At 58.3% G+C, this 57,671-nt stretch carries 50 protein-coding genes and 1 pseudogene; 22 read left to right on the top strand and 29 right to left on the bottom strand.

Annotated elements, in window-relative coordinates; genetic code table 11:
- Positions 1 to 503: 503 nt before the first annotated feature.
- Together Q674_RS29905 and rlmE are read right to left on the bottom strand one after the other, a co-directional pair.
- Positions 504 to 2,057, bottom strand: a complete 1,554-nt coding sequence (locus Q674_RS29905) for a methyl-accepting chemotaxis protein (RefSeq protein WP_023008774.1) — start codon at positions 2,055 to 2,057, stop codon at positions 504 to 506.
- Positions 2,058 to 2,389: 332 nt separating this feature from the next.
- A complete protein-coding gene (gene rlmE / locus Q674_RS29900; RefSeq protein WP_023008773.1) occupies positions 2,390 to 3,013 on the bottom strand; it encodes a 23S rRNA (uridine(2552)-2'-O)-methyltransferase RlmE in 624 nt (207 codons plus the stop codon).
- A gap of 180 nt (positions 3,014 to 3,193) precedes the next feature.
- Between rlmE and Q674_RS29895 the strand changes: the two genes are divergently transcribed.
- Positions 3,194 to 3,922: a TrmH family RNA methyltransferase gene (locus tag Q674_RS29895; protein ID WP_023008772.1), complete on the top strand. Its 729-nt coding sequence runs from the start codon at positions 3,194 to 3,196 to the stop codon at positions 3,920 to 3,922.
- 105 nt (positions 3,923 to 4,027) lie between these two features.
- Complete coding sequence (gene ovoA / locus Q674_RS29890; protein ID WP_023008771.1) at positions 4,028 to 6,178, top strand: 5-histidylcysteine sulfoxide synthase; 2,151 nt, start codon at positions 4,028 to 4,030, stop codon at positions 6,176 to 6,178.
- Between the two features lie 28 nt (positions 6,179 to 6,206).
- Here ovoA and Q674_RS29885 read toward each other — a convergent pair whose 3' ends face one another.
- Positions 6,207 to 6,965, bottom strand: coding sequence for a fructosamine kinase family protein (locus tag Q674_RS29885; protein WP_023008770.1), 759 nt, complete (start codon positions 6,963 to 6,965; stop codon positions 6,207 to 6,209).
- A 103-nt stretch (positions 6,966 to 7,068) separates the two neighbouring features.
- Here Q674_RS29885 and Q674_RS29880 point away from each other — a divergent pair, with 103 nt between their 5' ends.
- Complete coding sequence (locus Q674_RS29880; protein ID WP_023008769.1) at positions 7,069 to 8,064, top strand: lipid A deacylase LpxR family protein; 996 nt, start codon at positions 7,069 to 7,071, stop codon at positions 8,062 to 8,064.
- 40 nt (positions 8,065 to 8,104) lie between these two features.
- Here Q674_RS29880 and Q674_RS29875 read toward each other — a convergent pair whose 3' ends face one another.
- From Q674_RS29875 to Q674_RS41440, 7 genes are all read right to left on the bottom strand, one after another.
- Complete coding sequence (locus Q674_RS29875) at positions 8,105 to 8,731, bottom strand: peroxiredoxin (protein ID WP_011783934.1); 627 nt, start codon at positions 8,729 to 8,731, stop codon at positions 8,105 to 8,107.
- Complete coding sequence (locus Q674_RS29870; RefSeq protein WP_023008768.1) at positions 8,728 to 9,180, bottom strand: TIGR01244 family sulfur transferase; 453 nt, start codon at positions 9,178 to 9,180, stop codon at positions 8,728 to 8,730. Before Q674_RS29870 ends, Q674_RS29875 begins: the two co-directional genes overlap by 4 nt.
- A gap of 14 nt (positions 9,181 to 9,194) precedes the next feature.
- On the bottom strand, positions 9,195 to 10,061 hold the full coding sequence (locus Q674_RS29865) for an MBL fold metallo-hydrolase (protein WP_023008767.1): 867 nt from the start codon (positions 10,059 to 10,061) through the stop codon (positions 9,195 to 9,197).
- A gap of 222 nt (positions 10,062 to 10,283) precedes the next feature.
- The gene (locus Q674_RS29860) at positions 10,284 to 11,549 is read right to left on the bottom strand and encodes an FAD/NAD(P)-binding oxidoreductase (protein ID WP_023008766.1); all 1,266 of its coding nucleotides are present in this window, start codon (positions 11,547 to 11,549) and stop codon (positions 10,284 to 10,286) included.
- Positions 11,550 to 11,784: 235 nt separating this feature from the next.
- Positions 11,785 to 12,384, bottom strand: coding sequence for a cytochrome b/b6 domain-containing protein (locus Q674_RS29855; protein ID WP_023008765.1), 600 nt, complete (start codon positions 12,382 to 12,384; stop codon positions 11,785 to 11,787).
- The gene (locus tag Q674_RS29850) at positions 12,381 to 13,442 is read right to left on the bottom strand and encodes a tetrathionate reductase family octaheme c-type cytochrome (protein ID WP_264650073.1); all 1,062 of its coding nucleotides are present in this window, start codon (positions 13,440 to 13,442) and stop codon (positions 12,381 to 12,383) included. Before Q674_RS29850 ends, Q674_RS29855 begins: the two co-directional genes overlap by 4 nt.
- Positions 13,376 to 13,999 carry a multiheme c-type cytochrome gene (locus tag Q674_RS41440; protein ID WP_227501209.1) on the bottom strand — a complete coding sequence of 208 codons (624 nt, stop codon included), beginning with the start codon at positions 13,997 to 13,999 and terminating at the stop codon, positions 13,376 to 13,378. Before Q674_RS41440 ends, Q674_RS29850 begins: the two co-directional genes overlap by 67 nt.
- A 197-nt stretch (positions 14,000 to 14,196) precedes the next feature.
- On the opposite strand from Q674_RS41440, the gene Q674_RS29845 reads away from it, so the two are divergent.
- Entirely contained in the window at positions 14,197 to 14,658 is a 462-nt protein-coding gene (locus Q674_RS29845) for a DsrE family protein (protein ID WP_011783928.1), read from the top strand.
- Positions 14,659 to 14,742: 84 nt separating this feature from the next.
- Entirely contained in the window at positions 14,743 to 15,708 is a 966-nt protein-coding gene (locus Q674_RS29840) for an SLAC1 anion channel family protein (protein ID WP_011783927.1), read from the top strand.
- A 45-nt stretch (positions 15,709 to 15,753) separates the two neighbouring features.
- On the opposite strand, the gene Q674_RS29835 is transcribed toward Q674_RS29840, so the two are convergent.
- On the bottom strand, positions 15,754 to 16,299 hold the full coding sequence (locus Q674_RS29835) for a rhodanese-like domain-containing protein (protein WP_023008761.1): 546 nt from the start codon (positions 16,297 to 16,299) through the stop codon (positions 15,754 to 15,756).
- 246 nt (positions 16,300 to 16,545) lie between these two features.
- Here Q674_RS29835 and Q674_RS29830 point away from each other — a divergent pair, with 246 nt between their 5' ends.
- The 6 genes from Q674_RS29830 to Q674_RS29805 all read left to right on the top strand — a co-directional run bounded on the left by Q674_RS29830 (position 16,546) and on the right by Q674_RS29805 (position 22,961).
- A complete protein-coding gene (locus Q674_RS29830) occupies positions 16,546 to 17,595 on the top strand; it encodes a cytochrome-c peroxidase (RefSeq protein ID WP_011783925.1) in 1,050 nt (349 codons plus the stop codon).
- 163 nt (positions 17,596 to 17,758) lie between these two features.
- Positions 17,759 to 18,496 (top strand): oxygen-insensitive NADPH nitroreductase, encoded by a 738-nt coding sequence (gene nfsA / locus Q674_RS29825; RefSeq protein WP_023008760.1) that lies wholly within the window; start codon positions 17,759 to 17,761, stop codon positions 18,494 to 18,496.
- Between the two features lie 106 nt (positions 18,497 to 18,602).
- Positions 18,603 to 20,120 (top strand): malate dehydrogenase (quinone), encoded by a 1,518-nt coding sequence (gene mqo, locus Q674_RS29820; protein WP_023008759.1) that lies wholly within the window; start codon positions 18,603 to 18,605, stop codon positions 20,118 to 20,120.
- On the top strand, positions 20,117 to 21,274 hold the full coding sequence (locus Q674_RS29815) for a Re/Si-specific NAD(P)(+) transhydrogenase subunit alpha (protein ID WP_023008758.1): 1,158 nt from the start codon (positions 20,117 to 20,119) through the stop codon (positions 21,272 to 21,274). Before mqo ends, Q674_RS29815 begins: the two co-directional genes overlap by 4 nt.
- Positions 21,274 to 21,561: an NAD(P) transhydrogenase subunit alpha gene (locus Q674_RS29810; protein ID WP_011783921.1), complete on the top strand. Its 288-nt coding sequence runs from the start codon at positions 21,274 to 21,276 to the stop codon at positions 21,559 to 21,561. The genes Q674_RS29815 and Q674_RS29810 overlap by 1 nt, the downstream gene beginning before the upstream one ends.
- Positions 21,562 to 21,563: 2 nt before the next feature.
- Positions 21,564 to 22,961, top strand: coding sequence for an NAD(P)(+) transhydrogenase (Re/Si-specific) subunit beta (locus tag Q674_RS29805; RefSeq protein WP_011783920.1), 1,398 nt, complete (start codon positions 21,564 to 21,566; stop codon positions 22,959 to 22,961).
- On the opposite strand, the gene Q674_RS29800 is transcribed toward Q674_RS29805, so the two are convergent.
- From Q674_RS29800 to Q674_RS29785, 4 genes are all read right to left on the bottom strand, one after another.
- Entirely contained in the window at positions 22,962 to 23,633 is a 672-nt protein-coding gene (locus tag Q674_RS29800) for a LutC/YkgG family protein (protein ID WP_022993338.1), read from the bottom strand. It abuts the gene before it with no gap.
- The gene (locus Q674_RS29795; RefSeq protein ID WP_022993339.1) at positions 23,633 to 25,075 is read right to left on the bottom strand and encodes a LutB/LldF family L-lactate oxidation iron-sulfur protein; all 1,443 of its coding nucleotides are present in this window, start codon (positions 25,073 to 25,075) and stop codon (positions 23,633 to 23,635) included. The genes Q674_RS29800 and Q674_RS29795 overlap by 1 nt, the downstream gene beginning before the upstream one ends.
- Positions 25,072 to 25,899: a (Fe-S)-binding protein gene (locus tag Q674_RS29790; protein WP_022993340.1), complete on the bottom strand. Its 828-nt coding sequence runs from the start codon at positions 25,897 to 25,899 to the stop codon at positions 25,072 to 25,074. The genes Q674_RS29795 and Q674_RS29790 overlap by 4 nt, the downstream gene beginning before the upstream one ends.
- Before the next feature lie 63 nt (positions 25,900 to 25,962).
- On the bottom strand, positions 25,963 to 27,654 hold the full coding sequence (locus Q674_RS29785) for an L-lactate permease (protein WP_022993341.1): 1,692 nt from the start codon (positions 27,652 to 27,654) through the stop codon (positions 25,963 to 25,965).
- A 220-nt stretch (positions 27,655 to 27,874) separates the two neighbouring features.
- On the opposite strand from Q674_RS29785, the gene Q674_RS29780 reads away from it, so the two are divergent.
- Positions 27,875 to 28,660 carry an FCD domain-containing protein gene (locus Q674_RS29780; RefSeq protein WP_022993342.1) on the top strand — a complete coding sequence of 262 codons (786 nt, stop codon included), beginning with the start codon at positions 27,875 to 27,877 and terminating at the stop codon, positions 28,658 to 28,660.
- Positions 28,661 to 28,775: 115 nt separating this feature from the next.
- On the opposite strand, the gene Q674_RS29775 is transcribed toward Q674_RS29780, so the two are convergent.
- From Q674_RS29775 to Q674_RS29765, 3 genes and pseudogenes are all read right to left on the bottom strand, one after another.
- Positions 28,776 to 29,534, bottom strand: a complete 759-nt coding sequence (locus tag Q674_RS29775; RefSeq protein WP_022993343.1) for a putative 4-mercaptohistidine N1-methyltransferase — start codon at positions 29,532 to 29,534, stop codon at positions 28,776 to 28,778.
- The gene (locus Q674_RS29770; protein WP_022993344.1) at positions 29,527 to 30,708 is read right to left on the bottom strand and encodes a mechanosensitive ion channel family protein; all 1,182 of its coding nucleotides are present in this window, start codon (positions 30,706 to 30,708) and stop codon (positions 29,527 to 29,529) included. The genes Q674_RS29775 and Q674_RS29770 overlap by 8 nt, the downstream gene beginning before the upstream one ends.
- A gap of 93 nt (positions 30,709 to 30,801) precedes the next feature.
- Positions 30,802 to 31,360 (bottom strand): annotated as a pseudogene (locus tag Q674_RS29765) (glutathione peroxidase).
- 185 nt (positions 31,361 to 31,545) lie between these two features.
- Here Q674_RS29765 and Q674_RS29760 point away from each other — a divergent pair.
- From Q674_RS29760 to Q674_RS29720, 9 genes are all read left to right on the top strand, one after another.
- Positions 31,546 to 34,020, top strand: a complete 2,475-nt coding sequence (locus tag Q674_RS29760) for an ExeM/NucH family extracellular endonuclease (protein WP_264650075.1) — start codon at positions 31,546 to 31,548, stop codon at positions 34,018 to 34,020.
- 22 nt (positions 34,021 to 34,042) lie between these two features.
- Positions 34,043 to 35,866, top strand: a complete 1,824-nt coding sequence (gene nadN / locus Q674_RS29755; protein ID WP_022993347.1) for an NAD nucleotidase — start codon at positions 34,043 to 34,045, stop codon at positions 35,864 to 35,866.
- A gap of 131 nt (positions 35,867 to 35,997) precedes the next feature.
- Positions 35,998 to 37,017 carry an LLM class flavin-dependent oxidoreductase gene (locus tag Q674_RS29750; RefSeq protein ID WP_022993348.1) on the top strand — a complete coding sequence of 340 codons (1,020 nt, stop codon included), beginning with the start codon at positions 35,998 to 36,000 and terminating at the stop codon, positions 37,015 to 37,017.
- Positions 37,018 to 37,030: 13 nt separating this feature from the next.
- Positions 37,031 to 37,570, top strand: a complete 540-nt coding sequence (locus tag Q674_RS29745) for a YqiA/YcfP family alpha/beta fold hydrolase (RefSeq protein WP_011783908.1) — start codon at positions 37,031 to 37,033, stop codon at positions 37,568 to 37,570.
- A gap of 141 nt (positions 37,571 to 37,711) precedes the next feature.
- Positions 37,712 to 38,740 carry a TRAP transporter substrate-binding protein DctP gene (gene dctP / locus Q674_RS29740; protein WP_011783907.1) on the top strand — a complete coding sequence of 343 codons (1,029 nt, stop codon included), beginning with the start codon at positions 37,712 to 37,714 and terminating at the stop codon, positions 38,738 to 38,740.
- A gap of 106 nt (positions 38,741 to 38,846) precedes the next feature.
- A complete protein-coding gene (locus Q674_RS29735; protein WP_011783906.1) occupies positions 38,847 to 39,440 on the top strand; it encodes a TRAP transporter small permease in 594 nt (197 codons plus the stop codon).
- 36 nt (positions 39,441 to 39,476) lie between these two features.
- On the top strand, positions 39,477 to 40,763 hold the full coding sequence (locus Q674_RS29730) for a TRAP transporter large permease (protein ID WP_011783905.1): 1,287 nt from the start codon (positions 39,477 to 39,479) through the stop codon (positions 40,761 to 40,763).
- 30 nt (positions 40,764 to 40,793) lie between these two features.
- Positions 40,794 to 41,237, top strand: coding sequence for a universal stress protein (locus Q674_RS29725; RefSeq protein WP_011783904.1), 444 nt, complete (start codon positions 40,794 to 40,796; stop codon positions 41,235 to 41,237).
- A gap of 149 nt (positions 41,238 to 41,386) precedes the next feature.
- Positions 41,387 to 42,799: an alanine/glycine:cation symporter family protein gene (locus Q674_RS29720; protein WP_011783903.1), complete on the top strand. Its 1,413-nt coding sequence runs from the start codon at positions 41,387 to 41,389 to the stop codon at positions 42,797 to 42,799.
- Positions 42,800 to 42,801: 2 nt separating this feature from the next.
- Here Q674_RS29720 and Q674_RS0120720 read toward each other — a convergent pair whose 3' ends face one another.
- From Q674_RS0120720 to Q674_RS29670, 11 genes are all read right to left on the bottom strand, one after another.
- Positions 42,802 to 45,039, bottom strand: a complete 2,238-nt coding sequence (locus Q674_RS0120720; RefSeq protein WP_031210088.1) for a sensor domain-containing diguanylate cyclase — start codon at positions 45,037 to 45,039, stop codon at positions 42,802 to 42,804.
- Between the two features lie 65 nt (positions 45,040 to 45,104).
- Positions 45,105 to 45,953, bottom strand: coding sequence for an ABC transporter permease (locus Q674_RS29715; RefSeq protein WP_011783901.1), 849 nt, complete (start codon positions 45,951 to 45,953; stop codon positions 45,105 to 45,107).
- A gap of 4 nt (positions 45,954 to 45,957) precedes the next feature.
- Positions 45,958 to 46,818: an ABC transporter permease gene (locus tag Q674_RS29710; RefSeq protein WP_031210086.1), complete on the bottom strand. Its 861-nt coding sequence runs from the start codon at positions 46,816 to 46,818 to the stop codon at positions 45,958 to 45,960.
- Positions 46,815 to 47,909, bottom strand: a complete 1,095-nt coding sequence (locus tag Q674_RS29705; protein ID WP_023008754.1) for an ABC transporter ATP-binding protein — start codon at positions 47,907 to 47,909, stop codon at positions 46,815 to 46,817. Before Q674_RS29705 ends, Q674_RS29710 begins: the two co-directional genes overlap by 4 nt.
- A gap of 5 nt (positions 47,910 to 47,914) precedes the next feature.
- The gene (locus Q674_RS29700) at positions 47,915 to 48,988 is read right to left on the bottom strand and encodes an extracellular solute-binding protein (protein ID WP_023008753.1); all 1,074 of its coding nucleotides are present in this window, start codon (positions 48,986 to 48,988) and stop codon (positions 47,915 to 47,917) included.
- Between the two features lie 151 nt (positions 48,989 to 49,139).
- On the bottom strand, positions 49,140 to 50,180 hold the full coding sequence (locus Q674_RS29695) for an extracellular solute-binding protein (protein WP_011783897.1): 1,041 nt from the start codon (positions 50,178 to 50,180) through the stop codon (positions 49,140 to 49,142).
- Positions 50,177 to 50,947 (bottom strand): spermidine/putrescine ABC transporter permease PotC, encoded by a 771-nt coding sequence (potC, locus tag Q674_RS29690; RefSeq protein ID WP_011783896.1) that lies wholly within the window; start codon positions 50,945 to 50,947, stop codon positions 50,177 to 50,179. Before potC ends, Q674_RS29695 begins: the two co-directional genes overlap by 4 nt.
- Entirely contained in the window at positions 50,944 to 51,801 is an 858-nt protein-coding gene (gene potB / locus Q674_RS29685) for a spermidine/putrescine ABC transporter permease PotB (protein WP_023008752.1), read from the bottom strand. The genes potC and potB overlap by 4 nt, the downstream gene beginning before the upstream one ends.
- Positions 51,794 to 52,915 carry a spermidine/putrescine ABC transporter ATP-binding protein PotA gene (potA, locus tag Q674_RS29680; protein WP_011783894.1) on the bottom strand — a complete coding sequence of 374 codons (1,122 nt, stop codon included), beginning with the start codon at positions 52,913 to 52,915 and terminating at the stop codon, positions 51,794 to 51,796. The genes potB and potA overlap by 8 nt, the downstream gene beginning before the upstream one ends.
- Positions 52,916 to 53,046: 131 nt before the next feature.
- Positions 53,047 to 54,117, bottom strand: a complete 1,071-nt coding sequence (locus Q674_RS29675) for a TRAP transporter substrate-binding protein (RefSeq protein WP_189383320.1) — start codon at positions 54,115 to 54,117, stop codon at positions 53,047 to 53,049.
- 112 nt (positions 54,118 to 54,229) lie between these two features.
- Entirely contained in the window at positions 54,230 to 55,906 is a 1,677-nt protein-coding gene (locus tag Q674_RS29670) for a methyl-accepting chemotaxis protein (protein ID WP_023008751.1), read from the bottom strand.
- A gap of 232 nt (positions 55,907 to 56,138) precedes the next feature.
- Here Q674_RS29670 and Q674_RS29665 point away from each other — a divergent pair, with 232 nt between their 5' ends.
- Positions 56,139 to 57,476 (top strand): CHAD domain-containing protein, encoded by a 1,338-nt coding sequence (locus Q674_RS29665; protein ID WP_023008750.1) that lies wholly within the window; start codon positions 56,139 to 56,141, stop codon positions 57,474 to 57,476.
- Positions 57,477 to 57,671: the final 195 nt, after the last annotated feature.

Raw genomic sequence — 57,671 nt, 5'->3', positions numbered from 1 at the left:
CCTGCTGATATCTGTAGCTCATGGCCGACAGATAAGTCTGCCGTGAGCCATCGACGCAGATATGAAGTCAGCTCGTTGATAGGTGAGTAATAATGTCCTCAATGGGACAACTCAAACCCGACAATTTGAAGTCGCTCAAAAGCGTGCGACAATGGCGTTTCATCGAAATACTGATGCGCGGAACAAAGGTCGAAGTGTCCGAATTTGGTCAATCCATTCCAGACACATCTGTGCCCAAAAATGGCGTTAATCGGTGAAAACCGCTCAGGATAAGGGCTTCATGCAATCAGGTCTTCTTACTGTATCTGCTTGAACAGTCTCGAATCAGCCCCTATTATGCCGTTCAGCCCCGACCAGAATCTGTGCACTCCGGAGGCAAAGGTCATAGGTTCGAATCCTATCGGGCGCGCCATTATTTTCGAAGGCTTGCGTGAGAACGCAGGCCTTTTTTGTTTGTCTTTGCCCAAAGTGTTTCGAGCGTTTTCAAAAGCGGCGAGTCTGGCTTATTTGAACCGCACCACCAGCTCATGCAACTCAGCCGCAATTTTCTCCATCTTCTCGACACTGGCGGCCGACTGCGCCCCTTTCTCAAAATTCACCGACGCGAGCGAGGAAATGCTCTCGACCTGCTCGTTAATCTGGTCGGAGACCTGCGCCTGTTCCTCCACAGCGGTGGCCATCTGAATCGCCATTTCTGCAATGGTATTCACTGAGTCTGCAATCTGGTTCAGGGTCTTTTCCGCATCCAGCATACGGTCCAGCCCACTGTCTGAAGCCAGATTACCCTGTTCGGCGACCCTCACCGATTCGGACGACCTTGAGAGCAGCTTGTCGATGATCCCGTGAATCTCCCGGGTGGAATTCTGGGTCCGTTGGGCCAAGTTCCGGACCTCATCAGCCACCACCGCGAAGCCACGCCCGTGTTCCCCGGCTCTGGCAGCTTCAATCGCCGCGTTCAGAGCCAGCAGATTGGTCTGCTCGGCGATGTCTTCAATGATCTTCGCCACGTCTGCAATCTTTTCACTCTCCGTCGCCAACTCACCGACGGAGCGACTGATGCCATGAACGGTGGTTTTCAGTTCTTCAATAGACTGCCTGGTCGAGGCGATAACCTGGCTGCCCTGTTCCGCCAATACCCTGGCCCCATCGGCTTTGTCGGCGGTTCGCTGCACGTTTTCGGAGACTTCGCCGATGGTCTGCGACATTTCATGAACTGCCGCAGCCACCTGCTCGGTCTCGGCCTGCTGTTTCCGCATGGTGTCCTGGGCCTGAGAGGAGTATTCCAGACCTCTGACTGCGGCAGTCTTTACACCGGCGGCAGAATCTTCAATCCGGGTCAATACGGCGTCAAGGTGGGCTTGTTGCGCTCTGACCGCCACCTTGATGCGCCCTAACTGCAGGTCATCATCGGTGTAGCTTCGCGCTGCCAGGTTGTCTGTAAAGGTATTACCCATCATATCGGTAACCGACTGAATCAACCGGTGCCTCGCTATATTCATCCAGATCGCATAGACGAGCACACCCACCGACAGCAAAAGCTCTGACAACACTTGTTGGCCCGAGAGGAATAATCCCCCGGCTGCCATCAACAATCCCAAAAGGCACCAGGTGCTTGGCGCCACCCGATGCCAGAACGGGATCCCGGTTTTCCCTTCCCGAATCGACTTGTAGAGCCTCTCAGCCCTGGCCACATCCTCCCGGCCCGGACAAGAGCGAACGGATTCATAACCGACAACCTCGCCATTTGCGGTCACCGGTGTGACGTAAGCGCTGACCCAATAGAAGTCGCCGTTCTTGCAGCGGTTTTTCACCAGGCCCATCCACGGTCGGCCGGCCTTAAGGTGAGACCACATGTTCTCATAGGCTTTCGGAGGCATATCCGGATGACGAACGATATTGTGCGGTTGCCCGATCAACTCATCCCGGGAAAAACCGCTGACCGCCACGAAAGCGTCGTTACAGTGCAAGATCTTTCCCCGCAGATCCGTTGAGGAAATCAGTTTTTGCGATTCCGGAAACGTTCTTTCGTTCCCGGTTATGGGTAGATTCTGTCGCACGAGGTTCGTCCTTTTCAGCCTGGCCGGTTGTTGTCGGTGGGGCGGCGATTATCGCTGTCCCGTTGCCCAGTTCCAGTTTGTTTTGTAACGAACAGCCACAAGTCCCATAGGCCTCTCTCAGGCGCTCCATACCTTTTTAATCGGGGTGTGGTTTCAATGAAAAGGTTATTCAGGGAGGTGGCAATATCAGGCAGCCTGCGAGAACAATCCCTTTCCTCACAGGTTAAAGAATAGACGATTTCGGAATTTCTGCGCGACAGCAGCAAAAAATATGTAGCCACTCGCACCAAAAAAGCAGTTTGGCCGCAGAGCGTCGCAGTTCGACCTTAAAATCAGGCTACGCGGAAACCCTTGGCCACCAGATACACCTCCCGGGATCTGGCCCGGGACGAATCCGGCTTGCGAATCACCACCTTATCGAAGGACTCGCGCACGGTTTTCACATACTCATCATAGCCTTCACCATGGAACACCTTGGCAACAAAACTGCCTTTGGGTTTGAGCACCTGGCAGGCCATATCCAGGGCCAGTTCCACCAGATACATGGAGGCTGCCTGGTCTGCGGCGTTTACGCCACTGATGTTGGGGGCCATATCCGAGATCACGACGTCAGCACGGGCCCCGCCCAGTATCGCCATGATCTGGTCGAAGACCTCCTGTTCGGTGAAGTCGCCCTGGATGAATTCAACGCCGGCAATCGGATCCATCGGCAAAATGTCAGACGCCACCACACGGCCCTTGTGGCCCACCAGTTTCGCCGCCACCTGGGACCAGCCGCCCGGGGCCGAACCCAGATCGACGACCAGGTCCGTGGGTTTAATCAGCCGATCCTTGTTGTTGATTTCCAGCAGTTTGTAACTGGCACGGGAACGATAGCCATCCTGTTGCGCCTGTTTTACAAAGGGGTCGTTTACGTGCTCTTCGAGCCACCGGTTACTGCTTTTCGAGCGTGCCATCGCCTGCCTTCTGTTCACTGCGGGAAAACCGGCATTGTACGCCGGCGTCAGTGACGCCGCAAAAACCAGCCACTTCCTGACAAGCCAGCCAAGCCCCCGTACAATAGCGCCTGATCACATGCCTCATTAAAACCATCATCGCCCGGCCCCGGCCGTGCCAGGCACCATGGAAAGCAGACCGTGAAACTGGACGACATCAAAAAGCTGCATCAAAAGAAATACCGCCAGTCGTTCGGACAGTTTCTGGTGGAAGGCGAGCATCTGGTACTGGAGCTGGAAAAAGCGGCGAAGCAGGTGCCCCACTGGCGCAACGCCCAACTGTATGTGACCGGCGCCTACGAGCACTGGCCCAGCCTCTGGCCCAAGCACGTCATCAGCGACCGGCAGATGGCCCAGCTTTCCGATACCAGAACGCCTCAGGGCATCCTGGCGTTGGTGCCACTGCCACCGGCTGCCCACGGAGAAAACGCCTCCCGGGAAAAAGCGCTTTACCTTCACGAGGTGCAGGATCCCGGCAATCTGGGCACCATCCTGCGCACGCTGGCCTGGTTCGGTGGCTTCCGGTGCCTCCTTAGCCCCGGCAGCGTGGATCCGTTCAATCCGAAAGTGGTGCGCGCCAGCATGGGCGCCATATTCCATGTACCGCTGGAGACCGAGGTTGCCCTGGACACGCTGGGGCAGCGATACGCCCGCATCGCCTGCCTGGACATCGGCGGCGATTCTATCACCAAGCCCGAATTCCAGGCCCAGGACTGCTACCTGTTTGGCAATGAGGCCCGCGGCGTGCCAAAGCAAGCCCTGACTGAACTTAGTGCCCACGCCTACACCATCCCCGGTGCGGCCGCTATCGAGTCGCTGAACCTGGCCTCCGCGGTCAATATGGCGGTTTATGAGCTGAACCGCGCCTGAGTCCCCCGGATTAATTCCGGCCTTTACTTGCCAGTCGCTGAACCGGTTACCTATGGTTGAACGTAATCCTGTAGGACATCATTCACTGGAAGGATCGGTTCAGCCATGGAGTTCTCCAACCCGACTGCAATTCTCGAACGCCAACATGCCATCGGTTTAACCCGCACGCCCAATCTGGCCGAGGGAGCCCCGGACACCAAACGCCAGGAAATCGCGCGTTATTTCACAGACACCTTCGACACCTACACGCGCCTGTTCGATTGCCTGGCTGATGACTCCGGCTATTACCAGAAATCTATCCCGCTCCGGCATCCGCTCATTTTCTACCTTGGCCACACCGCCACCTTTTTTGTGAACAAACTGGTGCTGGCCAAGATCCTGAAAGAACGCATCAACCCCAACATGGAATCCATCTTCGCGGTGGGTGTGGATGAAATGAGCTGGGACGACCTGAACGACGATCACTACGACTGGCCCGCTGTCCAGGAAGTACTGGACTACCGGGCACAGGTGCGCCAGACCGTGCTGGAGTTGATCGAAACCATGCCACTCTCGCTGCCAATTGACTGGGACAGTAACTGGTGGCCCATCGTGATGGGCATCGAACATGAGCGTATTCACCTTGAGACTTCCTCGGTGCTCATCCGCCAGCACGCGCTGGAACGCGTTCAACCGCAACCGGAATGGGCGCCCATCCGGGAAACCGGCGAGGCACCGGAAAACGAGTTGCTCACCGTTCCCGCTGGCAAAGTACACATCGGTAAGCCCTACGACGATGCCTTTTACGGCTGGGACAATGAGTACGGCGAGCACCAGGCCGACGTCGCCGAGTTCAAGGCCAGCCAGTACCTGGTAAGCAATCAGGAGTTCCTGGAATTTGTCGAGGCCGGCGGCTATCAGCAGGACGAATACTGGAGCGAGGAGGGCCTGGCCTGGCGAACCTTTGCCGAAGCCAAACACCCCACGTTCTGGCGCTGGCAAAATGGCTGGCAGCTGCGCCTGATGACTGAAGAGGTGGAGATGCCCTGGGACTGGCCGGTCGAGGTCAACTATCACGAGGCCAAGGCGTTCTGTGAGTGGAAACGTGAGCAAACCGGCAAACCCATCCGCCTGCCCACGGAAGACGAGTGGTATCGCCTCTGTGACGAATCCGGCGTCCGAGAAGTGGGAGAATCCCCGGCCAACGCCAACCTCCACCTGGACCATGGTGCCTCGTCGTGTCCGGTAACGCGCTTTCGCCACGGCCAGTGGTTCGATGTGGTTGGCAACGTCTGGCAGTGGACCGAAACCCCCACCTATCCGTTCGACAACTTCAAGGTGCATCCACTGTACGACGACTTCACCACACCCACGTTCGACGGCCAGCACAATCTGATCAAAGGCGGCTCCTGGATTTCCTGCGGCAACGAAGCAAGGCTGGCCTCCCGTTATGCCTTCCGTCGGCATTTCTTCCAGCATGCAGGCTTCCGCTACATCACCTCCGAGGCCGAGGCTGTTCAACCCAACGCCTACTACGAGAGCGACCGGCTACTCACTGAATACGCCGAGTTCCATTACGGCGACCGTTGGTTTGGCGTCGCCAATTTCCCGAAAACCATGGCGGCACTGGCCCTGGACGCTATGGCCGGCAAAAAGACCGGAAAAGCGCTGGATCTGGGCTGTGCCTGTGGCCGGGCAAGTTTTGAGCTGGCGCGCCAGTTTGACGAGGTTGAAGGTGTCGATTTCTCTGCCAACTTCATACGTCTGGGGGTGGAGATGGCCGAGCAGGGCGCCATCCGTTATTCACTGACCGAAGAAGGCGAACTGGTCAGCTACCACACCCGCACCCTGAAAGAACTGGATCTCGAAGATACCGCCGCCAAGGTGGCGTTCTATCAGGGCGATGCCTGCAACCTGAAGCCCCAGTATTCCGGTTATGACCTGGTATTGGCCGCCAATCTGATCGACCGCCTGTACCGGCCACGTCGTTTCCTGGAGTGCATCCACGATCGCATTAACGAAGGCGGGCTGCTGATTATTGCCTCCCCGTATACCTGGCTTGAAGAACACACCCCGAAAGAGGAATGGCTTGGCGGTTTCAAGAAGGATGGCGAAAATCACCGAACGCTAGACGGCATTCGAGAATGCCTGGGAGAGCACTTCAGGATGGTGGGCGAGCCCCGGAAAGTGCCCTTCGTGATCCGCGAGACCGAGCACAAGTTCCAGCACACACTGTCTGAAGTGACCGTGTGGGAACGCAAACCCGTCAGGAGTTGAGTGCGATGCCGGCGTTACCAGCTTCTGATCACGAGGCTGGTAGCGCCGCCAAGGCCGACAGGCCACGCTCGCAACCACCCAGATAGCCACCACCGAACAGGTTGTAGTGGTTGAGGTAGTGGTACAGGTTATAGATTTCTCGCTTGGTGGCGTAGATCTCAGTGCGCGGGTATACGCGATCGTAGGCACGATAGAACGCTGCGCCGAAACCGCCAAACATCTCGGTCATGGCAAGGTCCGCCTCCCGGTCGCCCTGATACACCGCCGGGTCAATCAGCCAGGGGCCATTACGGTCAAACATCACGTTGCCGTTCCACAGGTCGCCATGCAACAGGCTCGGATGTTCGCAATGCCGATCCAGCCAGTTGGCCAGGCTGGCACCACAGGCTTCCAGGGTGCGCTCGAACCTGGCTCGCACCCCGGCATCTGAGATCCGGCTGACCTGATACTTCAGCCGCTGCTCCAGAAAAAACCGGCCCCAGGAATCTGTCAGTGTATTGGGTTGAGGTGCCAGGCCAATGAAGTTGTCGCGGCGCCAGCCATATTGATCCCGAGCCAGCAGGTGCAACTGCGCCAGCCCCTCCCCCAACGCAGTGAGGCACTTGTCGTCGGGCGGTGCTGAGTCAATCCGCCTGAGGGTAAGTCGGTGCTGGTTCACCTCCATAACTTCCGGAATACGGAGTGCTTCAACCCCTGCCTGTTGCAACCCGTCCCGAAGAGATTCCAGACCCTCAGCTTCGCAGATCAGCGCATCGGCATAGCCCGTGGTATTGGTTTTAACGTGCATATTGACTCCTGATTAGCGCGGGTATGGATCTGTTTGCGCCATAAAACCGTAGCAGGGTTCTGCTAAGATACTTTGCATCCTACCCTCACGGAGTCCATTCCCAGTGCCCATCCGAGCTCTTTTTGCCCGCATTAGCCTCTTACTCGTGCTAGCACCCGCTTCCGCCAATGCGGAACAGTTCAACCTTGCCTGGGACAACGATCTATTCACTGGCAGCGACCGGGGCTACACCAATGGCGTGCGCCTGTCTTACCTTACCAATACAGCCGAAGACTCCGGCGGAGGCTCAGCCCGACTTGCAAGGGCGGGCAGAGATGGTCTGTCATTTCTGCCCGGCGTCGGCGACGCCGACAACAACCATGCAATGAGTGTCAGTCTGCGTCAACTCATGGTGACACCGGCAGACATTAGCCAGGAAGAGCCTCAATTCAATGATATCCCCTACGCCGGTCATCTCTCCCTGAGCAGCACCCTCTGGAGCTGGAGTGCTGACAGTATTACGGGGTACGGCGCTCACATTGGCGTGGTTGGTCCTGAAAGCGGCGCCGAAGCCAGCCAGAAATGGGTACACAAAATCACCGGGAGCGAACGCCCCAAAGGATGGGACAACCAGCTAGGGACCGACGTGGTTGGCGGATTTCAGGCGGCCCACGGGCGCAAACTGTTGCAAGCGGGGCAACGCGGCGACCTTGAACAACAGTTTTCAGCGGTAGGCTCCGGCCTGCTGTCCAGTTTTCGAACCTCCGCGACCGTTGGCGTGATCTGGCGGATGGGCAGAAACCTTCCGGCCAATTTTATACCGGATTACGCCGGCAGCTCCTCTGCCATCGCGCTACCCGGATCTTTCAGTGGCGCGAAAAGCGCCTGGTCAGTATTCATAGGTCTGGGGGCGGAATACATTGCCTATTCCTATCTGGAGGACAATTCCGGGCCCTACCGGTTCAGTGAAGGCCCCCTGCTCGGCCAGATAGGCCTGGGCGGCACCTGGCAGTGGGACAACCTGCAAGCGGCGCTGATTTTGCGGGCCACGACGGGGGAAGAACAGCGTAACCAGGATAACTTCAGCTTTGGCACGCTGTCTTTTAGCTGGGTGTTATGAGGAAGCGCCCCTGTCGGGGCGCTTTTGTCAGTACCAGAAATCAGATTCTGGTCAGGCGCAGGTAAGGACGCAATTCGTTCCAGCCCTGCGGGAACATGTCCTTGGCCTTCTCGTTGGAGATGGACGGCGGAATGATCACCTCGCCACCTTTTTTCCAGTCCGCCGGCAATGCACAGCTATTGGCATCGGCCGTCTGCAGCGCATCGATGGCACGCAGGATCTCGTCGAAGTTACGGCCCACCGCCATCGGGTAGGTCATGGTCAGACGTACTTTCTTGTCCGGATCGATAATGAACACACTGCGCACAGCGGCGGTTTCGCTCTCACCCGGATGGATCATTTCATACAGCTCAGCGATCTTGTGGTCCTCATCGGCAACGATCGGGAACTGCAGATCACAGCTCTGAGTGTCGTTTACATCATCAATCCACTTCAGATGTTCTTCGACTGAGTCAGTCGACAAACCGAGAGGCTTCACATTGCGGGCAGCAAACTCCTGCGCCAGCTGTGCCGTGCGGCCCATTTCTGTGGTGCATACCGGGGTGAAGTCAGCCGGATGGCTGAAGAAGAACACCCAGGAATCGCCGGCCCACTCGTGAAAGCTCATGGGGCCTTTGGTGGTGTCTACGTTGAAATCAGGGGCAATTTGTCCAAGACGAATCGTCATTTCATTTCTCCTGTCGGGGTTTCCACGTTTGTGGCATTGGTTAACAAAGCTTCAATGGGTTGGGTTTCATGGCCTGCGTCATGGGCCGCTTTGAGCAACATCGGGATATTGCATTGCGGGTTCCGGGCCCGGGACTGGGCCCACATGTGCACCGCCCGCCGGCCTGTGCGGCAGAATCCGAGAATGGGCGCAGGGGCCGCATCAAGTGTCTGTGCAAAGGCATCCACATCCTGTTCGGTGTATTCACCGGAGGCGACCGGCACGCAGAACCACTGCAGGCCCTGGCTGGCTGCTGCTTCCCGGAAGGCTTCTTCACCCTCGTAGCCGTCCTCGCCCGCGCGGCGATTACAGATCACGGTTCGGAAGCCCTGGCGGCGAATGTCCTCAAAGTCCTCAGGAGCGACCGCATCTGCCACGGCGAATCCTGGTTCCAGAAAATGAATCTTCATCGTTAATCTCCAGCTCAGAAGCCGTTTACCGGGACTTTCAGGTAAACCTGTCCGTTGTCTTCCGCCGGCGGCATGGCCCCGGCACGCATGTTCACCTGCACCGACGGTACGATCAGCCTCGGCATGGCGAGCGTGGCATCGCGCTCGGTTCGCATCCGCACAAATTCGGATTCGTTCATGCCCTCGCGAACATGGATGTTACGTTCGCGCTGTTCGGCTACCGTGGTTTCATGCTGGTATTCATCCCGCCCCGGCGCCTTGTAGTCATGGCACAGGAAGATCCGCGTCTCGCCGGGCAGAGCCAGTACCTTCTGCACAGACTGGTACAGGGTCTGGGCGTCACCGCCGGGGAAATCGCAGCGGGCGGTACCGGAATCCGGCGCGAACAGGGTGTCGCCAACAAAGGCCGCATCACCGATAACGTAGGTCAGGCATGCCGGCGTGTGACCAGGCGTGTGAAGGACCTCCCCCTCCAGGTTGCCAACCCGGAAGGTGTCGCCCTCCTCAAACAACTGGTCAAACTGGCTACCGTCCCGGGCAAATTCAGTGCCGGCGTTGAAGGCTTTTCCGAAGATTTCCTGAACATCCACAATCTTCGCGCCTATGCCGGTCTTGCCACCCAGGTGTTCGTGCAAGTAGGGCGCAGCGGAGAGGTGGTCGGCATGTACGTGGGTTTCAAGAATCCACTCCACCTGGAGATTGTTGTCCCGAATAAACGAGATGATCTGATCGGCTGAACGCACGTCGATCCTGCCGGCGGCGTAATCAAAATCCAGTACCGAGTCGATGATGGCACAGGCCTGGCTGTCGGGATCCTGAACGACGTAGCTGAAAGTGTTGGTCGCTTCGTCGAAGAAATGAGTGACTGATGGCGTTTGCATCGTCGTGTCCTCCTCGGGCATGGGTATCGTTAACTCACACCCTCAGTAGACCATACTTTTAGATATAACCATATACCATTAACGCATATGAAATTTGATATAGGCGATAGCTCCGGTAAATCACATATCAAAAGCTTTAATTAATTCGCTATGGATGAAGGGCGGAGGACTGAATCACAGGAGGGGGCGCCCTGTCCGGGCGCCGTTTTTCTGAACGTTGTTTCAGTGATGCTCGCGGACGACAGGGCTGGCCAGCCACTCCCGACCTTTGAGCATACCGTGCCAGTATAAGGTGGGCAGCTGCTTGGCCTTGAGCCACCAGGCAGCGCGGGTGGCTTTGGTGCCATCGTTTACCCACTGCGGGAAACTGGGCTGAAGCACACCGTTATAGCCAAATTCGGCCAGCACGATGCGGCCGTTCTCTACCGTCAACGGGCAGGAACCGTACCCGAGGTAAGCCGCAGGCAGGGGCTGATTCCGTAAACTTGCAATGAGGTTTTCCGCCACGACCGGCGCCTGCTTTCGAACGGCTGCGGCGGTTTTGGCATTACCGGTGCCGCTCACGTCGCCAAGTCCGAATATATTGGCAAAGGTTTTGTGTTGGAGCGTATCGTCCGCCAGATTCAACCAGCCACCGTCATTGGCCAGAACGGACTCGCGGATGAAACCGGGCGCCCGCTGGGGCGGCACCGCGTGCAACATATCGAAATCCAGTTCCCGATCCTGGCTGTTACCTTCAGCGTCCGTAAGCCGGAACGTGGCTTTCCGGGCGGGGCCGTTAACAGCTACCAGATTGCTCTGAAAGTTGACCTGAATACCGTATTTATCAATGTATTCCTGAAGTGCCGGGACATAAGCCGGCACACCGAACAGAACCGCTCCGGCATTATGAAACTGAATATCGAGTTGGCCAAGAACTCCGTTTCTGCGCCAATGGTCGGAAGACAGATACATCGCTTTCTGCGGCGCCCCGGCACATTTGATAGGCATGGGTGGCTGGCTGAACAGGGCCCTTCCCTTTTTCAGGGCCTGTACCGTTTGCCAGGTGTATTGCGCCATACCCTGACGGTAGTTGGACGTCACACCATTGTCCCCAAGCGCGGATTCCAGACCATCAATCGCAGACCAGTTCAGCTCCAGCCCCGGCGCCAGCACCAGTGCCTGATAGGAGATGCTCGAACCGTCCGCCAGCCTTACCTGATTCTGCTCCGGCATTACGCCCGAAACCGCCTGCTGATACCAGGAGACAAAACCCGGCATCACCTGTGACATGGGCCGGGAGGTAACCTCCGGCTGAAAAACGCCGCCACCGACCATGGTCCAGCCTGGTTGATAGTGATGGGTCGCGGATGGTTCCAGGATCGCGATATCCAGACGGCGGTCCCGTTTGTGCAGGCTGGACGCCACCGAGATACCGGCAGCGCCGCCACCAACGATAACAATGGTGTGGTGCCGGTCTGCCCCCGCCGGTTCTGTTCTGCTGTTCATGCCTCTACCCTCTTGTGTTTGTTCGCACGGCATTTCATCTTGATGTATATCAAATCCTAGCACCATTTAAGATATATCGTTATATCGATATGAAATATAGCGATGCACAAGGTCCTTCGCGGTTCATAGCGCACAAGGCGGGAATATAGAGCGGTGGGAGTGGCCTTTACACGGCCGGGATGGCTGTCGGGTCGGGGGCGGTCAGGCAAGCGAGAGGCGTTTACCTGACTGCGGCTCAGTGACTGTCCAGATCCTCATAACCGGTAATCATCGGTTTGATATGACTGGTCAGGGTTTTACCCATGGTGGTCATATAAACGTGGGCGATCACAAACACCAACATGGCAAAAGCGGCACCGGTATGAACCAGAGCGACGGTCTCCAGCTGCAGCGCGCCGGCCAGCGTCGCGGGCCAATTGTTATAGAACAGGTACAACAGGCCAGAGGCCCAGATAATCGGTGAAATTATCAGTTTGAAGAACAGGTAGGCCAGCCGCTGCAGCGGGTTGTGTTTTGCTCGTGTGGTTTTTTTGTAGGGATGGGCGGCGCCGGTAAACGTACCCACCAGATAATAATGCATAACCGCAAACAGGCCATCCCGGGTAGGAATATACTGGCGCCACTCGCCGGTGGTGAAATGCCAGAAAATGGCAAATATCCACAGCACAATCAGTGCCCAGGCGGCCAGCGTATGCACCTGCACGGCCGTACTGAAGCGCATGACGTCGTAGCTGCCATGAATGGCAAAGCCGGTGAACAGCAAGACAAAAATCAGCAGCGCCTGAGTCCAGTGCCAGAAGCGCTCAAAACGTTTGAACATCAGTACCCGGCTCATTGGTCTTTCCTCCCACTGAACACGACCCTTGCCATGGCGTGCACCAGAACACCAAACAGGGTGGCTGCCACCAGCAACCAGCCAATCCGGTCCAGCCAGACACTACCGTTGTGGCCTGGCATATAAATACCACCCAGCCCCGCCAGCCGGCTTTCAGCCTTGTGGCAACTGCCGCACTTCACCGCCTGTTCAGCGGGTGCCACCATGTGGGTGATCGGCCAGTGCATGGTGGTTTCGATAAAGCTGAACTCACCACTGTAGGGCATGCCAGACAGATCACTGGCGGCTTGCAGGGCTTTCTCCCAACTGAAATTGCTCCACAAAGAGGTATCATCGGCACCGAACACATGGGTGGCCAGCAAGGTCTGTCTCTCGGTATCAAACGGCTGCTTTCCACGCATCACCTTGAACGGCCAGATGCGGGATTCACCATTATCAGGGCTGCCTTCCACCCGGTTAATGGCCACCGGCGGATTCTCGATATCCAGCGGATCCCCGGCCAGGGTATATTTCACTGTGCCATCAAACCAGGCGTACTCCGGCACCACATTCTCGCCATGGCGGAAATCCCCTTTTTCACTGAGGTAGCTCGGGTGGCCATGGTCGTCCAGCTGTTTTATTGGCTGTCCGTTTTCATCCAGCCGACCGGCGGTGGACCAGTCCCACCAGGTCTTGGTGGGCACCCCGCCCCGGGCAAAAGCCGGGATGTGGCAGGTCTGGCAGGCGAGTTTGTCTACGTGGTCGTTCAGTTTTGGCTTGTCGTGGGGCGCAAGGCCATGGCAGGACTCGCAACTGGCCCGGGAGAAATCCGTATGGCCCGGCACATCAATGCCCAGGGTATCCCGGGCATTGGCCTGGTACCGGCTGCCGGATACCGCATGCCCCATGGTGGTGTGGCAGTCAGAACAGCCGAAATTCAGGCCCTCCGGCGACATGTGCACATCCAGTGATTTTGGTGGATTAATCAGAGACGTATCCAGATCACCGTGCTTCACGCCGTCGGCGCCGCCTCCATGGAAGTGGCAGCTACCGCAATTGGCCCGGCCACTGGCGCCCACATTCCGGGCAATGCGCTCCAGTCCGGCGGCTGGACCATTTTGCCGCTGCCCTTGGGCCATTCCCGGGGAATATAGGTGGGGTGGCCCGCCAGCGTCGGGAATTTCCAATACTCGCCTGTGGTGTCGTGGCACACCAGGCAATCCACCGCATTCTCGGCCTGCGGCGGTGGCTCACGCATATCATTCCAGCCGTAACCCACATGGCACGACGTACACCGGGGCTCGTTGGTAATGGTCATCCCGCAAAAGCTGTTGATGACCTTGCTTTTGCCCAGGGTCTGCCCGGTTTCGTCATGCTCGTAGAGCCAGGTCCAGTGAGTAGTCTGGCGAATCTGTTCACCGGCCTCGGTATGGCAGGTCAGGCAGGCCGCCGTCACGTCTTCCGCGCGGTCAAAGGGGCCCTGCAATGCCTTGAACTTGCTGTGATCTGCCGTGGTGGTCGATTTCCCGTTTACAGGCGCTATCGAGGCGGACCCATTCGCGGCAAATACCAGGCTGGCAACGAGCACCAAACATTTGAGCGAAAAAAGCATTCGCAGGGCTCTCTTGTTGTTCATATCGGCACCATCCACTCAGATGAGCATCTGAATTGAGTCTAGTTACACAGAGCGGGATTTCCCGGCGACGTGTAAAAGCATTGAGCAAAATCAATCTATCGCTCTGTGGCGTGCAGAACAGTGACATTGTCACTGAAGCCTCAATAGCCCTGGTTCTACGATTGGCATGTAAACCATCAAAACTCAGGAGTTACCCCATGACGAATGCCATCAAGACCTTTGCACTGGCGCTGTTGTTCGCGGCCCCACTGACTGCAACGGCGGAGAATCAAAAAGCGAAAGACGGCAATAGAGGAAACACCGTGGAAGAGGTTCTGGTGATTCTCTCCAGCGACTCCCTGCAAACCCAGGGTATGGCGATGGTGCTGTCCAACACTATGGCCCAGAAGGGTGCCAAGGTGAATGTGCTGCTTTGCGACGAAGCCGGCGACCTGGCTCTGAAAGCCTATAAAGCCGAGCCCCTGGCGCCGAAAAACGTCACTCCGGGGCAGATGTTGCGCGGGCTTATGAAAGCCGGTGGTGCGGTGAATGTTTGTGCGCTGTATCTACCCAACAGCGAGTACAGCAAAGACGATCTGCTTGACGGTGTCGGCGTTGCGACCCCGCCGGCCATGGCCGGCCAGATGCTGGATCGCAAGATGCGCACCTTCACTTTCTGAGGCCGGACATAGTTCCGGTGTTTTTCATGCGCCAGCCTCTATCGGGCTGGCGCTTTTGGTTACAAGCAAACAACGAGGTATCCGATGGCGCATAGCGACGTTTCACGGCTACAGAACTTCCCGGTTTCCTGGTTTGCCACAGTCATGGGGCTTGCCGGTTTGACCATTGCCCTGCACCGGGCAGAGGCGATACTCGGGTGGAGCATTCACCCAAGCCCTGCACTTCTGGCATTGACCGTGGCCGTGTTCGCCACGCTGGCCGGCCTCTACCTGTTAAAACTGGCCAGACACCCCGCCAGTGTCAAAGCTGAACTGAGCCATCCGGTCAAACTCAACTTTTTTCCGACCATTTCGATTGGCCTGATACTGATCAGCATTGCCCTTCTGCCTCATTATCCGGGCTTGTCACAGATTGTCTGGACCGCCGGCACTGTGCTGCATTTCGGCTTCACGCTGTATGTGCTGTCGATCTGGATCCATCACACCCATTTCGAGATTAACCATATGAACCCGGCCTGGTTCATCCCGATTGTGGGCAACATCCTGGTACCCGTCGCCGGAGTGCATCACGCGTCGGTGGAAATTTCCTGGTTCTTTTTCAGCATCGGGCTGCTGTTCTGGCTGGTGCTGCTGACCATTATTTTTAATCGAATGTTCTTCCATCAACCGCTACCGGGAAAGCTGCTGCCTACACTGTTTATCCTGATAGCACCACCCGGCGTCGGAATGGTGTCCTGGTTACAGCTGAACGGAGAAGAAGTGGACGCCTTCGCCCGGATTCTCTACTACAGCGCACTGTTCCTTACCCTGATGCTGTTTACCCAGACATCCCGATTCATCAAAGTCCCGTTCGCCCTGTCTTGGTGGGCCTATTCATTCCCCATGGCAGCAATCACCATTGCCACACTGTTGATGCATCAAAGCCTGGGGCTGGTCTTCCTGAAATGGTTGGGGCTGATCTTGCTGATAGTGCTTTGCCTGCTGATTACCGGGCTGGTGATCAGAACCGCAGTTGCGGTGCGGCGGCGGGAAATCTGCGTGGAGGAGTGAAACCGGGCAGTGACGCCCGCCCAATGCAGGCGGGCGTCGTCGCTATCATGGACGATAGATTTTCTCGGGGTTGGCCTTGGTCGACCAGGGCAGGCCGGAATTCTGCCAGCCGTTCTGCACACGGAATCCCTTCTTTTCGCCTTCCTTCACGGTACTGCCCTGGAAGCCGTTGTCGATGTACTTCACGTTGGTAAAGCCCCGCTCCAGCAGATAATCAGCACTGGGCTTGCCGCGGGCGGAACCGGAGCGGCACATGGTGATGATCAGGGAATCCCGCGTCAGTCCCTTTTCCTTCAGCGCGGCATCAACCTGGGCAACAAAATCCTCGTTGATGTCCATGGCGAAGACACCTTTCTCATCGTTCCAGCGCGAACGATCCACCAGCTGGAACGGAATGTTTCGGTCCACAGCATCGGTAAAGCCGATGAACATGATTTCCACCGGATCCCGGACATCAATGAACAGCAGATTGTCACCTTGCTCCTGAACCGTGTCCCAGGTCTGCTCCGGAGTCACAGACAGTGCCTCTTCCGCTTGGGCTGACATCGCAACCGTCAAAAAGAAAAGCACAGACACAACAATCGGTTTCATAACGCGTACTCCTGCCTACTTTTAAATTTCTTCTGAGCATAACTTTATAACCTAAATAAAAGCGGGAGAGCACGGCTTTTCTGCGCGACGAAATGCCGCAGAAAGATCCACAAATTGCAGACCGGAACCAAACTTGATGAACATCAAGTTCAGAACCAACTCTCGCGTTTTTGCGATGAACCACGCTGCCACTCTGTTACGTTGGAACCAGATGGATACCGAGTTGTTCTCAAAGGAGAAAGCGACATGATCAAGCATCCACTGGCAAAAGCACTCACCCTGAGCCTGGGCGTGGCAGCAGGTTCCGCCATGGCGGACAACCTGATGGAACGGGCCAACAGCATGTTCGAGCCCATTCCAAAATACCCACCGGTGATTGATGGCAATGAACTCACCCAGGCCAAGGTTGAACTGGGCAAGATGTTGTTCTTTGAACCCCGCCTGTCTTCCAGCCACCTGATCAGCTGCAACACCTGCCACAACGTGGGGCTGGGCGGTGATGACGAGCTGCCTACCTCTATCGGCCATGGCTGGCAGAAGGGTCCCCGGAACTCGCCGACGGTGTTCAACGCCGTATTTAACGCAGCCCAGTTCTGGGATGGCCGTGCCGCCGACCTGGCCGAACAGGCCAAAGGGCCGGTACAGGCGGGGGTCGAGATGAGCAGTACGCCGGACCGGGTGGTGGCTACCCTGAAGAGTATGCCGGAGTACATTGAGCGCTTTGAGGACGCATTCCCGGGCCAGGAAAATCCGGTCACCTTCGACAATATGGCTGTTGCCATTGAAGCCTATGAAGCAACACTGATCACCCCGGAAGCACCTTTCGACAAATATCTGCGCGGCGACACCTCCGCGCTGAACGAGAGTGAGAAAGAAGGTCTGGCGCTGTTCATGGACCGCGGCTGTACCGCCTGCCACAGTGGTGTGAACCTCGGCGGTCAGAGCTACCATCCATTCGGGCTGGTTGCCAAGCCGGGTGCCGAGATCCTGCCAGAGGGCGATAAAGGCCGCTTCTCTGTCACCGAAACCGCGTCTGACGAGTATGTGTTCCGCGCCTCTCCGCTGCGTAACATCGAGCTGACCGCGCCCTATTTCCACTCTGGCGCCGTCTGGAGCCTGGAAGAAGCCGTTGCGGTGATGGGTACGGCCCAGCTGGGTACCGAGTTGAACGACGATGAAGTGAAATCCATCGTCGCATTCCTCAAGACGCTTACCGGCAATGTTCCGGAAGTAACTTATCCGGTACTGCCACCAAGCACCGCCAATACGCCCAAGCCGGTGGACATGATCCCGTAAAGCACGGGCTCTGCATTCACCCTCGAAGGCGCGCTTTCCCGGCGCGCCTTTTTTGTCTTGCGGTCGCCATACCATCCGGACAACTACCCACCTTTGTCCGCTTGTGCGGTTGCTGATGAGCAAGCTATCGTCTGTTTTCTTTCTTAAAGACAGGCTAGAGGCTATGAATCCGACCATTGAACTTCTGAAATCCCACCGCTCTATCCGCAAGTTCAAGGACCAGCAGATCCCACGGGAGTTGTTCGAAGAGCTGATTCGTGCCGGCCAGAGTGCCGCCACCTCCAATCACGTTCAGGCCTACTCCATCATCCATGTGGTCAACCCGGAGAACCGCCGTAAGATCGCCGAACTGGCCGGCGGCCAACCCTATGTCGCCAACAGTTCCGACTTCCTGGTGTTCTGTGCCGATATGAAACGGGCGACGGAAGCCGCAGAGCGGGCCGGTGCCGAGGTGATACGAGGTATGACCGAGCAACTGCTGGTTGCCACCATCGACACCGCCCTGATGGCACAGAATGTCGCCATTGCCTCGGAATCCGAGGGTCTGGGACTGTGTTACATCGGCGGTATTCGTAACAACCCGCAGGACGTGAGCGAGATTCTGAAACTGCCGGAACATGTCTACCCGGTATTTGGCATGTGCCTCGGCTACCCCGATCAGAACCCGGAAGTTAAGCCCCGGCTGCCACTTTCCGCGATTCTGAAAGAAGACGCCTACACCGATGCCGATGACACCGCACTGGTGACCCGTTTCGACCAGACCATGAATCAGTATTACCAGGCCAGAAGCAGCAGCAACAAGGACACCACCTGGTCCGAACAGCTGAAGCCACTGTTTACCTCAAAACTGCGCCCGCACATAAAAGCATTCCTCAACGGTCGCGGCTTCGGCACTAAATAGATCGATTTTTTCGATGAATTTGCCTCAGTAAATACGATTCTTGCGGCAACCGCCTTAGACTAAAGTATGCCCCCTTTGTTCGTTTGCTACTGAAAGGGGCATACTCATGGCGGGCTTTGATACCGATATTCTTCTGATTGGCGGCGGCGTTATGAGCGTCACGCTGGCCTCTCTGATTCAGCAACTGGACAGCTCCCGGTCGATCACCCTGGTCGAACAGGGGCAACAGCTGGCCGGCGAAAGCTCGGACGCCTGGAACAATGCCGGCACCGGTCACGCCGGTTATTGCGAACTCAACTACACCCCCGCCAACCCCGACGGCAGCGTTTCCGTAGAGCGGGCGCTCGCCATCAACGAGCGCTTCGAGCTCTCACTTCAGTACTGGAGCAGCCTGGTTGAGAAGGGGCTCTTGCCCGCACCGGCCAACTTCATTCGCCGGGTGCCACATCTGAGCTGGGTTCAGGGCGCCAAGGCCTGTGATTTTCTGAAAACCCGCCACAGAGCCCTCGAGGGCCAACCGCTGTTTCAGGAGATGAAGTTCAGCGATCAGCCAGACACCCTCGCTCGCTGGCTCCCGCTTATCCACGGTACCCGGCAAGCCTTTGAACCGGTCGCAGCTACCCGCGTCGCCCACGGCAGTGACGTCAATTTTGGCGCACTTACGCGCCTGCTGGGGCGCTCCCTGGCCCAGCACAACGCCTGTGATATTCAGCTCCAGTGCCAGGTAACCGATATCAAGCGCGAAGCCGGCGGCTGGCGCGTGCACCTGCATCATCTGAACAGCGGCGAGAAACGCAGCATTACCAGCCGTTTTCTGTTCATTGGCGCGGGCGGAGCCGCCCTGTCTCTGTTGCAGAAGACCGGTATTCCGGAAATTCGCGGCTACGGGGGATTCCCGGTGTCCGGCCTGTGGCTGGCCTGCAATAACGAAGACATGGCCCTGTCACACAACGCCAAGGTCTATAGCCAGGCACCGGTGGGCGCGCCACCCATGTCGGTACCGCACCTGGACACCCGCTTTATCAATGGCAAGGCGGCCCTGCTCTTTGGTCCCTTCGCCGGCTTTACCACCCGCTTCCTTAAAAGCGGCGATCGCCTGGATCTGATCCGCTCGGTTCGCAGCCACAATCTGCGGCCGCTGATCGACGTTGGCGTGCACAACTGGCCGCTGACCCGATACCTGATCAAAGAAGCCCTCAGTCCCAAATCGGCCCGCGTCGGCGAACTGGCGCGCTTTATTGCGGATCCGGACCCAGCTCAGTGGCAACTGGTGCGGGCCGGGCAGCGTGTTCAGGTTATCAAGCCAACGGCCTCGGGCCGGGGCAGTCTGGAATTCGGCACCGAGGTTTTGAGCACTGAGGACCGATCCCTGGCAGCCCTGCTGGGCGCTTCACCGGGCGCCTCCACCTGCGTCTCCGCAATGCTGGAGGTCATAGAACGTTGTTTCCCGGAGCTGATTCAGGGCCAACCGCTGCAAACCCTGCAATCGCTGATTCCCAGCTACGGCCAATCGCTTCAGACCGACCGCCAGCTGCTGGCCGATGTCCGCCGCTACACCCTTCACACCCTGGGGCTGAACACCGGGGCAGAACAAACTCAAACTGAACGGAGCCTGTACGCATGATGATAGGGATTCCCAGAGAACGACAAGACGGCGAAAACCGTGTGGCAATTATCCCATCCGGAGTTTCCACCCTGCTGGAGGCCGGCTACGAGGTGGTGGTCGAGAGTGGCGCTGGCAGTGCCGCCCATTTCACCGATGACGACTATCGCCACGCCGGGGCCATCATCGCCGACGATGCCGACGCCTTATATCGTCAGGCCACAGTCATCCTCAAGGTTCGGGCGCCCTCTTCAGAGGAAGCGCGACTGATTCAGCAAGACGCCACCCTGATCTGCCTGCTCGATCCCTGGTTCAACCAGCCTTTGCTGGAACAGCTCGCCGGGCAAAACGTACAGGCATTTGCCCTGGACCTGGTGCCCAGAACCACCCGCGCCCAGTCCATGGACGTGTTGAGTGCCATGGCGGGCATCAGCGGCTACCGCGCCGTCCTCAGTGGCGCTATGGCCCTGCCCCGTTACTTCCCCATGCTGATGACCGCCGCCGGCACCATTCATCCGGCCCGGGTACTGGTCATTGGCGCCGGTGTTGCAGGTCTGATGGCCATTGCCACCGCCCGCCGCCTGGGCGCAGTGGTCGAGGCCTACGACCTTCGCCCTGAGGTGAAAGAACAGGTGGAGAGCCTGGGTGCCGATTTCATTGAAATCGAAGTGCCTGAATCCGATACCACCGGAGACAGCGGTTATGCCAAGGCGCAGAGCGAGGCGTTCTACACCGCCCAACGACAGCAACTGGCAGACTGCGTCGCCCGCGCCGACCTGGTAATCACCACGGCGGCGGTACCCGGAAAACCGGCTCCCAAACTGATTGACCAGGAAATGATCCACCGCATAAAGAGCGGCTCGGTGATCGTGGATCTGGCGGCGGACAAAGGCGGCAACGTGGACGGCACCGTTCTGAACCAGAAGGTGGATGTGGACGGCGTTACCCTGGTCGGCCATGCCAACCACCCCTCCCGCGTACCGGTGCACGCGTCCCAGCTGCTCACCCGCAACATTACCGCCTTTTTGCTCAACATGACCGAAGACGGTCGTGTGGTACCCAAGCTGGAGGACGAGATTGTTGCGGCCACACTGGTGGTCCAGCACGGCAGCGTCCGCCACAACGCCGAGACTCGAGACACTCCGCAAACTTCAACCCAAAAGGACACGGACTGATGGAACTGTTTGCACTCAGCTTTACCATTTTCATTCTGGCATTGTTCGTCGGGGTAGAACTGATCAACAAGGTTCCGCCCACGCTTCATACCCCGTTGATGAGCGGCACCAATGCCATCTCCGGCATCGTGATTGTCGGCGCCATCATCAGCGCGGGTAGCACAGAGCTGTCGCCTAATGTCGCCGGCGTGCTGGGCTTTATCGCTGTCACCCTGGCCAGCATCAATATCGTGGCCGGTTTTCTGGTGACGGATCGCATGCTGAATATGTTCAAGCGGAAGGGATAACCATGTTTGCATTGATCAATCTGTCTTACCTTGCAGCTGCCGTCTGCTTCATTCTCGGCATCAAGGGCATGACCCGCCCGAAAACGGCCGTACGTGGCAACCAGCTGGCCGCCATCGGGATGCTGATTGCGGTCGTCGCCGCCCTGTTGCACCAGGAAATCATCAGCTACGCGGCCATCATCGCCGGCATGCTGCTGGGCGGCGCGATCGGCGTCTGGCTCGCAAAACGGACCGCAACGACGGAAATGCCGGAACTGGTGGCGAGCCTGAACGGCATCGGCGGGGGCGCCTCCGTTGCGGTGGCCGCCAGCACCTGGATGCACGCGGTAAATGCCACCGGTGCCGGCAGTGCCGGCTGGACCGCCGCGATTCTGGCCTCCATCGTCATCGGCTCGGTCACCCTGACCGGGTCGGTGGTAGCCGTTCTGAAACTCAAGGGGAATATTGGCGACAGCCGGAACAATCGCCTGTGGCACAGTGTCACGCTGGTTACTCTGATTGCCGCCGTGGCCGGGGCCGTTCTGTTTGCCACCAGCGGCAGCACCAGCCCGCTGGCCCTCGCGGCCCTCGTAGGGCTCTGCCTGCTGCTTGGCATTGGTCTGGTCCAGCCTATCGGTGGTGCCGACATGCCGGTCGTCGTCGCCCTGCTTAACGCCTATTCCGGCCTGGCGGGCGCGGCCACCGGATTCGTGCTGGGCAACCAGGGGTTGATCATTACCGGTTCCCTGGTGGGTGCTTCCGGGCTGATTCTGACCGCCATCATGTGCAAGGCCATGAACCGGTCACTGCCTAACGTTCTGTTTGGCGGCGTACTGGGCGGCTCGGATAGTCAGGCGAGCCAGCAGGATGAAGGGGAGTTTTACGATGGCAAGGTGAAATACGCCACCCCTGACGACCTGGCTCTGCTGCTCGATGGTGCCCGTAAAGTGGTCATGGTGCCCGGATACGGCCTGGCGGTGGCTCAGGCACAGCATGCGGTGAAAGAACTCGCCAACCAGCTTGAGGGCCGTGGTGCCAAGGTCAGTTACGCGATTCACCCGGTGGCAGGCCGGATGCCAGGGCACATGAACGTGCTGCTGGCCGAAGCTGAAATCCCTTATGACCAGTTGAAAGACATGGACGCCATCAACCCGGAACTGCCGCAGGCGGATGTGGCCATCGTGCTCGGCGCCAATGACGTGGTGAACCCGGCCGCCGCCGAAGACCCGAACTCGCCCATCTTCGGCATGCCCATACTGGACGTGCACAAGGCGAAAACGGTGGTGGTGGTCAAGCGCAGCCTGTCCGCTGGCTTCGCCGGCATTCCCAACGGTCTGTTCATTCGCGACAACAGCCTGATGGTGAAGGGCGACGCCAAGGAAGTCCTGCAAGCCACCACCAGCGCGATCAAGGAACTCTGATCAGCCGTCCTCAAGGATGAGGACCACCAGCTCCTTGGGGCCATGGGCCCCATAGGCAAGCACCTGCTCGATGTCCGCCGTCTTGGACGGACCAGAGACCAGCAACAGGTTCGTGGGCAGACCCGCGGACCAGTTGTGCTTCTGCATCATCCCATACAGGTTGTCTTCCACCTCACTCGCCTTGAGCAACGCGATATGCAACGGCGGCAGAAGACTCATTAGCCGCGGTTCGTGACGATCCGGCCACAGTACCAGTGAACCGGTGGCAGCAATCCCGCCCACTGTGCCCGTCACGCTGGCATCCACCTGCCAGAACAGTTCCTCTTTCCATTCCTCAATGGGGCGGTCATAGACCAACAGCTCCGGTCTGGGCTCCGCACGCTGCCAGTGCTCCGCCAGCTGCTTGCCGTGCTCGGTACCCGGGGCATAAAGCACATTCTTCAGGCCGCGGCTCTCCAGCAATTCCTGAACCTTTGAGGGCCATTGCTCGGTCGTCAACTGGTGGATTTCGGTGTGCACCGCTTCCATCAGGGAGCGCAGTCGGGTAATCCGGTCCTCCGGCGCATACTGCCAGGGGCGGGTCACCAGAGCCTCATCGAAATCGTCCGGCCGGGGCGTAGTGCCGGCCAGACCGGCACGGAGCTTGTTGAGAATATTGCTGCGGGCACTCATCACCGGTCTCCCTGATTCAAATGGGCTTTGGCCAGATCATGCAAAGACCGCCGGGCCGGTACCGGCGCCGAGTGGTTCTCGGTCCAGGGACCGACGTTTTTCGGTGCCAGTTTGCCAAAACGGGTCGCGCCCCACAGGAACAGGCGGTAAAACAACGGCGACGTATTCAGGCTGGCCCAGAAGCGCCAGATTGCCCGCTCCTTGCGGGAATACTTGGCGCCGCCATCTTTAACTTTCGGCTGTTCGGCGGGGCTTTTCACGTTTTCCTGACGCAAGCGCTGCAGCATTTCCGGGATCGGAATCTTCACCGGACACACTTCTCCACAGGCGCCACACAATGAGGACGCGCTGGGATGATCCGGTACCTTGTGCAGGCCAACCATATGCGGCGTAATAATCTTGCCGATCGGCCCCGGATACACTTCACCATAGGTGTGGCCACCCACACGGGTATAGACCGGGCAGTGGTTCATGCACGCACCGCAGCGGATACAGTTCAACGTCTGGCGCAGTTGGGCATCGGCGAAAGCACCGCTGCGGCCATTGTCCAGCAGCACCAGATGCACTTCTTCCGGACCATCCAGCTCATCCGCCTTGCGCGGGCCGGAAATCATGTTCACGTAAGTGGTGATCGGCTGGCCCAATGCGGAGCGGGTGAGCAGCGACAACAGAGGCACCACGTCCCTCAGGTTCTCCACCACTTTTTCAATACCGGTAACAGCAATGTGCACCGGTGGCGCCGTGGTACTCATGCGGCCATTGCCTTCGTTTTCCACCAGCAGCAAGGTACCGGTTTCGGCAATGGCGAAGTTCACGCCGGAGACCCCGACATCCGCTTCAAGGAATTTCTGGCGCAGGGTGCGGCGACCAATCTGGATCAGTTCGTTCACATCCTCGGTCTCATCCACGCCCAGTTTGTCGTGGAACAGTCTGGAGACCTGAAAGCGGTTCTTGTGAATCGCGGGCATGATAATGTGGGAGGGCTTTTCACCATCCAGTTGGACGATATACTCGCCCATGTCCGACTCCAGGCACTCGATGTGGCGTTCGGCCAGGTAGTCGTTCATTTCCATTTCTTCGCTGACCATGGATTTACCCTTCACCACCTGAGAACCCTGCTTCGCCTCAATGATGGAGTGCACAATCCGGTTGGCCTCTTCGGTAGTCTCCGCCCAGTGGACCTTGACACCGTTTGCGGTCAGCCTGGTTTCCAGTTGTTCAAGCAAATCCGGCAACCGGGACAGCGCCCGGGCCTTGATGTGGTTGCCGAGTTCCCGCAGGCCCTCACGCTCTTCCTCGTCCGGAAAGGCATCGGCCCGCTTCTTCATCAGCGAATCCATGGCGACGCGGAAGTTGGTGCGCAGCTGGTCGTCGGCCAGGGCGCCCACCGCGCGGCCACGGAAGCTGTCGGTGAGTTCTTTTACCGGTATACGCTGGCTCATGATTTCACCTCTCCACTCACCCGCTCCCAAAGAAAGCTGGCCAGATGCCGGCCCCGGAACGTCTGTTTCTGTTTTTCCAGGGAGCCGTTGATGTTGAGCAGGCAGCCGCCATCAGCGGTTACCATTTCCGCTGCACCGGATTCCCGCAACGAACGGGTTTTGTCGAGCACCATGGCCCCGGACACTTCGGGCATGCGCACAGAGAAGGTGCCACCAAAGCCGCAGCATTCGCTTTCATGATCGTGGTCCAGCCGCTCGACATTCGCCAGCTTGCCCAGCAACTCCCGCGAGTGCAGGTGGGTGTTCATTTCCCTGCGGGCGGAACAGGAGGTGTGCAAGGCAATCTGTGTGGGCTGGCCGAGATCCTGCCAGTCCACCTTGCATACATGCAGCAGAAACTCGGTCAGCTCGAACGTTCGTTCAGCCAGATCTTCCACACGTTTAAGGGTATCTGGTTCTTCTGCAAAGACTTCCCGGTAATGCTGTCGGAACATACCGGCACAGGATCCGGACGGCACCACCACCGGCAAGCCGTTGTCGAGTAAATTGAGCTGTGCCCGCGCCACCTCCCGGGCCTCGTTCACGTAGCCGGAGGTCCAGGCCGGCTGACCGCAGCAGGATTGTTCGTCTGGAAAATGCACGCGAATGCCTTCCCGTTCCAGCAGGCGGATAGCATCCAGCCCGGCCTCGGGAAAGAACAAATCCACCACGCAGGTGCCGAACAAAGTGACCTCGGCCGGCTTGGCCGGATACGTTCGTGGCCTGGGGCGCTCAGGAGCCACGCGGGTGGCATTGGGGGCGGCGTCGTAAAACAGCTCACTCATCAGTCATTGCCTCCGGGCGGTCCGGCCGGCAGCCGGCCACCCGTTGTGGTTATCCCAGTGTTTTCAGTTCAGTAACGGGTCCGTCAGCCCCAGGCCGTAGGCGGCCAGCAGCGCAATCGAACCGGTCATCACCAGGTAGTATAGGGTCGGCCACACCGTCTTGCGCAGTGTCTGACCTTCACGGCCCAGCAACCCGACCGTAGCAGATGCTGCCACCACGTTATGGATGGCCACCATATTGCCTGCCGCAGCACCCACGGCCTGCACCGCCACCATCAGTGCGGTGGACAAACCAAGGCTCTCGGCAACGCCAAACTGGAACTGGCTGAACATCATGTTGGAGACCGTGTTGGAACCGGCCAGGAACGCACCGAGCGCACCCACCGTGGGGGCCAGCAACGGGTAAATGCCGCCAACCGCATCGGCAGCCCAGCTGGCCATGGCCAGCGGCATGCTCGGCAGGTCCGACAGGTTAACGCCGGAGTTGATCAGTATCCGCACCATAGGCACGGTGAACAGCAGCACGAAACCGGCACTCAGCAGCACGCCACCGGATTCTTTCACCGCCGAATTCAGCGCTTTCAGGTTCATCCGGTGGATGAAGAAAGTTGCCAGCACTACCATCACCAGAATACCGCCCGGCAGGTAAAGTGGCTGGATCCCGGCATTAATACCTGCTTCTCCCAGGATGTTGGAGAACGACACGCCAACGCTGGTGAAAGCTTGCTTGATCGGTTCAACGGTGCGGCTGAGCACCAGTACCACGCCGACCAGCACGTAAGGTACCCACGCCCGGAAACCGCTCATCGGTTTGGCGGCGATGTCTTCCAGTTTCATCTCAATGCTGCCCAGCCACTCACTGGGCCAGTCTTTGCTGTCGGCAAAATCCCAGGTCCGCTTCGGAATCAGGAAGCCTTTTTTGGCGGCAGTGGTCACAATCGCCAGACCAATCAGGCCACCCAGCAGAGACGGGAACTCGGGCCCCAGAATCACCCCGGTCAGGGCGTAGGGCACGACAAACGCGATGCCGGCAAACAACGCAAACGGCAGGACCTCCAGCCCCTCTTTCCAGCTTTTGTTCTTGCCGAAGAAGCGGGTCATCATCGTCACCATCAGTACCGGCATAACGACACCGACAATGCCGTGGGTGATGGCCACTTCCGAGGTGATCAGCTGCAGGTAGGTATCCCAGTTGGAGCCCAGGGCTTCCAGTCGCTCGGTAATGCTGGCCCGATCCAGACCCGTTGTCACTCCCACCACAATCGGTGTACCTACAGCACCAAAGGATACCGGCGTGCTCTGTACCATCATGCCCAGCATGACGGCAGCCATGGCCGGAAAACCGACCGCAACCAGCAGGGGCGCGGCGATGGCGGCCGGTGTACCAAAGCCAGAGGCACCTTCGATAAAGCTGCCGAACAGCCAGACAATGATGATGGCCTGAATGCGGCGATCCGGGGTGATGTTGGTAAAGCCGGCCCGAATCGTGGTGATGGCTCCGGAGTGCTTCAGCGTGTTCAGCAGCAATATCGCGCCAAAGATAATCCACAGCAGGCCGATGGTGATTACCAGCCCTTGCAAGGTTGAGGCGAGGATACGGTTCAGGGTCATATCCCAGGCGCTATAGCCAATCAGCGCGGTAACCAGAAATACCACGGGCATGGCACGGCGGGCGGGCCAACGCATGCCAATCAGCAGCACTCCGGCAAGAAGAATGGGCGTAAACGCCAACAGGGCGAGCAATCCGGACGACATCATGTTCTCCAGGGTCTTGTTGTTGGATTCTATTCTTGGATAATTGGTATTACCAATTTACAAACCTGTGCCGAGTACGTTATTTGAGCTGGCCTTATGGTGTCAAAACCGCCCACTCATACATTGGTCGTATTGCGTTGAAGTTTTGTTGTAAAAACAAGCATGGACAGGGGTAAGATTTATTGGTAAGACCAATTTTTAGACATACAAGCGAGACACCATGCCCATCAATCAGATTGCTCCCAGGCGGCTGGCCGACACCATTGTCGAGCAACTGGAGACCATGATTCTGGAAGGAACCCTGGAACCGGGGCAGCGCCTGCCGCCGGAACGGGTGCTGGCGGAGCAATTCGGCGTATCCCGCCCGTCCCTCAGAGAGGCGGTGCAACGCCTGGCGGCCAAAGGCCTGCTGAAAAGCCGCCAGGGCGGCGGCAATTATGTGGCGGAGAATCTGGGAAGCAGCTTCAGCGACCCACTCATCCCGCTGCTGGAAAAGCACCCGGAAGCACACCGGGATTTGCTCGAGTTCCGTCGCACACTGGAGGGCGACTGTGCCTATTACGCGGCCCTGCGCGCCACGGAAGTGGATCTGACACGGCTGGGCAAAGCCTGGGAAGAGCTCCACGCCTGCTACCAGAATTCCACTGCCCACAATCTGGAAGAAGAAGGGGCTGCCGATGCCCGCTTCCACATGGCTATTGCTGAAGCCAGCCACAACGTGGTGCTGCTGCACACCATGCGCAACCTGTTCAGCATGCTCAAGAACAACATTGTCACCAACATCGGTGGCATGTACTCCCGCGAAGTTCAGACCCGCCAGGGCCTGATGGACCAGCACCAGAAGCTGTATAACGCCATCGTTGAAGGCCGGGAAGAAGACGCCAGGGCCATCGCAGGGGAGCACATACAGTTTGTGCAGCAAACCATATCGGAACGCAGCGAAACCGCGCGACGGCGTGAACGGGCGTTGAGAAGGGAAGGGAGCGGCGAACACCGGGCTCCATAAAAAAGCCGGGGCAAGCCCCGGCATAAGCAATCACACGATGCATCAACACAATGCATGTCGTCCTGATGAGCCTTCACACTAACCGGAAGAGATGACGCTTGTGTGACAGGGCACGCTAATCCGGCAACTTCTCCCAGATTGTGAGCTCCGAAAAACTGTGCTGAAACTTGTTGCGGGTCTCCCGGATCACGAAGGGCAGGCTCCGGGGCTCTGCCAGCAAGCGGAAACGGGGGGACAACGCCGCCTTGAGACCATCCAGGGTGGTGAATGGCTCACCGTCTTTCAGGAAACCACCGAGCCAGTCCTGCCTGGGTGTGTACTCCTCCAGCCAGGTATAGGGTGAAGCAATCACCAGCAGCCCCAGCGCATTGATACGCTCATGGATCTGTTCCAGAAACAGGGATGGGTTGTAGAGACGGTCAATCAGGTTGCCGGCCAGCACCAGATCGTAGTCCCGGTAATCAGCGCCGAGCTTGCAGGCATCGCCCTGATGGAACGCCACGCGGCGGGCAGCCTCGGTCAGACCCAGGGCTGCCAGTGACCGCTCCTGGTAGCTGACCAGCTCGCCCTCTTCGGGCCGCGCATACCGCGCAACCCCCTCCCGCACCACCTCACGGCATTTGCCGATAAAGGTTTCCGAATAATCGACCCCATCGACATGATCAAACTGGCGGGCCAGCTCCAGCGAGGTACGTCCTACCGCACAACCGATATCCAACGCCCGGCAGCTGGCGCGGCCATCCAGCGCTCCAAGCGCGGCATCGGCCAGTTCTTTCGGAAAATTGGCTTCACCATGCCAGCTTTCACCGAAGTGAAACTCCAGATACTGGGCCAGGGTGGTGTTGCTCTCGTAGTAGCCGGACGGCTCATTCATGATTGTCTCCTGGCGACGACAGGCCTTTCCCTTGTTCCGTCGGCCTTGGGTAAAACGGTTGCACCAACGGGGCAAGCCCTTTGGCATCATCTATGAACAGTTGCAGGTGCGGGAAAGGTATTTCAATGCCCGCGTCGTCCAGGGCTTCCTTAATCTTCTCAAGCACATCAGCCATAATTCTGGGCTGAACCTCCAGATTGTCCGGCGTAATCCAGATCTTGACCTCCAGATCGACTGAAGAGTTGCCCAGAGTCTTGACCACCACTCGCGGCTCCATACCCGGCCCCTGCAAGACTTCAGAGTGCGCCAGCAGAACCGGCATAATCACGTCCCGGGCGGCCTTGGCAGACTCCTTATAGGCAATGCCAACCGGAATGTTCAGGCGCGTCGCCCCTTCGGCGCTGTAATTGATGATCTCCGAGGACGCCACGTTATCGTTCGGGATCATGGTAAAGATATTGTCCCGGGTACGCAGCCAGGTGGTCCGCAGGGCGATCTTCACCACCTTACCATCCTGGCCGTTGATGGTGACCCAATCGCCAATCCGGAAGGGGCGCTCAATCAGCAACGTAATACCCGCAATAAAGTTCGACAGCGTGGACTGGGCCGCAAACCCGACGGCAATCCCCACGATCCCCAGACCCGCGACGATGGAGACCACATCGAAACCGAACTGGGACAGCACCGTAACGGCCGCGAAGGTAACGGTGAGCACCGAGAACAGATTCTCGACCAATTGGCGGATGGAGGGTTCCAGACGGTAGCGATTCATCGTCTCCCGCAGCAGACGACCAATCGCCAGCCAGCCCACAAAAAAGCCCAACGCCATCAGGCCCGCCCTGGCCATGCCCTTCAACAGCTCCGGCGAGGCCTCGAATTGCGCCATAATCACCAGCAATCCGCCCAGCCCGAACAGATAACGGATGCCAGTGCGCAACTGACCAAACCAGGGCTTCGAGCTGCGTCGACTGCCAACGACAAGGCGTATCAGGCTAATCAGAATGCCATAGACCAGCAACAGAATGCCGAGGTAGATCACCGAAATCAGCAGTTGACTGAGAACATGTCCGGCCAGGGCCACCCAATCGGTCTGTCCGCCAGCGAGAGCGTCCAGGGTAGCCGAGAGATTCTGTGCTATCTGGCTTCGTACGGGTTCAAACAGGGCTTCTGCCATAGGGCATCCTTTTCCAAACACTGCATACTACACCCGGAGCGGTGAACAACCTTTGCCTTCAGAATAGACTGCTATCCGCAAACCGGCCGGGGATTACAGAACCGATTCCAGGGCCTGAATCAACCGGGCATCCTCGGGGCGCACCTGGCTCGGGAAACGGGCCGTCACCTTACCGTCACCATCGATCACATACTTGGTGAAGTTCCAGCGTGGCGGCTGGCTCTGGCGATTGATTTCCTGAAACACCGGATTGGCCTGCTCACCGGTCACTGCGCTCGGCGCGATCATGGTAAAACTCACGCCAAAGTTCACAAAACAGACCTTCGCGGCCTCTTCTTCGGAATCCGCCTCTTGCCGGAAGTCATCACTGGCAAATCCCACGACCATCAGCCCCCGATCCTTGTACCGCTGGTGCAGGGCCTCCAGGCCTTCAAACTGACCGGTATAACCACAACGGCTGGCTGTGTTCACCACCAGCATCGGCTTGCCAGCAGCCACCTCGCACAGATTCACCGAATCCCGGGAGTGCAGCTTGCGCTGCTCGTGGTCCAGGAAATCCGGGCAATCCCGGGCAATCCCGGGCAACGGCAGGCACCGTCAACCCTAACAGTAAAAGCACACTCACACACTTCAAGACTGTCCAACGCATCATCGGCCCTCCTGTCGATACATCCCCTGTATACGCACTGGATTACCAAACTGCTCAGGAGCGTTGTCCACATTGACACAAACCGGCAAAGCATCCTTCACAAAACTCTCATGTCATCGTCACACAGCACGGTCAGATTGTGGTGTCAAAACACACAACATAACCGAAACAAGGACAGTACCATGACGATGAAACCAACGCTGCTGGCAGCCGCCATCGGCGGCCTTCTGGCATCGACAACACAGGCATCGCTGGTCATCAGCGAGTATGTCGAAGGCTCCAGCAACAACAAAGCCATTGAACTGCTCAACACCGGCGACGCCGTGGTGGATCTTGCCCCCTGGGAGCTGCAGGTTTTCTTCAACGGCAGCGCCACCCCCGGGCAAACCTTCAACCTGGAAGGTTCGATTGCTCCGGGCAGCAACTTCGTTTTCGCTCATAGCGCTGCTGACCCGGCCATTCTCGCTGTGGCGGATCAAACCACCGGAGCCGGGCTGTTCAACGGTGATGACGCTGTCCTGCTCCTGAACGGCGGCACGGTTGCCGACAGTATCGGCCAGGTCGGTACAGACCCCGGCAGCTACTGGGGGTCCGGGGATACCCGCACCCAGGATCGCACTCTGCGCCGCCGTGCAGGCACCCTGGCCGATACCGATGCCTACGACGATTTCGACCCGGCCACGGTCTTTGACGGCTTTCCCCAGAACAGCTTCGACGATCTCGGCGTCGCCGGCAACGATGACGATAACCCGGACCAGCCACCGACTGCGCCGGATCTGACCTGTGGCGCTCCCGCCACCCGCATTTCGGACATTCAGGGCGAAGGCGATATCAGCCCGGTTGCCGGCCAGCACGTGGTGATCGAGGCCGTGGTTACGGCCGCCTTCAACACCAACGATGGCCTTGGCGGCATCTTTGTGGAGGAAGAAGCCTCAGACCGCGACGACAACCTCGCCACCTCCGAAGGCCTGTTTGTCTATGCGTCAACTCTGAACGCCGAGCCCGGCCAGCGCCTGCGGCTTGCCGGTGAAGTGACCGAATACGACGGCCTGACCGAATTGACCAATCTGGGCGGTACCGAAAACTGTGGCACCTCGGAGCTTCCACCACCGACGAATATTTCACTGCCCTGGGCCGATGCAACAGCTCCGGAAGCCTTTGAATCCATGCGAGTAAAATTCAGCGCGCCTCTTGTGGTGAACGACAACTACGACCTGGGCCGTTACGGCAGCCTGACCCTCGGGAGCGGTCGCCACTTTATCCCCACCAGTATCGCTGAGCCCGGAGCGGATGCCGCACTGGTGGCTGATCTGAATGCGCTGGACCGGATTATCCTGGACGACGCCAGTAACCGCCAGAACCCGGCCATCGTGCCCTACCCGACACCGCAACTGAGCGCCAGCCAGACCGTGCGCGCTGGCGACACCGTTCAGGATCTTGCCGGCGTTCTCGACTACCGTTTTTCGGAATGGCGTCTGCAGCCGACCGCGAGCCCGTCCTTCAGCCAGGCAAATGCACGTGTAACCGAGCCCGGCCTTGAGGATCGCGGTAACCTGGTGGTGGCTTCTTTCAACGTGCTGAACTTCTTCAACGGTGACGGCATGGGCGGCGGATTCCCGACGGCGCGGGGCGCAGACAACCCGGAAGAACTGGCCCGCCAGACCGAGAAGCTGGTCAGTGCCCTGGTCGCCCTTGATGCCGACATCATCGGCCTGATGGAAATCGAGAATGACGGCTACGGCCAGACCAGTGCCATTGCCGAACTTGCCAGGGCCCTGGGTTCCGAATGGCAGTGGGTCGATCCCGGCCTGGCACAACTGGGCAATGATGACATTGCCGTTGGCCTGCTGTACCGCTCCGACCGTGTCGAGATCGTTGGCACCGCCGCCACTCTGAGCGCGGCTCCTTTTGACCAGTTGAACCGCCAGCCCCTGGCACAAACCTTTCGGCTGAAGGATTCAGACGATGGCGTCACCATTGCCGTCAACCACTTCAAGTCCAAAGGCTGCGGCAGTGCCGAAGGCAGCAACGCTGACCAGAACGATGGTCAGGGCTGCTGGAATCCAGTACGGACCCAGGCCGCCCAGGCGCTGGCATCCTGGCTGGCAGACGATGCCACCGGAACCGGCGAACCGGATGTGTTAATCATCGGCGACCTCAACGCCTACGCGAAAGAAGACCCCATTCGCGCCCTGGCCAGTGCCGGCTATACCGATCTGCTGGCGACCTACGTTGGCGAGCAGGCGTATTCCTACGTGTTCTATGGCCAGGCCGGCTATCTGGACCACGCTCTGGCCAATACCGCCCTGGCCGGCAAAATTGCCGACACCACCGTCTGGCCGATCAATGCCGACGAGCCCAGAGCCCTGGACTACAACACCGAGTTCAAGACCCCGGAGCAGCAGGCCAGCTTCTACGCACCGGACGCTTACCGGGCCTCTGACCATGACCCTGTGATCGTTGCCCTGAATCTCGATACCAGAACCCCGGTAAACCGCGCCGACCTGAACGGCGATGGCCGCGTTAACGGCCGGGACCTGTCGCGCCTGGTGCTGGCGATACTGTTCGGCAAAGCCACGGCTCCGGCTTACGACATTGACGGTGACGGGCGCATTAGCCATCGCGACCTGATCGCCCTGATTCGCGTGCTGACCAGCCGCTAACCCCCACAACGGAGATAGAGTAATGATTCGACAAGGACTCTGGCTGGCAATCCCGCTGATTGCCCTGACCGGCTGTAACAGTGATAACGACGACGCGCCCGCACCGGAAACCGAGCGCCTTACCGTTAACATTCTGCATATCAACGACCACCACTCCCACCTTGAGGCGGGCTCACAATCGCTGGACGTTGCCGGTGAAGAAACCGAATTCAGCGCTGGCGGCTTCCCCCGGGTGATCGCCAAGATCAACGAACGAACCGCCGAACTGGACAACGTGCTGAAACTGCATGCCGGAGATGCCATGACCGGCACCCTGTACTTCACCTCCTTCGAGGGTGAGGCCGATGCCGAGCTGATGAACCTGGTGTGTTTTGATGCCTTTGCCCTGGGCAATCACGAGTTTGATCGCGGTGACGAAGGGCTGGTGAAGTTCCTCGACTACCTGGCGGCAGGCAGCTGTAACACGGCGGTTCTCGCGGCCAACGTCAAACCGGCCATCGGCACCCCATTGGCCCCGGTGGCCCAGGACGATTACATCCAGCCATACACCATCAAGAACATTGATGGCCAGCAGGTGGCCATCATCGGCATCGACATCGCCACCAAAACCCGCAACAGCTCAAGCCCGCTGGCAAGCACTGAGTTTCTGGACGAAACCGAAACCGCCCAGGCCATGATTGATGAGTTGAACGACCAAGGCATCGACAAGATCATCCTGCTGACCCACTACCAGTATGCCAACGATCTGGCACTGGCCGAGCGCCTGTCCGGAGTGGATGTCATTATCGGCGGAGATTCCCACACCCTGCTGGGTGACTTTGACGCCTACGGCCTGAGTGCCTCCGGCCCCTACCCCACCGAAGTGACCAATGCCGACGGTGACAAAGTGTGCGTGGCCCAGGCCTGGCAGTACTCACGTGTGTTGGGTGAACTGAGCGTGACCTGGGACGAAAATGGCACGGTTTCATCCTGCTCCGGCACCCCGCACCTGCTGCTGGGTACCCCCATCATTCGTGATGACGGTACCGAGGATGGCTACCAACCGGAAGGCGAGGAACTGGCAGCCATTCAGGCAGCCATCGAGGAGGACCCTCAGCTCAGCCTTGTCGTGGACGACCCAACCGGCGCTCAAACCCTGGCCACGTACACCAACCAGCTGGACAGCTTCCGCAATCAGGTCATCGGTACCGCATCCGAAGACCTGTGCCTGGCGCGTATCCCCGGCCGGCCTTACGGTGATAACACCTGCGCCAATGAAGACCCGAACCGGGGTGGTGACATTCCGAACCTGGTGGCTCAGGCCTTCCTGTTCCAGAGCAAGAATGCGGATGTGTCGATCCAGAACGCCGGCGGCGTTCGCACTGACATTCTGGCCGGCGATATCACCATTGGTGATGCCTACAACCTGCTGCCGTTTGCCAATACCCTCACCGATCTGACCATGACTGGTGAGGAAATCCGACAGGTGCTGAACGAAGCCGTAGACTATGCCCATGTTGAAGGCGGTTCCACGGGTGCCTATCCTTATGCGGCCGGTCTGCGCTGGACCGTCGACATGGCCAGGCCTGCTGGCGAACGCCTCTACGACATCGAAGTTCGCCCGCGGGGTGAAACCACCTGGCGCGCTCTGACCGACGCCGAAACCCTCAACGTCGTCACCAACAGCTTCACCGCGGCTGGCCGTGACGGGTACCTCACCTTCGGAACCGTCAGCGAGGATGGCCGTGCCAGGGATACCTTCCTGGACTATGCTCAATCCTTCGTCGATTACGTCAAGGAAGAGGTCACCCTCAGCAAACCTGCCCAAGGCGAGTACTCCACTCAGATGTACACGCCCGCGCCGTAATGAGCGGTGGCAGGAGCATCCGGCACCAGCGGATGCTCCTGCCCCTCCCGTCATAACCCTTGAAGAAACCGTCCGCTGGCGTCATTGTGAAACGCTGAATACCGTTGTTTCTTCACAGGTACGGGAACCCCATGTCCAGAACACCCGATTACTCCCTGCTCGAACTGGCCTCCGTGCGCGAGGGCGACTCCGTGGCGACCACACTGGCTAACAGCGTGCGCTACGCCCAGCATGCGGAGTCTCTTGGCTTCAAACGTTTCTGGCTGGCCGAGCACCACAACATGGAAGGGATTTCCAGTTCCGCCACCTCGGTATTGGTGGGGCACATCGCTGGTAAAACCGGGAGGATCCGGGTGGGCTCCGGCGGTGTCATGTTGCCGAACCATCCACCGCTGGTGATTGCCGAGCAATTCGGTACCCTGGAATGTCTCTATCCGGGCCGAATCGATCTCGGCCTTGGCCGCGCGCCGGGTACCGATCCGGTCACTGCCCGGGCACTGCGACGGGATGGCCTGGGCGCCGAGCAATTCCCGGAAGACGTAGCCCGTCTGCAGAACCTGCTGGGGCCGCTGCAACCGGGTCAGCCGGTGAAAGCCATTCCCGGTGCTGGCACCAATGTTCCTATCTGGCTGCTGGGCTCAAGCCTGTACAGCGCACAACTGGCGGCGATGCGGGGCCTCCCTTATGCCTTCGCCGGCCACTTCGCACCGCGGCTCTACCGGGAAGCCCTGAAGGTCTATCGAGAGAACTTCGAGCCCTCAGAGCAGCTGCGACAGCCCTACGCCATGCTGGCGATTCCCGCTATCCCCGCGACCTCAAAGGACGAAGCGCGGCATCTGGCCACCACCAGCTACCAGCGCATTCTGGCCCTGTTCCGCGGACAGCCGCTGTGGATGCGACCGCCGGTCGAATCCATGGACGGACTCTGGAATCCGGCCGAGGAGGCCGGCGTGCGGGACTTCCTGAAACTGCAGATCATGGGTAACAGTGAAGACCTGCGCCGGCAACTCGACGACCTGCTGACCGACATTCAGGTGGACGAACTGATGTTCACCATTGATATCCACGACCCGGACAAACGCCGGCAGGCCCTGGATATCCTGGCCGAAACCCGTTCCCCGCAAACCGACTCCGACGCAACCATCAACTAGGCAGAACCTGATCATGGCTCAACCGGCATTCCATGTTTTTCTCTCCCACGGTCTGGAAAGTGGCCCCGGCAGTACCAAGATCCAGGCCCTGAAAACGGTGGCTGAAACGTTTTCAGGCGTTTATGCCGAGGCGGTGGATCATCGCAGCACTAAAGACCCTGCCGAACGCCTGGAGCAGATGCGCCACGCCATGGCAGCTGCCGGTGCAAGGCCCGAACAGACCATCCTGGCAGGCTCGAGCATGGGCGGCTGGGTCTGCGCCCGGACCAGCGAACAGGCTCCGGTCAGGGGCTGTTTTATGCTGGCACCGGCACTGGCGCTACCGGATTATCCGGAGTCCAACCCGGTGATCGGCGCCCGCCACGCTCGCATTATCCACGGCTGGAACGACGATGTGGTACCGGTAATGCCGGTTCTGGAGCTGGCCCGGAGGCAGCAGATTGAAGCCCTGGTCCTACCCGACGGACATCGGCTCGAAAACAGTGTCCAGCGGGTGGCAGAGGAGTTCAGAAGGTTCCTGTTCCTGTGTGTTGAAAACCCGAATCCATCCTGAATTCATGCACTTGCAATTTGGCTTAATCGGCTATTTGCGTGCAGCTTATTTCCCCCGTTTCCTTGCGAAAACCGCTTTGATTTGCCAGTCTTTAATAATGTAACAATGGATTAACGTAAAATAACGAGCGGAGACAACCCGATGAGCAGCACAAGTAAATTCAGGAAACTGGCTGGTATTTCAGCGCTGGCATTTGCCGGCCTGACCGCGGCAAATGCCGTGAATGCCGCCAATTGGCGCTACGCCCATGAAGAATACGAAGGCGACGTTCAGGACGTATTCGCGTACAAGTTCAAGGAATACATTGAAGAGAATTCCGACCACACCCTGCAGATTTACCGTTTCGGTGAGCTGGGTGAGTCTGACGACATCATGGAACAAACCCAGGCCGGTATCCTGAACTTTGTAAACCAGTCTCCTGGCTTTACCGGCTCTCTGATCCCGGAAGCGCAGATCTTCTTTATCCCGTACCTCATGCCCACCGAAATGGATACCGTGATCGAGTTCTTCCGCGAGAGTGAGGCCATCAATGAGGACTTCCCGGAGCTGTATTCTGAAAAAGGTCTTGAGCTGCTGAAGATGTACCCGGAAGGGGAAATGGTAGTGACCGTTGATGAGCCGGTGACCTCTCCGGAAGACTTCAACAACAAGAAGATCCGGGTAATGACCAACCCGCTTCTGTCCGAGACCTACTCTGCGTTTGGTGCTACCCCAACCCCGCTGCCATGGGGTGAAGTATACGGTGCGTTGCAGACCAACATGATCCAGGGTCAGGAGAACCCGATTTTCTGGATTGAGTCAGGTGGTCTGTATGAGGTTTCCCCGAACCTGGTATTCACCGGCCACGGCTGGTTCACCACCGCCATGATGGCGAACCAGAACTTCTACGAAGGCCTGTCTGATGAGGACAAGAAGCTGGTTCAGGATGCCGCCGATTACGCCTTCGAGGAAATCATCGTGCACATTGATGGTCTGGCGGACGAGGCCCTGGAAAAGATCCAGTCCAACAGCGACGAAGTTACCGTGACCCGTCTGACTGACGAACAGATCGAAGCCTTCAAGGCCCGCGCACCACAGGTGGAAGAGAAGTTCATCGAAATGACCGGTGAGCGTGGTAAAGAGCTGCTGGAGCAGTTCAAGGAAGATCTGAAAGAAGTTCAGAGCGACTGAACCTCGCCAAACGGTTGCCCCCGCTCCGGCGGGTGGCAACCCAGCTTTAACCCCGCCCCGCCGGGGATTCTTCCCGCCGGGAGCGACATGTTCTGGAGCAGAATCCATGTCCGAGAATTCCCCGGAGATCGAAGACGATACCGGTCACTATGAGTCCGGCTTGCCCGGCTTTCTGGGCACGATTGACGTCTGGATTTCAAAAATTGAAGCCGTCATGCTCGCCGCTGGCGTGATTCTGATGGCGGTAAACACCTGCGCCAATGTTATTGCCCGTTTCGTGTTCAGCGAGGGCCTGTTTTTCTCCGGTGAAATCAACCGGATTCTGATCATTCTGATTACCTTTGCGGGCATTGGCTACGCCGCCCGGCACGGCCGCCACATCCGCATGTCCGCCATGTACGATGCCTTCCCGACCAAGGGCCGCAAGGTACTGATGATCATCATCGCCCTGTTTACCTCCGTGGTCATGTTTTTCCTGTGCTATCACTCCTTCGAGTATATCCAGACCCTGTACAGCCGAGGTCGGATTTTGCCAGCGCTTGGTTTTGAGATCTGGTGGATTTACATCTGGGCCCCTGTCGGTTTCGCCATTACCGGCATCCAGTACCTGCTGACCGCCATCAAGAACTTCACCACCAAAGACGTGTACCTGTCGACGGGTGTGGTGGATGGCTACGCCGATACTGAAACCGAAGTCTGAAGCAGCGTGAACCCATAGGTTAAGGAAAGACACACCATGGCAACTATTATGATGATCGTCATGATCGGGCTGCTGCTTCTGGGCTTCCCGATGATGATTCCGCTAACCACTGCTGCCGTCATCGGCTTCGTTATGATGTTCGATGGCTTCGGGCAGATGGGCACATTCATCCAGCAGATGATGGGTGGCATCCGGCCAGCGTCGTTGATTGCGGTACCCATGTTCATTCTGGCGGCCGATATCATGACCCGGGGCCAGTCTGCGGACCGCCTGATCAATATGGTCATGGCCTTTATCGGCCACATCAAAGGTGGCCTCGCCATCAGTACCGCCACCTCGTGCACCCTGTTCGGGGCGGTGTCTGGCTCAACCCAGGCCACCGTGGTTGCCGTAGGCTCACCGCTGCGCCCGAAAATGCTCAAAGCTGGCTACTCCGATCCGTTCACGCTGGCTCTGATTATCAACGCCAGTGATATCGCCTTCCTGATCCCTCCCAGCATCGGCATGATCATCTACGGGGTCATCTCGGAAACCTCCATTGCCGAGCTGTTCATTGCGGGTATCGGCCCGGGCATCCTGATTTTGTTCATGTTCTCGATCTACTGCCTGATCTACGCCTACAAGAACGATGTTCCGACGGAAGCCAAGGCCAGCTGGAAAGAACGGGCGATGTCAGTCAGGGATGCCTCCTGGCCCCTGATGTTCCCGGTGATCATTGTCGGCGGTATCTACGGCGGCATTTTCAGCCCCACAGAAGCAGCAGCAGTCTGCGTGCTCTACGCCTTCCTGCTGGAGTTTGTGGTCTTCCGGTCACTGAAACTGAACGACATTTACAAGATTGCCAAATCCACCGGGCTGATCACGGCTGTGGTGTTCATTCTGGTGGCCGTGGGTAATGGCTTCTCCTGGATCATTTCCTTTGCCCAGATTCCCCAGGCCATCCTGGAAGCGGTGGGCGTCAACGAGGCCGGGCCTGTGGGCGTGCTGATTGCCATCTGTGTGGCTTTCTTCATCGCCTGTATGTTCGTCGATCCCATCGTGGTTATCCTGGTGCTGACACCGATCTTTGCGCCGGCCATTCAGGCCACCGGGCTGGATCCGGTGCTTGTCGGTGTGCTGATTACCCTGCAGGTGGCCATCGGTTCTGCCACGCCACCCTTTGGCTGCGACATTTTCACCGCCATTGCCATCTTCAAACGGCCCTACATGGAAGTTATCCGGGGTACGCCTCCGTTCATTTTCATGCTGGTGGCGGCTGCCGGCCTGATCATCGCCTTCCCGGATATTGCCCTGTTCCTGCGTGACATCGCGTTCAGGGACTAGATCCACAGCCACTGATGAAAGGAGAACAACATGTTTAAACGGATTCTGGCCGCTGTGGATGGTTCCAAAACCTCACTCAAGGCTCTGGATAAAGCCATTGAACTGCAGAAACTGATCCCGGACGCCGAGATCTACATCCTCTGTGTTTACAAGCATCACAGCCTGTTTGAGGCGTCGCTGTCTATCGGACGGCCCGACGACATGGACATCCCGGACAAGGTGCTGTCTGAGTATGCCAAAGGCGTAGTGAACCACGCCAAGGAGCTGGCCAAGGAGCATGGCGCCACCAAGGTACGCGGTTTCGTCAAGGCCGGCCGGCCCTCGAAGGTGATTGTGAAATTTGCCCAAGACAAGGAAGCCGACCTGATTGTAGTGGGCACCAAGGGCACCAACAGCGACAAGGACGGCACCTTTCTGGGCAGCGTCTCGCACCGGGTTGCCTCCCAGGCCAAGTGCCCGGTGCTGGTGGTCTGAACCGGCGAACCCCTCCCCGCAATGCGGCCGGACAGCATATTCCTTGCTGTCCGGCAATCACGGATTTCCGCAGTCTGCTTGATTTTTCACCGTGCTAGACTGCCTCGCCTCGGATTACTTCTCATTCACAAATCACAAGGCGTCTAGCCATGACTGCAATTGTTGATTTTCTCAACTCGATCCTCTGGGGCTATGTCCTCGTCTATGGCCTGCTTGCCGTAGGTGTCTTCTTTACCATCCGTCTGGGCTTCCTTCAGTTCGTCAATTTCGGCGAAATGGTCCGCGCCATCCGTGGTTCCCGGGAAAGCGACGTACACGGGATTTCTCCGTTCCAGGCCCTGTGCACCAGCCTGGCTTCCCGGGTGGGTACCGGTAACCTTGCCGGGGTTGCGGTTGCCCTGTACCTGGGCGGTGCCGGTGCCATTTTCTGGATGTGGATGGTAGCCCTCGTCGGTATGGCCACCGGTTACGCTGAAAGCACTCTGGCCCAGCTGTACAAGGTTCGCGACGGCAAGGGCCAGTACCGGGGAGGCCCGGCGGTGTACATTGCCAAAGGCCTGAAAGCGCCCTGGGCTGCGGCCATTTTCGCGGTCTGCCTGATTATCTCCTTCGGCCTGGTTTTCAACGCCGTACAGGCCAACTCCATTGCCGATGCCATGCAGGGCGCCTTTGGTGTGCCCAAGCTGGGTGTCGGCGTGGTCATCGCGGCTTTTGCCGGCATTGTCATCTTTGGCGGTCTGCGCAAGATCGTTCGCTTCGCTGAGTTTGTCGTGCCGTTCATGGCCGGCGCCTACGTACTCCTGGCGCTGGGCGTGATGGCCATGAACATTACCGAAGTCCCGGGCATTCTGGCGCTGATCGTAAAAAGTGCCTTTGGCCTGGAAGAGGCCGCCGGCGGCGCGGCAGGCTCCATTACCGCTGCCATGCTGAATGGCATCAAACGCGGCCTGTTCTCCAACGAAGCCGGTATGGGCTCGGCACCCAACATTGCCGCGACCGCAACCCCGGCTCCGCATCATCCCTCTTCACAGGGTCTGGTTCAGGCATTCGGTGTCTTTATCGATACCATCATTGTCTGTACGGCGACGGCCGTGATGATCCTGTTGGCTGGCGTTCTGGAGCCGGGTTCCGGCGTGACCGGCACCCAGTTGACCCAACAGGCCATGGAAGTACACCTGGGTGAGTTCGGGGGCTACTTTATCGCCATCGCGATTCTGTTCTTCGCCTTCACCTCCATTGTCGCCAATTACACCTACGCCGAGAACGCTTTGATCTACCTGCGCGGCGGCAACACTCTGGGCTTGACCCTGTTGCGGCTCGCTGCGCTGGGCATGGTGATCTGGGGTGGCTACGAAGCGGTGGTCACGGTATTCAATGCGGCGGACGCATCCATGGGGCTGATGGCCACCATCAACCTGATTGCTATCGTTCTGTTGTCCGGCACGGTTGTGAAGCTGACCAAAGATTACCTGGCTCAGCGCAAGGAAGGCCTGGTGCCGCACTTCAAGTCCAAGGACTATCCTGAGCTGCACGAAAAAATCGACAGCAATATCTGGCATTGATGTCAGAGCGAGGCCGCAACTACTCGGTTGCGGCCCGTTTCCTTGGCCTGGTACAGAGCCTGGTCGGCGGCCCGGAACAGCTCGTCGAACTCCGGACAATTCTCCCGCCAGCAAGCAATGCCTGCTGAAATGGTCAGGCTCCCCAGGTTTTCACCCCGATGTTCCACTGGCTCGGCTGAGATGGCCGCCCGCAGTTGCTCGGCCCTTTGCCGGGCCTCATCAAGGGACGCCCCGGGCATCAGCACCGAAAACTCCTCACCACCATAACGGCAAACGGTATCACTGCCGCGAAAACAGGTAGCGAGCACGTCACCGACCATTCTCAGCGCCTGATCACCGGCCTCGTGGCCATGACAGTCGTTGAAAAGTTTGAAGTGATCAATATCGAAAATCAGCAGGCATAGCGGCCGATCAGAACGAGCCGAGACTTCCCGCTCATGGCGAAAGAGCTCATCAAAGTAGCGACGATTTTTCAGTCCGGTCAGGCTGTCCTCATAGGAGAATCGTTGCAATTCAGCCCTCAAGGCCAGCCCAGACAGGGTAATGCCAATTTTCTCAACCGACTGGTATACCCAGGAAATCACCCTTGCGATGCCATAGTCTTTCACCACTGGCGGCAGGTCCGGGCGCTCCAGCATCAACACCCCTTCAGGCCGATTGCCGGAGCGGGCAGACTCTATCCGCAGGAAAAAGCACATCTGAGCCGGTAAATCGTAACTGCGTACCGGGAGTACGGTTTCGGTCAGGACGGACAGGTTCGCCCCCAGTGACGCCGGGAACACATCCTCCGGGGTACCGCCCCAGTGAACCACTCGGTCGTACTGCCCATCGATGCCTCTTCGATAGAAACAACCGGTCATGGGCAGGTAGAGCTCCGGCATGGCTCTTAACAGGGGCTCGAACGCTTCCTCAATGCCGGCGCAATCCTGCAGAGCCGCAATCACATCCGCCAGTTTCTGGCTTTTCTTGCTTTCCAGTGCCAACAAGCGGGCCCTGGCGACTTCTCTTTCTGCCAGCGACTCAGCGCGGGCGGTGCGCTCCCGAACCTTCTGTTCCAGCCGGACGTTCAGTTGCTGGAGCTCTTTCTGGGTCTTGCCGTAGTGCCAGACCGAAATACTGACCACCGCCAGCGAGAAACCCAGCGCTCCCCAGCTCACCGGCACCCGGCCCCAGGGCAGGAACCCGTGAGCAACGGCCATATCAACAATCAGCAGCACCGCCAGCCCACCACAAGCCACCACCAGCACCTGCTGCTCCCCGAACAGCACACGAAAGCGTGGCAACACAGCGCCAGCCATCACCACCAGCGAGACCAGAAGCAACACATCAAACACCGGGAAGGTCGAAGAAAGGTCGACCGCGCCGACCAACGCCAGGGCCAGGGCGCTCACCGCCAATCGAAGATGAATCCACACCAGCCAGCTGATCAGCACCGGACGTGCAGCGCCTAGCCATTGCCGCAACAACAAGGCCAACGCCATAGGAATCAGGTAGTAAGAGCCGGCCGCGAGGTAGTCCCACAACAAAGGTTTGTAAGCAATCAACAAGCTCGCCTGGCTCTCAGCCAACAGCATCACCGAGGTCAGGAATGAAAACAGAGCAATGCTGGCGAAACTGCGCTGGCCCCTTTGGATTACGGCGAACACCAGAGCCAGAAAAGCTATCAGAGCCGACAATGCCGAGACTACCAGTTCCTCAGCAGATCCCCCGAGGAGGTATACCGTCAGATCGGCATGATCGGTAATCCCGACCTCCCCCCATAACCCTATGTCGGTGTAATTCGAGAATATCCGGAAATAGAGCGTCTCTCCCTGATAATCCTCGGGTAGCCGTATTTCATGCCAGGGCCATCCCTCAAAACGGCCCCTTCCCTCTTGGTCAAAGGTGCCATATTGATAGAGCAATTCACCCCGAAACCAGGCCTGCACAATGATGTCGACGCTATAAACATAAAGGACAGGCTGGTACCAGCTACCTTCCGGCAATTGCACCCTGAACCAGGCATGCTCACGACCATCGCGGCCAGGAGGGTTCGATGGAAAACCAATGTCGTGCCAGTGTTGTGGAGAGTCTTCAAGGATCCACAATGGCGTGCCATCAGGCAAAAACGGGGAATCACCCCAGCGATACTGCCATCCCTCATCCACCGGCTGGATAGCGGCAAATCCAGGCTGGGACAGACAGACCCCGAGGGCGATGATCACCAGCAGAAATCTGATGCGACAAGTGGACGCGTGCAAAGCAGAACCCGCTTTCAGGAGTGATCGTTCCAGTATAAACCGTAAACGCCAGATACAGAACTTTCTCAACTTTTTTGTCGGAGGGTAAACAGCGCAAGCAACGCAGACACCAGCATCAGAAACAGCGCCACCGCGTTCAACACCGGCGTTGAGCCTTCCCGCAGACGATTGAACAGGGCCACGGTGAGCGGGGTATCACTACCGGTGAGCATGACCGTGGTATTGAAGTTCTCGAAGGACATCAAAAACGCCATCGCCGCGGCACCGAGGATGGAGGGAAGCAGCCACGGCAGAGTAACCGTGAACCACGCCACAAGCGGCGTGGCCCCCAGATTCAGGGCGGCCTCTTCCAGCTGTCGGTCAAATTTGCGCAGCCGGGCGGCAATCACCAGAGTAGCCAGAGTGGTAATGAAGGTAACCTGCCCCATCACCACCAGTGTCAGCCCCGGCCGGAACAGGTCCAGCTCGATACCCCACAAGCGGGAGACATCGTTGGCCATGCCACTGTAGAACACCAGAATGGATACCCCGAGAATCACGCCCGGAATCACCAGCGGCAGCAGCATCAACAGGTACAGCAGCTCCTTGCCGCGAAACTCCACCCGCTCGAACAATACTGCATTCACGCAGCCAAGCCCCACACTGACCAGCGTCACCCAGAACGCAATTTTGGTACTGACCCAGAGCGCACTGAGCAATCCGTCGTCGTGAAACAGCCCGGTACGCCCGTCGGTGCCGTCGGCCAGATACCAGTCCAGGGTAAAACCCTGCCACGGTAATGACGGGAACGGCGAGTCGTTGAATGCGAACACGGCCGTCACCAGCAAAGGCAACGCCAGGTACAGGAAAAAGGCCAACAGATAGCTCAGGTAAAGGGCATCAAACAACCGGGACCGAGGTACAGAGCGGATCATGACATCACCCCATAACCTTGCGCAGGGATTGCCCGGTCAGCTTCAGGCCCAGCCAGACCAGCAGCGACGACAATACCAGTAGCAAGACCCCCAAAGCCGCACCCTGCTCCCAGTTAAACCGGGTGATGAACTGGGTGAAAATCTGCTGGGTAAACCAGGCACTGTCTTTGCCCCCCATCAGAATCGGCGTGAGGTAACTGCCCAGGGTGAGCATGAACACCACAATACAGCCGGAGACAATGCCGGGCATGGCCCAGGGAATCACCACCTCCCGCAGCACGGTACCGTGGCCGCCGCCCAGATCATAGCCGGCCTCAACCAGGTTCTCGTCCATGCCATCGAGCGTGGTCACCAGCGGCACCACCATAAACAGCAGGCCGTTGTAGACCAGGCCGATGATCACCGCGACATCGTTGTAGAGCATCTCCACCGGGCCATCCACCCAGCCCAGCGCCTGCAGCCAGGAACTGAACAGGCCGCTCTCCCGCAACAGGATCATCCAGCCGTAAGTACGCACCAACTCGCTGGCCCAGAACGGGATCAGGCAAGCCAGGAACAGAATACCCTTGCTCCTCCCACGGGCCAGGCGGGCAATGTACCAGGCAATGGGAAAGGCAATCAGCAGGGTGAGGAAGGTGGTGAACAGGGACATGACCCCGGTACGCACGAAGGTACGCCAGTAGTAGGATTCACTGAAGAAATTCTGGTACTGCTCCAGCCCCCAGGCCAGGGTATCCCAGCTTTCCCGCACCTGGAACGACACCCGCAACATCTGCAGATGGGGCACCAGCACCAATAGCACTATCCAGAGCAGGAAAGGCGCCAGCAACAGCCACAGCGAGAAACGGCTAACCGAGCTATTCACTGGGGCGAAGCTCCAAATACCCGGGCCAGGTCCGGATCCCACGACAGCTCAAGATGGCCGTCCGGCGTCAGCGCCGGCGCCGTGCCGTCCTGGGGGAGTCGAGCGAATAGTGCCTGGCCATTGCTTTCGGCTTCAACCCGGCTGTTGGCGCCATCAAACAGCGTGGTCCGGACTCGGGTCTGCAGTGAGGAGGAACCCCCGCCCGCAGCCGTTTGCGAAAACGACAATGATTCCGGCCGAATATACAGTTCTGCCTGGGCACCGGGTGCCAGGCCCGCCGACGCAACCCGACCGCGTACCACCGCACCATCGCTCAGACGAACAGCCGCCACATCATCGGCCACGGACACCACCGTCCCCGCCAGGCGATTGTTGTCGCCGACAAACCCCGCGACAAAAGGCGTTGCCGGCTGCCGGTAAAGCTCCTCCGGCGGCGCCACCTGCTCGAAGCGGCCATTTTTCATCACCGCCACCTGATCTGACATCACCATGGCTTCGGACTGGTCATGGGTGATGTACACAAAGGTGGTACCAAATTGCTTTTGCAGGTGCTTGAGCTCGATCTTCATCTGCTCCCGCAGTTTCAGATCCAGGGCCCCGAGAGGCTCATCCAGCAACAACAAGGTGGGTTCGAGCACCAGGCAGCGGGCCAGGGCCACGCGCTGGCGCTGGCCACCCGACAATTCCTGGGGATCGCGATTTTCCAGTTCCGGCAGCCCCACCTGTTCCAGCACCCGTGCAATCCGCTTGCGGCGCTCGGCCGCCGGCACCTTCTTGCGCTTCAGGCCATAGCCAATGTTGTCACCGACGGACATGGTGGGGAACAGCGCCAGGTGCTGAAACACCATGTTCACCGGGCGCTTGTTGGGGGGCACCTCATTCATACGCTGGCCGCGGATGAAGATATCCCCTTCATCCGGCTTGTCGAAGCCCGCCAGCAGCCGCAGCAGGGTGGTCTTGCCGCAACCCGACGGCCCCAGAATGGAGAAGAAGGTACCCGCGGGAACATCCAGCGACACATGGTCCACCGCCGCGTTGTTTCCAAAGCGGCGGACCAGTCCGCTGCAGGACAGGTCAGACTCTGTTGCCATAAGGATCAGTTCGCTGCCTGGACGCGATCCAGCACCTGCCCTTCCATGGCTTCCAGCCCCGGTGGTACTGGCGGATACCATTTGATGTTGTTGATGGCTTCTTCATCGAAGCTCAGGCGATAGGCATCCCGCAGCTCAGCGTTCACAAACTCATCGGCGCCTTTGGAGGCCGTGAAGTTGCCGGAGGCATTGGTGATTTTGGCCGCAATTTCCGGCTGCATCACGAAGTTTATCCACTTGTAGGCGGCTTCTTCGTTCTCGCTGCGGCGTGGGATGGCAAAGGTATCAATCCAGCCCAGGGCTCCGGATTCCGGCGCCACAAAGCGGATGTCCGGGTTCTCCGCATTCAGCTTCCAGCCGCCGGCATCCCAGGCCATGGCAGCGGTCACTTCTCCGGTACGAAGCAGCGACAGCAGTTGGTCGCCACCGGTCCAGTAGGTTTTCACGTTGTCTTTGCAGTCGATCAGTTTGTCTTCCACTTTCGCCATGATGGACTGGTACTCGTCCCGGTCTTCATAGGCCGCAAACGGATCCATGCCCATGGCGAAGGCAAAGCCGATCAGCGTCGGCCGCTTCAGGCGGTAACTCACTTTGCCAGCCACTGCCGGGTCACACAGATCGGTGTAATCGGTAACGGTGTCCGCGACGGAACTGTGCACAATCAGGCCACTGGTACCCCAGACCGAGGGCACACCGTAGGATTGACCATCCAGAGCCGTCGACTCCTGAGTCGCATTCACCATCGACGCCTGCAACTGGCCGGTATTGATGCGGCTGTAATCAATGGGCTTGTAGATGTTGAACTGGCGCTGTACACCCACGATGCGATCCTGGCTCGGCTGGGCCAGATCAAAGCCAGCGCCACCGGTGGCCCGAAGCTTGGAGATCATGTCTTCGTTGTTGGACAAGGTGATCTTTACATCAATTCCGGTTTCTTCCTCGAACTGGGCGACCACCTCATCCGGGGCGTAGCCACCCCAGGTAATCAGGCGAAGTTCTTCCGCCAGCAGGTTGCCGGAAGCTGTGGTTGCGGCCAGCAGGGTGGCCAGTGCTGATATCCGTGTCTTGCGCAGTGCCATGGTGGTTCATTCCCCTGAAACGGTGTTATGCGAACTCGCTAAGGTTTTGTTATCAGGAAGTTATAGACCATGTATTTCAGTTTTGTGAAACCTGGACAATAAAAAACGGAGGCCGAAGCCTCCGTTTTCCAGGTTCATGATGCTCTTCCGGTTACTGACCGGACTTCAACATTTCCCAGTATTTGGCATACACCTGCAGCGCCTCGTCGCCAATGTCGGTCTGGAACTCGGCATTGATCATGTCGGTGGCGTTGGGGTAGCTGGCCCGGTCGTTCGCAACGGCGTCATCCAGCAGATCCCGGGCCGCCAGGTTGGGTGTGGCGTAGCCGATCTCTTCGCTGATCAGGGCCGAGATTTCCGGCTGCAGCACAAAGCTGATGAACTGGTGAGCGGCTTCCGGGTTCTTGGCGTTCTTGGGAATCACGAAGCTGTCCAGCCAGGCGATGATGCCTTCTTCCGGATACACGTATTCCAGGGAATCCAGAGTATCGCGGCCCATGACGGCTTCGCCGTTCCAGATCATGCCCACGTCGGTTTCACCTTCCAGGTACGGCATGCGGGGGGCATCCGAGTTAAAGGTACGCACAGACGGCATCAGCTCGGTCAGCTTCTCATAGGCTTCCTCGATTTCCTGAGGGTCAGTACTGTTACCGGAGTAACCCAGAACCCGCAGTCCCACGTGAAAGACTTCACGCATGTCGTTGGTCAGCATGACCCGGCCTTCAAAGCGCTCATCCCACAGATCAGCCCAGGCGGTAACTTCGCCTTCCACATCCGCGGTATCAACGGCCAGGCCGGTGGTGCCCCACAAGTAGGGCACGCTGTACTGGTTTTCCGGGTCGATATCCAGGTTCACCAGTTCCGGATCCAGGTTGTCGAAACCTTCAATCTTGCTGCGATCGATGGGCATTAGCAGGTCTTCCTGCCGCATCTTGCTCACGTAGTAGGTGGAGGGCACGGCCAGGTCGTAGGCGGCGCTCTCATCCAGCAGTTTCAGCCGGGCATACATGGCTTCGTTGCTGTCGTAGGTGGTGTAGACCACCTGGATACCGGTTTCCTCAGTAAAGCGATCCAGAACTTCCTGGGGCATGTACTCAGACCAGTTGTACAGGTTCAGAACCTTGGGCTCTTCAGAACCACTGCAGCCAGTCAGGCCCACCGCCAGCAGGCCGGCCAGTGCCAGTTTCTTCATCGTTTGCTCCTTAACAGTATCCATTGAGACAAGATCAACATGACCAGTGAGAATACCAGTAGCAGGGTGCCAAGGGCATTCACTTCGGGCTTCAGGCCCACCCGCACCATCGAATAGATGCGCAATGGCAGAATTTCATAACTCGGGCCACTGACAAACGTACTGACCACCACGTCGTCCAGTGACAGTGTAAACCCCAGCAGCCAGCCCGCCAGCAGGGCCGGCATGATCACCGGAATCAGTACCGTGCGGGTCATGGTGAAATCGTTGGCGCCCAGATCCCGGGCCGCCTCCGGCAGGCGTTCGTCAAACCCGCTGAGCCGGGCCATCACGGTGATGACCACAAACGGCAGGCAGAAGGTAACGTGGGCCAGCAACAGGGATACATACCCCAGCTGCAGCCCCACCAGCAGAAACAGCGCCAGCAGCGAAATCGCCAGGACAATTTCCGGCGACATCATCACCACAAACAGCATGCCATTGAGTACTTTCTTGCCCCGGAACCGGTATCGGTGCAGTGCCAGTGCGGTGAGCGCGCCGATCAACGTCGACACAGTGGCCGCGGAGAGCGCCAGCCAGAGGGAATTCCACATGGCCTGCACCATGGCCCGGTTGTTCAACAGGGCTTCGTACCAGCGCAGGCTCAGGCCACCCCATTCGTAACCGGTGCGGGAATCGTTGAAGGAGAACACCACGAGTACCACGATAGGCACGTACAGCAGCAGATACACCAGCGTCAGGTAGGTGCGGGGCAGCCAGCGATTCATACACCGTCCTCCCCGATCCGCCGTTTACTCAGGCGGTGGGCGAACATCAGGAACGCCATGGCCAGGGTCAGCAGGATGCTGGCAGCGGCACCAAAGGGCCAGTTGCGGGCATCCAGAAACTGGTTCTTGATGACGTTACCCACCAGCAGGTTGCGGGAACCGCCCAGAATATCAGGCACAAAGAACAACCCCATGGCCGGCAACAGCACCAGCATGATGCCCGCCAGCACCCCCGGCAGGGTCAGCGGCACGATCACATGGATAAACGTGGACAGGCGCCCCGCGCCCAGATCGTGCGACGCCCTCAGGTAGTCTTCCCGCAGGTCTTCAAACACGGAGTAGAGCGGCAGGATCATGAACGGCAACAACAGATACACCAGCCCGATAATCACCGCCCCCTCGGTATACAGCAGTTGCATGGGCTCATCGATCACACCAAGCGACATCAAACCATTGTTGAGCAGGCCGTTGGTGGCCAGGATCAACTTCAGGGCGTAGGTTCGCACCAGGGAATTGGTCCAGAACGGCACGATAAGCAGGAAGATCAGCAGCACCTGATTGCGTTTGCCGACCTTGGACAACGCCCACGCAAACGGGTAGCCGATCAGCAGACACACCAGCGTCGTCATGGCCGCCATATACAGGGAGTGCAGGAACACTTCCAGGTACAGAGGATTGAGCAGTTGCCGGTAGGCATCCACGGTCAGCGGCAGCGAAATGAAGGAGCCCGGGTCCCGGGTCATTACACTGGCACCGACCACCAGCAGGTTGGGGGTCAGCACCAGAAACAGCAACCAGCCCCAGACCAGCACCAGCACCGCCGTACGGAACGGCTGCTGTGTCAGGCTACGCATCGGTGCCTTCTTCCTCTGGCAGAGCTTCCGGCTCAGTGGGTAACAGCCATTCCCAGCCATCAACCCAGCTCACTTTGACCGGCTCGCCAAGGCGATAGTCGAAGGTAGGGTCGTCTTCGTCGAAGAATTCCGACGCCAGCACCTCGGTGCCATCCTCAAGATGAATCACCGAATCCAGGGTACTGCCCTTGTAGTTACGTTCAACGATCTTGCCAGCCACACCATCCTCATCGTCCGGCGCCAGTACACGGATATCCTCGGGGCGCAACAGCACATGCAGGGACTGGCCACCGGAGACCGGGAAATCCGGCTTGCGGAAGGTACGCTTCAGGCCGAACACATCCACGGTGATAGTGTCGTCGCCGTTGGCTTTGTCCACCCGGCCCGGGAAGAAGTTAGTTTCACCGACAAAACGGGCGGTAAACAGGTTAGCCGGGCGCTCGTAGACTTCCCGCGGCGTCCCCAGTTGCTGGATCAGGCCGTCTTTCAACACCACCACCCGGTCGGACATGGACAGGGCTTCTTCCTGATCATGGGTGACAAACACAAAGGTGATACCCAGCTCCCGCTGCAGGCGTTTGAGCTCAACCTGCATGGTGCGGCGCAATTTGTAATCCAGCGCCGACAACGGCTCATCCAGCAACAGTACCTTCGGGCGCTTGACCACCGCACGGGCAATGGCCACCCGTTGCTGCTGGCCGCCAGACAACTGATGCGGCTTGCGCCGGGCGAAGTCCTCGAGCTGGACCATGGCCAGGGCATCCTCGACCCGCTCCCGGATTTCCTGCTTCGGCCGCTTTTCCATTTTCAGGCCATAGGCCACGTTGTCGAAGACCGACATATGAGGAAACAGCGCGTAGTTCTGGAATACCGTGTTCAGCGGGCGGTGCTCCGGCGGGGTGTGAGTCAGGTCCTGATCGCCCAGCGCGATGGTGCCGTCATCCGGATGCTCGAAACCCGCCATCATCCGCAACAAGGTGGTCTTGCCGCAACCGGAGGGCCCCAGGAGGGTAATGAACTCGCCGTCAAAAATGTCCAGATCCAGTGAATCCAGCACTTTTTTGCCGTCGAACTGTTTGGTGAGATTGCTCAGAGATAGCAGTGTCTGTTTCATCGGCCCTGCCCAAAGTTTGAGCGGCGTATTTTTCCAGAAACAGACGCAAACAAAAAGGGGCGTGCGGATATTCCCTGACCACGCCCCTCCTGTTTTCCAGCCCTGTCAGGCCCGATTGTCACGCAGCGGTTTTACTGCTCCGCGACACTGTTCAGATACGCCTTGTCCGAAATGTTAGTCCAGGGGCGCACCTGCTTGAGGTATTCACGCTGTGAGGTGATGATTTCATTCGCCAGTTCGTCTTTCTCGGCAAATTCATCCAACAGGCGATTGGTGGTTTCTCGAAGGGCGGTAATAACCTCCGGAGGAAACACCTTGTGAGTCACATCCGGGTATTCCTGCTTCATCTTCTCCCAGGCCACACCGCTTTCGTGGGTGCTCTGGATATACATGTCATACGCTGCGGTACGCATGGAGACCCGCAGGATAGCCTGCAGATCAGCCGGCAGCTTATCCCAGGTTTTCTTGTTGATCAGGAACTGCACTTCGGCATTGGGCTCCTGCCAGCCGGAGTAGTAATACTTGGCAATCTGGTGAAAGCCCATCTGCAGATCCAGCGCTGGGCCAACCCATTCAACGGCATCGATGGTGTTGCGCTCAAGCGCGGTATACAGCTCGCCCGGCGGCAGGTTGGTGACCGCCACGCCCACTTCCGACATAACCTCGCCGGCAAAGCCGGGGGTGCGCATTTTCAGGCCTTTCAGGTCCTCCAGAGACTTGATCTCTTTCCGGAACCAGCCACCCATCTGATTGGCCGTGTTGCCACCCGGGAAGGACAGCAGCCCGAAGGGTTCATATACCTTCTGCATCAGCTCCATGCCGTCGTCATGGTAGAACCAGGCATACATCTCCGGCGCAATCATGCCGAAGGGTATGGTGGTGAAGTACATGGCGTTGGGAATGGTGCCCTTGTAGTAATAAGAGGCGGTGTGGCCCATGTCGTACTGGCCGTTACGGACCAGATCGAAAATACCGAAAGGGGCCTTGTGCTTGTTGGAGGAATCAATCCGGATCTTCAGCCGACCGCCGGACATTTCCTCGGCCATGGCCGCCATGTTTCGGGGCGCATCCCCCAGCAGGCCGGAATTTGGCCCCCAGGTTTCCGCGAGACGCAGGGTAAAGGTTTCTTCAGAGACCGCGAAAGGGCTGGCCAGCAGGCCAAGAGTGCTGACCGCCGCCAGCAGGGTTTTACGCAGGGACATAGTGTTGGCTTCCATTGTTATCAGTTTTTGATTCAAATATGCCTGAATGATCCATCATAACGACGAAAGCCGACCGCGCCAATGTGGCGGGCCGGCTTTCTTATGAGGGTAATCAGACCTTGAACTGGCCAACCAGCTCGCGCAGATTCTCTCCCAACCGGGCCAGTTCGTGGCTGGCCTCATTGGTCTGGGTCACGCCGGTGTCGCTGCGCTGGGCCGCGTCGACAATCCGCACCACGTTCTGGTTGATCTCTTCCGCCACCTGGCTCTGCTGTTCAGCGGCGGTCGCAATCTGAGTCACCTGATCGTGGATCTGGGTCACTGACGTCACGATGGTGTTCAGTGCACTGGTGGCATGATTGATGCGTTCAACCGTCGCCTCCGAGCTCTTGCGGGAGTTGTTCATACGTTCCACCGAAGCCTTGGACTCCGCCACAAAGCCATCAATCATTTCCCGGATCTGATCAGCCGATTCCGCTGACCGCTTGGCCAACTGCCGCACTTCGTCGGCAACCACCGAGAAACCGCGACCGTGCTCGCCGGCCCGGGCTGCCTCAATGGCAGCGTTCAGGGCCAGCAGGTTGGTCTGCTCAGTAACCGCGTGAATCACATCCAGCACCTGCTGAATATCGTTCGACTTCTCGGCCAGGGCATTGATGCTGCGAGCGGTGTCTTCCATTTCCTGGGACAGCTGATTGACCGCCCCCTGAGCGCTATTAATGGTCTCGCCACCCTCTTTGGCCATGCGGTCCGCATCGGAAGCTGCGCCTTCCACCTCATTGGCATTGCCGGAGATTTGCTGAATCGTTGCCGCCATTTCGTTGATGGCCGAAGCAATCTGGTCGGTTTCCGAACCCTGCTCCTGAACCGACTGGCGGGTTTCATTCGCCACCCGGCTGAGTTCTTCAGCCGCCGAAGCCACCTGGTCGGTGGTAGAGCCGACCTCACGGATGGTGTCCTGAATCTTGATGACGAAGTGGTTGAAGCGGCGGCCCAGAACGGCCAGCTCATCTTTACCATCTTCCGGCAGGCGCTGGCGCAGGTCGCCCTCACCGTCGGCAATCTCCCGCATCATGTCGCTGACCTTGTTCAGCGGCGCAGTCACGGTGCGGCCAATGACCAACCCGATTACCAACGAAATCACCACCACCACAATGGTCAGCAGTAAAATGAAGCCCATAGCAGACGTCATGGTTGCATCGATTTCTTGCCGGGCAGCGGCCACCGCTCTCTGAACATCGGTTACATACACGCCGGAACCTATCATCCAGTCCCAGCCCGGAATGATGGTGGAGTAGGAGACTTTCGGTTCCACCTGGCCGGTAGCAGGGTTCGCCCACTCATAAGGCATGAAGCCATCATCACCTGTCGCATCGAACAACCCGCGAACCAGCTTTTGGGTGTTCGGATTGGTAGTCGGCCCTTCCTTGGAGGGATCCGGTGCATAGGCGAGATTGAACAGGCTGCGATCATAGGCGAAGACATAGTTGTTCTGACCGAACTTGATTGACCGCAACCGCTCTCGCGCCTCTTCCTGCGCCTCCTGCTCCGTAAAACCTGGAGTGGACTTGGCCTCAAGCACCACGGATTTCGCGGTTTCAACCAGGTTTTTCAAACCTTCCTTGCGCGCTTCCAACAGTTCCTGCTCGAGGCGTTCCAACTCTGCCTCTCCATTGGCCCGGATCTGGTTCGCCGTAATCCATGCAATTGTTCCAGCCGTAATCAGTACAGGCACCAACACTCCAATCAGAAGCCGTGTTCTGATGGTCAGGTTGCTCATGAAGGTCATGGTCTTCGCTCCGGGGTCATCTCTTGTAATCCTTTGATTATGCACAAACGCAGCCCGCACTCCGTTGCAGTTTGTTAAAAGCTGTATACCAAACGCAGGTCCGGAACAGGTTTTTGTGTAAACAAGCCCGTCATATCAGGGTCATACGTCTAAATACTTATCGGCCGTCATGTAAACGACTTGAGGCTGTGTCAGACTAAGGTCTGAATATTCAGCTCATGAGCAAGCATGCATGAAACGGCTTTTTCTTATCCGCCACGCCAAATCGAGCTGGAACGACGACAACCTCTGCGATCAGGAACGCCCGCTGAATGACAGAGGCCAAAGCCAGCTTGCGCCGCTCGCGCGGGCACTGAGATGCCTGGGCGCGCTGTCTGGCGCCGTTTATGCAAGTCCCGCTGTGCGAGCCCAGCAAACGCTGGCAGGCGCACTCAGCGTCGACGCCCAGCCGGCCCAAGTCGTCACCGAAAACGAGCTTTACACCTTCGACTTCCGGCGTCTATTACGCTGGCTGCAGAATCTGGATAACAACCAGAACCGCATTACCCTTATTGGCCACAACCCGGCATTACTCGAACTGGCCGCCTTTCTGGCGCCTCAGGCTCCGTTCGAATTGCCAACCGCCAGTATCCTTGAGATCCGGCTGCCGGTAAGGCACTGGAAGAAAGTGGACAAAAACAAGGGTGCACTGGAAACCTTCCTGACGCCTCGTGATTTCAGTTACAACGAATTCCGGCGCAAGAACCGAAAAGCCAGTCCCGGCGCCACTGAACTGGACCAGAACACACTCCCGGAGGTTTTGCAGCAGCTGACCAATCAGTTGGAACTGCTGACCCCGGGGGTCATTCTGGGGCTGGATGACGAATTTCTGCACCAGTACCGCATTGCCCTTCGCCGCAGCCGGGCCATTGCCGAACCCCTGGCCGAGATTACCGGCGATCGCCAACTACAGGAGCATATCCGAGAACTGAAGCGACATGCCCGGGCCACCAGCGCCCTGCGGGATCTGCACGTATTTCTTCAGGATATCCCCGAGCTGTGCCACGACAACCCACAACTCTGCACCACGCTGACCGACTGGGCGCGGCTCAGGGCATCTAAAGCACAGCGCAAACTGGCCAAACGCCTTGGCCAGAAACGCTACCAGCAAAGCCTGTCGCGCTGGCAAGACTACATTGAGTCCAAATCTTTTCATAAGCTGGCTGCAAACCTGCGGAAAAAAGACATCCAGGCCGCGACAAACCGGCGCCTGAAGCAGTTCAACCGAAAAACCGCAGAACTGCTGCACACCGCTCCGGATGAAGCCCTGCACCAGCTGCGCAAGAACCTCAAGCGTATCCGCTATCTTCTGGAACTGGATGCCCGGTACAGCAAGCCATTCCGGAAAGAGCTACGCCAGCGACAGGATCTGTACGGCCGTTTCCAGGATCTGCATGTCCAGATCGAGCTGACCCGGCGATTCCTCGCCGACCATCCGGAGTGCGACGGGGTGTCACTGACTGGCAAACTTGAGCAAGAGAAAGCCAATACCCGCAGGCAAATACTGGCTATGGGAGGGCTGAACGTCTGAGGCCTAGTGTCCCGTCTGGCTAATTCCTTAATCTACTGCTTGCCTCTGAGGACTCTGAAAAACCGAAGAACGTCGTTCTGCTGGCTCGATTTGGAACCACCAAACCTTCACCAGCACGCCTAGCTCTTCGGTTTTTCAGAAGCTCAGTAGGTTAAGGAATTAGCCAGACGGGACACTAGTGTCCCTTAACAAAAG

The sequence above is a fragment of the Marinobacter sp. EVN1 genome, from assembly GCF_000475375.1.
GTDB lineage: Bacteria > Pseudomonadota > Gammaproteobacteria > Pseudomonadales > Oleiphilaceae > Marinobacter > Marinobacter nauticus.
This window is presented reverse-complemented; position numbering and strand designations above follow the sequence as displayed.

Coding starts and splice junctions, on each gene's coding strand:
- Q674_RS29720 (WP_011783903.1), top strand. CDS start 41,387: ATGACTGCAATTGTTGATTTTCTCAACTCGATCCTCTGGGGCTATGTC.
- potB (WP_023008752.1), bottom strand. CDS start 51,801: ATGCGTAGCCTGACACAGCAGCCGTTCCGTACGGCGGTGCTGGTGCTG.
- Q674_RS29770 (WP_022993344.1), bottom strand. CDS start 30,708: ATGGCAGAAGCCCTGTTTGAACCCGTACGAAGCCAGATAGCACAGAAT.
- Q674_RS29735 (WP_011783906.1), top strand. CDS start 38,847: ATGTCCGAGAATTCCCCGGAGATCGAAGACGATACCGGTCACTATGAG.
- Q674_RS29670 (WP_023008751.1), bottom strand. CDS start 55,906: ATGACCTTCATGAGCAACCTGACCATCAGAACACGGCTTCTGATTGGA.
- dctP (WP_011783907.1), top strand. CDS start 37,712: ATGAGCAGCACAAGTAAATTCAGGAAACTGGCTGGTATTTCAGCGCTG.
- Q674_RS29785 (WP_022993341.1), bottom strand. CDS start 27,654: ATGTCGTCCGGATTGCTCGCCCTGTTGGCGTTTACGCCCATTCTTCTT.
- Q674_RS29715 (WP_011783901.1), bottom strand. CDS start 45,953: ATGATCCGCTCTGTACCTCGGTCCCGGTTGTTTGATGCCCTTTACCTG.
- Q674_RS29665 (WP_023008750.1), top strand. CDS start 56,139: ATGAAACGGCTTTTTCTTATCCGCCACGCCAAATCGAGCTGGAACGAC.
- Q674_RS29790 (WP_022993340.1), bottom strand. CDS start 25,899: ATGAGTGAGCTGTTTTACGACGCCGCCCCCAATGCCACCCGCGTGGCT.
- Q674_RS29805 (WP_011783920.1), top strand. CDS start 21,564: ATGTTTGCATTGATCAATCTGTCTTACCTTGCAGCTGCCGTCTGCTTC.
- Q674_RS29830 (WP_011783925.1), top strand. CDS start 16,546: ATGATCAAGCATCCACTGGCAAAAGCACTCACCCTGAGCCTGGGCGTG.
- Q674_RS29875 (WP_011783934.1), bottom strand. CDS start 8,731: ATGACGATTCGTCTTGGACAAATTGCCCCTGATTTCAACGTAGACACC.
- Q674_RS29675 (WP_189383320.1), bottom strand. CDS start 54,117: ATGTCCCTGCGTAAAACCCTGCTGGCGGCGGTCAGCACTCTTGGCCTG.
- rlmE (WP_023008773.1), bottom strand. CDS start 3,013: ATGGCACGCTCGAAAAGCAGTAACCGGTGGCTCGAAGAGCACGTAAAC.
- potC (WP_011783896.1), bottom strand. CDS start 50,947: ATGAATCGCTGGCTGCCCCGCACCTACCTGACGCTGGTGTATCTGCTG.
- Q674_RS29835 (WP_023008761.1), bottom strand. CDS start 16,299: ATGAAACCGATTGTTGTGTCTGTGCTTTTCTTTTTGACGGTTGCGATG.
- Q674_RS29705 (WP_023008754.1), bottom strand. CDS start 47,909: ATGGCAACAGAGTCTGACCTGTCCTGCAGCGGACTGGTCCGCCGCTTT.
- Q674_RS29700 (WP_023008753.1), bottom strand. CDS start 48,988: ATGGCACTGCGCAAGACACGGATATCAGCACTGGCCACCCTGCTGGCC.
- mqo (WP_023008759.1), top strand. CDS start 18,603: ATGGCGGGCTTTGATACCGATATTCTTCTGATTGGCGGCGGCGTTATG.
- Q674_RS29725 (WP_011783904.1), top strand. CDS start 40,794: ATGTTTAAACGGATTCTGGCCGCTGTGGATGGTTCCAAAACCTCACTC.
- Q674_RS29810 (WP_011783921.1), top strand. CDS start 21,274: ATGGAACTGTTTGCACTCAGCTTTACCATTTTCATTCTGGCATTGTTC.
- ovoA (WP_023008771.1), top strand. CDS start 4,028: ATGGAGTTCTCCAACCCGACTGCAATTCTCGAACGCCAACATGCCATC.
- Q674_RS29695 (WP_011783897.1), bottom strand. CDS start 50,180: ATGAAGAAACTGGCACTGGCCGGCCTGCTGGCGGTGGGCCTGACTGGC.
- Q674_RS29800 (WP_022993338.1), bottom strand. CDS start 23,633: ATGAGTGCCCGCAGCAATATTCTCAACAAGCTCCGTGCCGGTCTGGCC.
- Q674_RS41440 (WP_227501209.1), bottom strand. CDS start 13,999: ATGAACAACAAGAGAGCCCTGCGAATGCTTTTTTCGCTCAAATGTTTG.
- Q674_RS29855 (WP_023008765.1), bottom strand. CDS start 12,384: ATGAGCCGGGTACTGATGTTCAAACGTTTTGAGCGCTTCTGGCACTGG.
- Q674_RS29795 (WP_022993339.1), bottom strand. CDS start 25,075: ATGAGCCAGCGTATACCGGTAAAAGAACTCACCGACAGCTTCCGTGGC.
- Q674_RS29730 (WP_011783905.1), top strand. CDS start 39,477: ATGGCAACTATTATGATGATCGTCATGATCGGGCTGCTGCTTCTGGGC.
- Q674_RS29845 (WP_011783928.1), top strand. CDS start 14,197: ATGACGAATGCCATCAAGACCTTTGCACTGGCGCTGTTGTTCGCGGCC.
- Q674_RS29885 (WP_023008770.1), bottom strand. CDS start 6,965: ATGCACGTTAAAACCAATACCACGGGCTATGCCGATGCGCTGATCTGC.
- Q674_RS29840 (WP_011783927.1), top strand. CDS start 14,743: ATGGCGCATAGCGACGTTTCACGGCTACAGAACTTCCCGGTTTCCTGG.
- potA (WP_011783894.1), bottom strand. CDS start 52,915: ATGAAACAGACACTGCTATCTCTGAGCAATCTCACCAAACAGTTCGAC.
- Q674_RS29750 (WP_022993348.1), top strand. CDS start 35,998: ATGTCCAGAACACCCGATTACTCCCTGCTCGAACTGGCCTCCGTGCGC.
- Q674_RS29815 (WP_023008758.1), top strand. CDS start 20,117: ATGATGATAGGGATTCCCAGAGAACGACAAGACGGCGAAAACCGTGTG.
- Q674_RS29745 (WP_011783908.1), top strand. CDS start 37,031: ATGGCTCAACCGGCATTCCATGTTTTTCTCTCCCACGGTCTGGAAAGT.
- nadN (WP_022993347.1), top strand. CDS start 34,043: ATGATTCGACAAGGACTCTGGCTGGCAATCCCGCTGATTGCCCTGACC.
- Q674_RS29860 (WP_023008766.1), bottom strand. CDS start 11,549: ATGAACAGCAGAACAGAACCGGCGGGGGCAGACCGGCACCACACCATT.
- Q674_RS29865 (WP_023008767.1), bottom strand. CDS start 10,061: ATGCAAACGCCATCAGTCACTCATTTCTTCGACGAAGCGACCAACACT.
- Q674_RS29870 (WP_023008768.1), bottom strand. CDS start 9,180: ATGAAGATTCATTTTCTGGAACCAGGATTCGCCGTGGCAGATGCGGTC.
- nfsA (WP_023008760.1), top strand. CDS start 17,759: ATGAATCCGACCATTGAACTTCTGAAATCCCACCGCTCTATCCGCAAG.
- Q674_RS29760 (WP_264650075.1), top strand. CDS start 31,546: ATGAAACCAACGCTGCTGGCAGCCGCCATCGGCGGCCTTCTGGCATCG.
- Q674_RS29775 (WP_022993343.1), bottom strand. CDS start 29,534: ATGAATGAGCCGTCCGGCTACTACGAGAGCAACACCACCCTGGCCCAG.
- Q674_RS29780 (WP_022993342.1), top strand. CDS start 27,875: ATGCCCATCAATCAGATTGCTCCCAGGCGGCTGGCCGACACCATTGTC.